The organism is Mycobacterium sp. 852002-10029_SCH5224772 (assembly GCF_001667315.1).
Lineage (GTDB): Bacteria > Actinomycetota > Actinomycetes > Mycobacteriales > Mycobacteriaceae > Mycobacterium.
In genome coordinates this window covers 1-57,010 of the sequence record NZ_LZHT01000053.1, presented here as the reverse complement: position 1 = coordinate 57,010, position 57,010 = coordinate 1, and the positions used below count along the sequence as shown (strand labels likewise).

The 57,010-nt window shown below is 69.5% G+C and carries 58 protein-coding genes (1 of these 58 cut by a window edge); 13 read left to right on the top strand and 45 right to left on the bottom strand.

Going from position 1 to position 57,010, the window contains the following annotated elements:
• Positions 1-319, top strand: partial view of an MFS transporter gene (locus A5775_RS11310; RefSeq protein WP_067251948.1) — the 3' end only. Its footprint begins 1,238 nt before the window's first position; the window shows 319 of its 1,557 coding nt (coding positions 1,239-1,557); its start codon lies beyond the left edge, outside the window; it ends in the stop codon at positions 317-319.
• 8 nt (positions 320-327) lie between these two features.
• On the opposite strand, the gene ribD is transcribed toward A5775_RS11310, so the two are convergent.
• From ribD to fmt, 4 genes are all read right to left on the bottom strand, one after another.
• Positions 328-1,353, bottom strand: coding sequence for a bifunctional diaminohydroxyphosphoribosylaminopyrimidine deaminase/5-amino-6-(5-phosphoribosylamino)uracil reductase RibD (ribD, locus tag A5775_RS11305; protein ID WP_067251946.1), 1,026 nt, complete (start codon positions 1,351-1,353; stop codon positions 328-330).
• Entirely contained in the window at positions 1,350-2,057 is a 708-nt protein-coding gene (gene rpe / locus A5775_RS11300; RefSeq protein WP_156660662.1) for a ribulose-phosphate 3-epimerase, read from the bottom strand. Before rpe ends, ribD begins: the two co-directional genes overlap by 4 nt.
• A 104-nt stretch (positions 2,058-2,161) precedes the next feature.
• Positions 2,162-3,613 carry an RsmB/NOP family class I SAM-dependent RNA methyltransferase gene (locus A5775_RS11295; protein WP_067251942.1) on the bottom strand — a complete coding sequence of 484 codons (1,452 nt, stop codon included), beginning with the start codon at positions 3,611-3,613 and terminating at the stop codon, positions 2,162-2,164.
• Complete coding sequence (fmt, locus tag A5775_RS11290) at positions 3,610-4,545, bottom strand: methionyl-tRNA formyltransferase (RefSeq protein WP_067251939.1); 936 nt, start codon at positions 4,543-4,545, stop codon at positions 3,610-3,612. Before fmt ends, A5775_RS11295 begins: the two co-directional genes overlap by 4 nt.
• A 184-nt stretch (positions 4,546-4,729) precedes the next feature.
• On the opposite strand from fmt, the gene A5775_RS11285 reads away from it, so the two are divergent.
• Positions 4,730-5,557 (top strand): class I SAM-dependent methyltransferase, encoded by an 828-nt coding sequence (locus A5775_RS11285; protein ID WP_067251937.1) that lies wholly within the window; start codon positions 4,730-4,732, stop codon positions 5,555-5,557.
• Between the two features lie 20 nt (positions 5,558-5,577).
• Here the strand turns inward: A5775_RS11285 and A5775_RS11280 are convergent, their stop codons facing one another.
• The 3 genes from A5775_RS11280 to A5775_RS11270 form a co-directional block, all read right to left on the bottom strand.
• Entirely contained in the window at positions 5,578-6,063 is a 486-nt protein-coding gene (locus A5775_RS11280; RefSeq protein ID WP_067251935.1) for a MarR family winged helix-turn-helix transcriptional regulator, read from the bottom strand.
• 127 nt (positions 6,064-6,190) lie between these two features.
• Entirely contained in the window at positions 6,191-8,203 is a 2,013-nt protein-coding gene (locus tag A5775_RS11275) for a primosomal protein N' (protein WP_197512514.1), read from the bottom strand.
• A gap of 80 nt (positions 8,204-8,283) precedes the next feature.
• Positions 8,284-9,054, bottom strand: a complete 771-nt coding sequence (locus A5775_RS11270) for a lysoplasmalogenase (RefSeq protein WP_067251932.1) — start codon at positions 9,052-9,054, stop codon at positions 8,284-8,286.
• On the opposite strand from A5775_RS11270, the gene A5775_RS11265 reads away from it, so the two are divergent.
• The 3 genes from A5775_RS11265 (at position 9,053) to A5775_RS11255 (ending at position 12,172) form a co-directional block, all read left to right on the top strand.
• The gene (locus A5775_RS11265; RefSeq protein WP_067251929.1) at positions 9,053-10,027 is read left to right on the top strand and encodes an alpha/beta hydrolase; all 975 of its coding nucleotides are present in this window, start codon (positions 9,053-9,055) and stop codon (positions 10,025-10,027) included. The genes A5775_RS11270 and A5775_RS11265 overlap by 2 nt on opposite strands.
• A gap of 71 nt (positions 10,028-10,098) precedes the next feature.
• Complete coding sequence (locus A5775_RS11260) at positions 10,099-11,589, top strand: NAD(P)/FAD-dependent oxidoreductase (RefSeq protein ID WP_067251927.1); 1,491 nt, start codon at positions 10,099-10,101, stop codon at positions 11,587-11,589.
• Positions 11,590-11,605: 16 nt separating this feature from the next.
• The gene (locus A5775_RS11255; RefSeq protein WP_067251924.1) at positions 11,606-12,172 is read left to right on the top strand and encodes a pyridoxamine 5'-phosphate oxidase family protein; all 567 of its coding nucleotides are present in this window, start codon (positions 11,606-11,608) and stop codon (positions 12,170-12,172) included.
• A gap of 58 nt (positions 12,173-12,230) precedes the next feature.
• Here A5775_RS11255 and metK read toward each other — a convergent pair whose 3' ends face one another.
• From metK to mihF, 5 genes are all read right to left on the bottom strand, one after another.
• Entirely contained in the window at positions 12,231-13,442 is a 1,212-nt protein-coding gene (gene metK, locus A5775_RS11250; RefSeq protein ID WP_067251922.1) for a methionine adenosyltransferase, read from the bottom strand.
• 94 nt (positions 13,443-13,536) lie between these two features.
• Complete coding sequence (gene coaBC / locus A5775_RS11245) at positions 13,537-14,799, bottom strand: bifunctional phosphopantothenoylcysteine decarboxylase/phosphopantothenate--cysteine ligase CoaBC (RefSeq protein ID WP_067251920.1); 1,263 nt, start codon at positions 14,797-14,799, stop codon at positions 13,537-13,539.
• Between the two features lie 21 nt (positions 14,800-14,820).
• Positions 14,821-15,147: a DNA-directed RNA polymerase subunit omega gene (rpoZ, locus tag A5775_RS11240; RefSeq protein WP_067251917.1), complete on the bottom strand. Its 327-nt coding sequence runs from the start codon at positions 15,145-15,147 to the stop codon at positions 14,821-14,823.
• Positions 15,148-15,211: 64 nt separating this feature from the next.
• A complete protein-coding gene (gene gmk, locus A5775_RS11235; protein ID WP_369827822.1) occupies positions 15,212-15,883 on the bottom strand; it encodes a guanylate kinase in 672 nt (223 codons plus the stop codon).
• An 88-nt stretch (positions 15,884-15,971) separates the two neighbouring features.
• Complete coding sequence (gene mihF / locus A5775_RS11230; protein ID WP_046185993.1) at positions 15,972-16,286, bottom strand: integration host factor, actinobacterial type; 315 nt, start codon at positions 16,284-16,286, stop codon at positions 15,972-15,974.
• 690 nt (positions 16,287-16,976) lie between these two features.
• Between mihF and A5775_RS11225 the strand changes: the two genes are divergently transcribed.
• Positions 16,977-17,399: a molybdopterin-binding protein gene (locus A5775_RS11225; protein ID WP_067251913.1), complete on the top strand. Its 423-nt coding sequence runs from the start codon at positions 16,977-16,979 to the stop codon at positions 17,397-17,399.
• Positions 17,400-17,495: 96 nt separating this feature from the next.
• On the opposite strand, the gene pyrF is transcribed toward A5775_RS11225, so the two are convergent.
• The 9 genes from pyrF to A5775_RS11180 form a co-directional block, all read right to left on the bottom strand.
• Positions 17,496-18,320 carry an orotidine-5'-phosphate decarboxylase gene (gene pyrF / locus A5775_RS11220; RefSeq protein ID WP_067251911.1) on the bottom strand — a complete coding sequence of 275 codons (825 nt, stop codon included), beginning with the start codon at positions 18,318-18,320 and terminating at the stop codon, positions 17,496-17,498.
• Positions 18,317-21,682, bottom strand: coding sequence for a carbamoyl-phosphate synthase large subunit (carB, locus tag A5775_RS11215; protein WP_067251909.1), 3,366 nt, complete (start codon positions 21,680-21,682; stop codon positions 18,317-18,319). Before carB ends, pyrF begins: the two co-directional genes overlap by 4 nt.
• Positions 21,682-22,806 carry a glutamine-hydrolyzing carbamoyl-phosphate synthase small subunit gene (carA, locus tag A5775_RS11210; protein ID WP_067251907.1) on the bottom strand — a complete coding sequence of 375 codons (1,125 nt, stop codon included), beginning with the start codon at positions 22,804-22,806 and terminating at the stop codon, positions 21,682-21,684. Before carA ends, carB begins: the two co-directional genes overlap by 1 nt.
• Positions 22,803-23,321, bottom strand: coding sequence for a transporter (locus A5775_RS11205; RefSeq protein ID WP_067251904.1), 519 nt, complete (start codon positions 23,319-23,321; stop codon positions 22,803-22,805). The genes carA and A5775_RS11205 overlap by 4 nt, the downstream gene beginning before the upstream one ends.
• Positions 23,318-24,610, bottom strand: a complete 1,293-nt coding sequence (locus tag A5775_RS11200) for a dihydroorotase (RefSeq protein ID WP_067251902.1) — start codon at positions 24,608-24,610, stop codon at positions 23,318-23,320. The genes A5775_RS11205 and A5775_RS11200 overlap by 4 nt, the downstream gene beginning before the upstream one ends.
• Positions 24,607-25,566 (bottom strand): aspartate carbamoyltransferase catalytic subunit, encoded by a 960-nt coding sequence (locus A5775_RS11195; RefSeq protein ID WP_067251899.1) that lies wholly within the window; start codon positions 25,564-25,566, stop codon positions 24,607-24,609. The genes A5775_RS11200 and A5775_RS11195 overlap by 4 nt, the downstream gene beginning before the upstream one ends.
• Positions 25,563-26,135 (bottom strand): bifunctional pyr operon transcriptional regulator/uracil phosphoribosyltransferase PyrR, encoded by a 573-nt coding sequence (pyrR, locus tag A5775_RS11190; protein WP_067251972.1) that lies wholly within the window; start codon positions 26,133-26,135, stop codon positions 25,563-25,565. The genes A5775_RS11195 and pyrR overlap by 4 nt, the downstream gene beginning before the upstream one ends.
• Positions 26,136-26,318: 183 nt before the next feature.
• The gene (locus tag A5775_RS25365) at positions 26,319-26,630 is read right to left on the bottom strand and encodes a hypothetical protein (RefSeq protein ID WP_156660658.1); all 312 of its coding nucleotides are present in this window, start codon (positions 26,628-26,630) and stop codon (positions 26,319-26,321) included.
• Positions 26,631-26,825: 195 nt separating this feature from the next.
• Positions 26,826-27,446, bottom strand: coding sequence for a MerR family transcriptional regulator (locus tag A5775_RS11180; RefSeq protein WP_231995150.1), 621 nt, complete (start codon positions 27,444-27,446; stop codon positions 26,826-26,828).
• A gap of 108 nt (positions 27,447-27,554) precedes the next feature.
• Here A5775_RS11180 and A5775_RS11175 point away from each other — a divergent pair, with 108 nt between their 5' ends.
• From A5775_RS11175 to A5775_RS11165, 3 genes are all read left to right on the top strand, one after another.
• Positions 27,555-27,986, top strand: a complete 432-nt coding sequence (locus tag A5775_RS11175) for a hypothetical protein (RefSeq protein WP_231995149.1) — start codon at positions 27,555-27,557, stop codon at positions 27,984-27,986.
• Between the two features lie 71 nt (positions 27,987-28,057).
• Positions 28,058-29,263, top strand: coding sequence for a serine hydrolase (locus tag A5775_RS11170; protein WP_067251967.1), 1,206 nt, complete (start codon positions 28,058-28,060; stop codon positions 29,261-29,263).
• Between the two features lie 12 nt (positions 29,264-29,275).
• A complete protein-coding gene (locus tag A5775_RS11165; protein WP_067251892.1) occupies positions 29,276-29,815 on the top strand; it encodes a GNAT family N-acetyltransferase in 540 nt (179 codons plus the stop codon).
• Here the strand turns inward: A5775_RS11165 and A5775_RS11160 are convergent, their stop codons facing one another.
• From A5775_RS11160 to A5775_RS11135, 6 genes are read right to left on the bottom strand one after another with little or no spacing between them, the layout of a single operon-like run.
• The gene (locus tag A5775_RS11160) at positions 29,816-32,542 is read right to left on the bottom strand and encodes a fumarate reductase/succinate dehydrogenase flavoprotein subunit (RefSeq protein ID WP_082952972.1); all 2,727 of its coding nucleotides are present in this window, start codon (positions 32,540-32,542) and stop codon (positions 29,816-29,818) included.
• Positions 32,539-33,288 (bottom strand): ABC transporter ATP-binding protein, encoded by a 750-nt coding sequence (locus A5775_RS11155; protein ID WP_067251889.1) that lies wholly within the window; start codon positions 33,286-33,288, stop codon positions 32,539-32,541. The genes A5775_RS11160 and A5775_RS11155 overlap by 4 nt, the downstream gene beginning before the upstream one ends.
• Positions 33,285-34,142: an ABC transporter permease gene (locus A5775_RS11150; protein ID WP_067251887.1), complete on the bottom strand. Its 858-nt coding sequence runs from the start codon at positions 34,140-34,142 to the stop codon at positions 33,285-33,287. Before A5775_RS11150 ends, A5775_RS11155 begins: the two co-directional genes overlap by 4 nt.
• Positions 34,139-35,536 carry an ABC transporter substrate-binding protein gene (locus tag A5775_RS11145; protein ID WP_067251886.1) on the bottom strand — a complete coding sequence of 466 codons (1,398 nt, stop codon included), beginning with the start codon at positions 35,534-35,536 and terminating at the stop codon, positions 34,139-34,141. The genes A5775_RS11150 and A5775_RS11145 overlap by 4 nt, the downstream gene beginning before the upstream one ends.
• A gap of 25 nt (positions 35,537-35,561) precedes the next feature.
• Positions 35,562-35,792 (bottom strand): ferredoxin family protein, encoded by a 231-nt coding sequence (locus tag A5775_RS11140; RefSeq protein WP_067251884.1) that lies wholly within the window; start codon positions 35,790-35,792, stop codon positions 35,562-35,564.
• Positions 35,789-36,547, bottom strand: a complete 759-nt coding sequence (locus A5775_RS11135) for a GntR family transcriptional regulator (protein ID WP_067251882.1) — start codon at positions 36,545-36,547, stop codon at positions 35,789-35,791. The genes A5775_RS11140 and A5775_RS11135 overlap by 4 nt, the downstream gene beginning before the upstream one ends.
• Before the next feature lie 228 nt (positions 36,548-36,775).
• Between A5775_RS11135 and A5775_RS11130 the strand changes: the two genes are divergently transcribed.
• On the top strand, positions 36,776-37,603 hold the full coding sequence (locus A5775_RS11130; RefSeq protein ID WP_067251880.1) for a hypothetical protein: 828 nt from the start codon (positions 36,776-36,778) through the stop codon (positions 37,601-37,603).
• Between the two features lie 43 nt (positions 37,604-37,646).
• Here A5775_RS11130 and A5775_RS11125 read toward each other — a convergent pair whose 3' ends face one another.
• The 6 genes from A5775_RS11125 to A5775_RS11100 form a co-directional block, all read right to left on the bottom strand.
• Positions 37,647-40,508, bottom strand: coding sequence for an aminotransferase class I/II-fold pyridoxal phosphate-dependent enzyme (locus tag A5775_RS11125; protein ID WP_067251878.1), 2,862 nt, complete (start codon positions 40,506-40,508; stop codon positions 37,647-37,649).
• Between the two features lie 95 nt (positions 40,509-40,603).
• The gene (locus A5775_RS11120; RefSeq protein ID WP_067251876.1) at positions 40,604-40,990 is read right to left on the bottom strand and encodes an antitermination protein NusB; all 387 of its coding nucleotides are present in this window, start codon (positions 40,988-40,990) and stop codon (positions 40,604-40,606) included.
• Positions 40,987-41,496 carry a transcription antitermination factor NusB gene (gene nusB / locus A5775_RS11115; RefSeq protein ID WP_067251873.1) on the bottom strand — a complete coding sequence of 170 codons (510 nt, stop codon included), beginning with the start codon at positions 41,494-41,496 and terminating at the stop codon, positions 40,987-40,989. Before nusB ends, A5775_RS11120 begins: the two co-directional genes overlap by 4 nt.
• Positions 41,493-42,056, bottom strand: coding sequence for an elongation factor P (gene efp / locus A5775_RS11110; RefSeq protein ID WP_067168271.1), 564 nt, complete (start codon positions 42,054-42,056; stop codon positions 41,493-41,495). Before efp ends, nusB begins: the two co-directional genes overlap by 4 nt.
• 120 nt (positions 42,057-42,176) lie before the next feature.
• Complete coding sequence (locus tag A5775_RS11105; RefSeq protein ID WP_067251870.1) at positions 42,177-42,401, bottom strand: hypothetical protein; 225 nt, start codon at positions 42,399-42,401, stop codon at positions 42,177-42,179.
• Positions 42,402-42,524: 123 nt separating this feature from the next.
• Entirely contained in the window at positions 42,525-43,637 is a 1,113-nt protein-coding gene (locus A5775_RS11100; RefSeq protein WP_067251868.1) for a Xaa-Pro peptidase family protein, read from the bottom strand.
• Between the two features lie 33 nt (positions 43,638-43,670).
• On the opposite strand from A5775_RS11100, the gene A5775_RS11095 reads away from it, so the two are divergent.
• On the top strand, positions 43,671-44,378 hold the full coding sequence (locus tag A5775_RS11095) for a B-4DMT family transporter (RefSeq protein WP_067251866.1): 708 nt from the start codon (positions 43,671-43,673) through the stop codon (positions 44,376-44,378).
• Here the strand turns inward: A5775_RS11095 and aroQ are convergent.
• The 10 genes from aroQ to A5775_RS11045 form a co-directional block, all read right to left on the bottom strand.
• The gene (gene aroQ, locus A5775_RS11090; RefSeq protein ID WP_067251864.1) at positions 44,375-44,833 is read right to left on the bottom strand and encodes a type II 3-dehydroquinate dehydratase; all 459 of its coding nucleotides are present in this window, start codon (positions 44,831-44,833) and stop codon (positions 44,375-44,377) included. The genes A5775_RS11095 and aroQ overlap by 4 nt on opposite strands.
• Positions 44,830-45,921, bottom strand: coding sequence for a 3-dehydroquinate synthase (gene aroB / locus A5775_RS11085; RefSeq protein WP_067251861.1), 1,092 nt, complete (start codon positions 45,919-45,921; stop codon positions 44,830-44,832). Before aroB ends, aroQ begins: the two co-directional genes overlap by 4 nt.
• Positions 45,918-46,442 carry a shikimate kinase gene (locus A5775_RS11080; RefSeq protein WP_067251859.1) on the bottom strand — a complete coding sequence of 175 codons (525 nt, stop codon included), beginning with the start codon at positions 46,440-46,442 and terminating at the stop codon, positions 45,918-45,920. The genes aroB and A5775_RS11080 overlap by 4 nt, the downstream gene beginning before the upstream one ends.
• Complete coding sequence (aroC, locus tag A5775_RS11075; RefSeq protein ID WP_067251961.1) at positions 46,442-47,647, bottom strand: chorismate synthase; 1,206 nt, start codon at positions 47,645-47,647, stop codon at positions 46,442-46,444. The genes A5775_RS11080 and aroC overlap by 1 nt, the downstream gene beginning before the upstream one ends.
• 33 nt (positions 47,648-47,680) lie before the next feature.
• Positions 47,681-48,133 carry an A24 family peptidase gene (locus A5775_RS11070; RefSeq protein ID WP_067251857.1) on the bottom strand — a complete coding sequence of 151 codons (453 nt, stop codon included), beginning with the start codon at positions 48,131-48,133 and terminating at the stop codon, positions 47,681-47,683.
• 10 nt (positions 48,134-48,143) lie between these two features.
• On the bottom strand, positions 48,144-48,980 hold the full coding sequence (locus A5775_RS11065) for a shikimate dehydrogenase (RefSeq protein WP_067251854.1): 837 nt from the start codon (positions 48,978-48,980) through the stop codon (positions 48,144-48,146).
• Positions 48,958-50,202, bottom strand: a complete 1,245-nt coding sequence (mltG, locus tag A5775_RS11060) for an endolytic transglycosylase MltG (protein WP_067251852.1) — start codon at positions 50,200-50,202, stop codon at positions 48,958-48,960. Before mltG ends, A5775_RS11065 begins: the two co-directional genes overlap by 23 nt.
• On the bottom strand, positions 50,195-50,713 hold the full coding sequence (ruvX, locus tag A5775_RS11055; protein WP_067251850.1) for a Holliday junction resolvase RuvX: 519 nt from the start codon (positions 50,711-50,713) through the stop codon (positions 50,195-50,197). The genes mltG and ruvX overlap by 8 nt, the downstream gene beginning before the upstream one ends.
• On the bottom strand, positions 50,714-53,428 hold the full coding sequence (gene alaS, locus A5775_RS11050; protein ID WP_067251848.1) for an alanine--tRNA ligase: 2,715 nt from the start codon (positions 53,426-53,428) through the stop codon (positions 50,714-50,716). It lies immediately after the preceding gene.
• A gap of 83 nt (positions 53,429-53,511) precedes the next feature.
• Positions 53,512-53,901, bottom strand: coding sequence for a secondary thiamine-phosphate synthase enzyme YjbQ (locus A5775_RS11045; RefSeq protein ID WP_197512516.1), 390 nt, complete (start codon positions 53,899-53,901; stop codon positions 53,512-53,514).
• A gap of 163 nt (positions 53,902-54,064) precedes the next feature.
• On the opposite strand from A5775_RS11045, the gene A5775_RS11040 reads away from it, so the two are divergent.
• Both A5775_RS11040 and A5775_RS11035 read left to right on the top strand, forming a co-directional pair.
• The gene (locus tag A5775_RS11040; RefSeq protein WP_067251844.1) at positions 54,065-54,685 is read left to right on the top strand and encodes a putative quinol monooxygenase; all 621 of its coding nucleotides are present in this window, start codon (positions 54,065-54,067) and stop codon (positions 54,683-54,685) included.
• Positions 54,686-54,837: 152 nt separating this feature from the next.
• Positions 54,838-55,461 carry a hypothetical protein gene (locus tag A5775_RS11035; RefSeq protein WP_067251841.1) on the top strand — a complete coding sequence of 208 codons (624 nt, stop codon included), beginning with the start codon at positions 54,838-54,840 and terminating at the stop codon, positions 55,459-55,461.
• 90 nt (positions 55,462-55,551) lie between these two features.
• On the opposite strand, the gene A5775_RS11030 is transcribed toward A5775_RS11035, so the two are convergent.
• Both A5775_RS11030 and A5775_RS11025 read right to left on the bottom strand, forming a co-directional pair.
• A complete protein-coding gene (locus A5775_RS11030) occupies positions 55,552-55,887 on the bottom strand; it encodes a hypothetical protein (RefSeq protein WP_067251839.1) in 336 nt (111 codons plus the stop codon).
• Between the two features lie 7 nt (positions 55,888-55,894).
• Positions 55,895-57,010, bottom strand: a 1,116-nt coding sequence (locus A5775_RS11025) for a replication-associated recombination protein A (protein WP_067251836.1), incomplete at its 5' end; no start/stop codon positions are given.

Sequence of the window (57,010 nt, the reverse complement as noted above, 5' to 3'; positions counted from 1 at the left end):
CGCCGTGGTGGTGGCCCGGATGACGGGCATGCTGATCGGCGTGGCCGCGCTCAGCGCGTGGGGCCTGTACCGGTTCAACCAGATCGTGGCGGGTTTGACGGCCGCGATCCCGCCGGATGCCACCCTGCTGGAGCGCATCGCCGCCCAGGGAACGATGTACCTCAAGGCGTTCGCCATGATGTACGGCGACATCTTCGCGGCCACCGTCGTGATCTGCCTCGCGGGGGCGCTGTTGGGCCTGCTCATCGGCGGCCGCAACGAACACGCCGAGGAACCGGAAATCCCTGAGCCGCAAGAGGCCTCGCTGAGTGAGCGCTAGGCGCGCTGCTAGCCGCTGCGCGGCACCAGGCTGAGCACCACGTCGGGTCCCACCCGATCGATTCCATCGAAGTGCCAGCGCAACGCGCGCGCGATCGTCGACACTCCGACGTCGTCGACCGCGGTGACCGGGCCGCCCAACAGGGTCGGCGCGACGTAGGCCAGGATCCGGTTCACCGCCCCGGTCCGCAAGAAGGCTCCCGCCAGGGTCGGGCCGCCCTCCAGCAGCACGTCGGTGCGATCAGAGACCGCCTTGAGCACCTCCATGGGGTCGTGCGTCCGGATCAGCATGGTCCGCGAATCGTCGTTGAGAACCTTTGCCTCCGAAGGTATTTCACGCATTCCTACGACCACTCGCAGCGGCTGCCGCTCGGCCAGCGAGCCGTCGGGCAAGCGGGCGGTCAACGCCGGATCGTCGGCCAGCACCGTGCCCGTCCCCACCACGATCGCGTCGCATGCCGCGCGGCGGCGATGCAGGTCCAGCCGTGAGGCGTCGCTCGAAATCCACTGGCTGGAGCCGTCGGCGGCCGCGCTGCGGCCATCGACGCTGCTGGCGTACTTCCACGTCAGATGGGGCAGCCCGGTCCGCTGCTTGTGCAGCCACTCCCGCAGCGGCCCGCCGGTCACCTCGTCGGCCAGTACACCCGAGCGCACCGCGACGCCGGCTTCCTCCAGCCGGGCCGCGCCACCGGCGGCCTCCGGGTTCGGGTCGGCGACGGCGTAGACCACCGTGCCCACCTTCGCGTCCAGCAGCGCGTTCACGCACGGCGGGGTCTTGCCGTAGTGGTCGCACGGCTCGAGGGTGACCACGACGGTCCCACCGGCGGCCAGGTCGCCGGCACGCCGCAGCGCCAGGATCTCGGCATGGTCGCCGCCGGCCGGTTCGGTACCCCCCACGCCGACCACCTCCCCGCCGGCGTCGAGGATGACTGCGCCCACCGGGGGATTCGGATATGTCGTTCCCTTGACGAGATTGGATTGCTCGATCGCCAACCGCATCGCGGCGTCAAGGCCCTCACCCGGCGAAACGGTCATCGACGCAGGTGCGGGGATGCGCCGGCGGCCTGCCGCCGCAGCGCGTCGATCGCGGCCTCCGGGTCGGCGGCGCCGTACACGGCCGACCCGGCGACGAAGCAGTCGACACCCGCTTCGGCGGCCTGCTCGATGGTGTCCCCGTTGATCCCGCCGTCGATCTCGACCAGGATCGTCAACTCCCCCGCATCGATCAGCTTGCGCGCGGTGCGCACCTTGCTCAGGACCTCGGGGATGAAGCTCTGGCCGCCAAAACCGGGCTCCACCGACATGATGAGCAGGGTGTCGAACTGCGGCAGGATTTCCAGGTACGGCTCGAGCGGCGTGCCCGGCTTCACGCTGATCCCCGCTTTGGCGCCGGCGGCGCGGATGTCGCGCGCGACCCCGATCGGATTCTGGGTGGCCTCGGCGTGGAAGGTGACGTTGTAGGCCCCCGCTTCGGCGTAGGGCGGCGCCCAGCGGTCGGGGTCCTCGATCATCAGGTGGCAGTCCATCGGGATGGTGGTGGCCGCCAGCAGGCTCTCCACCACCGGCAACCCGAAGGTCAGGTTCGGTACGAAGTGGTTGTCCATCACGTCGACGTGCAACCAGTCGGCGCCGGTCACGGCGGCGGCCTCGTCGGCGAGCCGGGAGAAGTCAGCGGAAAGGATCGACGGTGCGATCAGGGGCCCCTTCGATGATTCCGTGTTGCCAGCCATGAGCGCCAGACTACTGAGCCGCGCCGCTCGGTTCACATCTGGCGGTGCTACCCCGCTACCCCGCTTCGCGGCGCAGCGCCGCCGCGGCCGGGTCTATTCGTGTCACGGCCGCACTACCCCGCTTCGCGGCGCAGCGCCGCCGCGAACATCGCATCGGTGCCGTGCCGGTGTGGCCACAGCTGAACATAGGGCCCGTCCCCCAAGCCGGTGACGGGCTCGAACAACGGCCGGGCGTCCAGCGCGCTGACCGGGTAGCGGCGCAGGGCGTCGGCGACCACGCCGACGGTTTCGGCCAGGTGCGGCGAGCAGGTGGCATACAGCACCACGCCCCCGGGACGGGTCAGCGCGATCGCGGCGCCGAGCAGCTCGCGTTGCAGCTTGGTGAGCATCGCCACGTCGGCCGGTTGGCGCCGCCACCGGGCCTCGGGCCGACGGCGCAGCGCCCCCAGCCCGGTGCAGGGCACGTCGACGAGCACCCGGTCGAACGTCGGCTCGAGATCGGTGTGCCGCCCGTCGACCCGCAGCACGTCGACCGGCAGCCCGCGGGTGTTGTCGGCCACCAGGTCGGCGCGGCGCGGGGCCGGCTCGACCGCTGTGACGCGGGCCCCCGATCCAGCGCCCAGCGAAGCCAGCAGCGCAGTCTTCCCGCCCGGTCCGGCGCACATGTCCAACCAGCGTCCGGCATCGCCGTCGACCGGGGCCAGCGTCAGCGCCCGGGCCACCAGCTGGCTGCCTTCGTCCTGGACCAGCGCGACGCCGTCACGCACCGGCGCCAGCCGCCCGGGATCGCCGCCCGCCAGGTACACCGCATACGGCGAATAGCGGCCGACCGTGCCGCCCACCGCGTCAGCCAGCTCGGCGGCGGTCAGCGCGCCGGCGCGTGCGGCAAGATGCACCTTGGGCCGTTCGTCATCGCTGGCCAGCACCGCCTCGAGTTCGCCCGCCGCCCCGCCCAGCGCGTCGGCGAAGGCCTGGGCGATCCACCGGGGATGGGCGTGCACGAACGCGGCATGCCCGATCGGATCCCGTGCCGCGTCCGGGGCCAGCTCCTCGACCCAGGACTTCTCATCGCGCGCGGAGATGGTGCGCAGCACCCCGTTCACGAAACCCGCTCGCGCCGAGTCGAATTCGATGCCGGCCTGCTCGACGGTGGTGGACACGGCCGCGTGCGCGTCGACCCGGGTGCGCAGCAGTTGGTACGCGCCGAGGCGCAGCAGGTCGAGCAGGACCGGGTCGATGGCTTGCGGCGCGCGTCCGGCGGCCGCGCCGATCACCGCGTCGAGCAGGCCGCGGCTACGACAGGTTCCGTAGGTCAGCTCGGTGGCGAATGCGGCGTCACGGCCGGTGATTCCGCGCTCGCGCAGCAGCGCGGGCAGGGCGAGGTTGGCGTAGGCGTCGCGCTCGCTGACCGCCCGGAGCACGTCGAACGCCGCGGCCCGGGCCGGGTCCAGCGGCTGGCGGGAAGGCCGGCGATCCCGCTGGGGCGGACGGCGGTCGCGTTGCTGCTGCCGCGGCGGCTTGCGGTCTGGCCGATTGCGCTGCGGCCTGTCACGACTGGTGCTCATGTCGCCCGCACCGCGGGGTCGAGCCGGGCACCGCGCGCCCAGTCGACCGCGTTCATGAATTTCTTTCCGGGCGGCTGGATTTGACCCAGTCGAACCGGGTCCGAACCGGTGCCGACCCAGACGTTTTTGCGGTCGATGTGAATTGCTCCGGGCGGCAAGGGTTCTGGAGACCCGGGTATCCCGACATCGACCGGCCCGAGCTTGATGCGCAGGTCCCCGATCACCGTCCAGGCGCCGGGGTTGGGCGTGACGGACCGAATGCGTCGCTCCACCACCAGCGCAGGCAGGTCCCAGCGCACCCGGGCCTGCTCGACAGTGATCTTGGGTGCGATGCTGACGCCCTCGGCCGGCTGCGGTCGCGGCGTCAATGTCGCGTCGGCGATACCGTCCAACGTGGTCGACAACAGTGCCGCACCCGAAATGGCCAGTCGTTCAAGCAGTTCCCCGGCGGTGTCGGTGGGGAGGATCGTCTCCGTCACCACTCCGTAGACGGGGCCCGAGTCCAGGCTCGGCTCGATCTGGAACGTCGACGCCCCGGTGATGGCGTCCCCCGCGGCGATGGCCGCTTGGACCGGCGCAGCGCCGCGCCAGGCGGGCAGCAATGAGAAGTGCAGGTTGATCCAGCCTTGCGGGGGCACCGCCAGCAAGTCGTCGCGCAGCAGCGCGCCGTACGCCACCACCGCGCAGCACTCCGGCGCCAACTGCGACAGCTCGGCGACGAATTCCGCCGAGTTCGGCCGCGAGGGCCGCAGGACCGGAATGCCGCGGTCGAGCGCCTCGCGGGCCACCGGTGAGGGCTCCGGCTTGCCGCGCCGCCCGGCGGCGGCATCGGGCCGGGTCAGCACCGCGATCACGTCGTGGCGCGGCGAGTCGATGAGGCGGCGCAGTGCGGGCAACGCGGGTTCGGGGGTACCGGCGAAGACGAGGCGCACCCGCTCAGTCTAGGAAGCGCCGGACGCCGGTCGGACCCGCCCGAGGTGACCGCATGTGCGTGCGTACACTGTTGCTTATGGCTACTGTTTCTGGAAGCCATTATTTGGCGGCGTGAACCGCTCTGCCATTCGTGTCGACAGCGACGTCGAGAGACGACCCTTCCCCTTCCCCCAAGGAGGTCTGATGACCCTCGACTCCACCATCAGCGACGCCAGAGTCGCCGCCACACATCGCACGGTTTGGGCACTGGGCGATTACGCCCTGATGGCCGAGGAAGTGATGGCACCGCTCGGCCCCGCCCTCGTCGAGGCCACCGGCATCGGGCCCGGCGTCCGGGTCCTCGACGTCGCGGCCGGCTCGGGCAACATCTCGCTGCCGGCCGCCGCCACCGGCTCCGCCGTCGTCTCCACCGACCTCACCCCGGAGTTGCTCCTGCGCTCGCGGGACCGGGCCGCGGCACAGGGCCTGACGATCGACTACCGGGAAGCCAATGCGCACGCGCTGCCGTTCGGCGACGGCGAATTCGACGTCGTCATGTCGGCGATCGGGGTGCAGTTCGCACCCGACCAGCAGCGCGCCGCCGACGAGCTGGTCCGGGTGTGCCGGCCGGGCGGCACGATCGGCGTGATCAGCTGGACGCCGGAGGGCTTCTTCGGCCGGATGCTGGCCACCATTCGGCCCTACCGGCCGAGCCTGTCGCACCCCGTGCCGCCGGCCGCGCTGTGGGGACGCCCCGGCTATGTCACCGCGCTGCTGGGCGACCGCATCGGCGAAATCACCACGGCGCGCGGCATGTTGGCGGTGAACCGGTTCGGCAGCGCCGAGGCCGCGCACGCCTACTTCAAAAAGCACTACGGGCCCACGATCGAGGCCTACGCGAACATCGGCCACAACCGGGTGCTGGCCGCCGAGCTCGACGCCCAACTCGTCGAACTCGCGCGACAACACCTCGTCGACGGCACCATGGGCTGGGAGTACCTGCTGGTCACCGCCACCAAGCGCGGCGACTAGGCGGGCTACGACCCAGGCGGCTACAGGTCGATCTCGGCGTCCAGGTGCACGTCGGGCTCGCCGCCGGCCGCGCTGAACGCCGTCAGCGCCCGCACCAGCCCGTGGCGCTCCGGCGGCGGCATCTTCGCGACGATGGCAGCGATCTCGGTGCGCCGGTGCGCGGTGACCTGGTGGACGACGTCGCGGCCCCGCGTGGTCAGCGCGGCGAGCAGCTCACGCCGCGAGGTCGGGTGCGGCAGGCGGTCGATCAGTCCCGCGGCGACCAGTCGGTCCACCATCCGGCCGGTGGCCGACGGCTGCACCCCCAGCAGACCCGCGAGGGTGGCCAGGTTGACCGGGCCGCGATTGGACAGGATCACCAGCGTCCGGAACTGCGCGATGGTGATGGTCTCGTCGACCTGCCCGACGGAACGCGCCGAGATGGCCATCAGCAGACGGGAGGCCGTCAGCAAAGCATCGGTGATGACATCCAAAGACTCGTCAACGGTCGCGTTGTCCGCTGTCATATCGCCCCTCTCCGGATGGCTCCGGCCTTTCGGCGGCTGAGGAATAGAAAGTGTAGCAACCTTCTAATGTCATAAACAGAGAATATTGCATGCACATACTGTCGCCCAGGGTAACGGTCGGTGAAGGCTAGCCGATGTGCAGCGGATCGATCTGTACCCGGGCCGGCTCGTGGGTTTGCCGGGCGCTGAGCACGCCGACGCCGCGGCGCAGCGCGGCCGCCAGCGCCAGGCCCTGCCGGCGGGGCACGCGCACCAGCATTCTCGTCACCGCCACGCCGGCCGGGGTCCCGGCCGGACGGCGCACCCCAGCCGGCAGGTCCACCGGACCGAGCAGGTCGGCTTCCAGGTCGGCCAGCCGGACCTCGTCGAGCAGCGCCGTCACCGCGTCGGGCGTTCCATCGATGGCCGCCATGTGCACACTGGGCGGCAGGCCCACTTCGGCACGGGCGGTCAGTTCCGATTCCGCGTGCCCCACCGGATCCCAGCGGATCAGCGACTGCACTGTGGGAAGCGATGACTCGGCGACCACCAGCACGACGCCGCCGTCGCCGCGGGCACGCACCAGCGCGGTGGCGCTCATCCAGCGCCACAACGCGTCCTCGGCGGCCCGCAGATCTTGCCGGCCCAGCAGCGCCCACGTGTCCAACAGCAACGCCGCCCCATAGCCGCCCGACACGTGCGGCTCGGCTCCCGGGGTGGCCACCACCAGGGCCGGGCCGGGCGCAACCTCGGGCACGACCGCGTCGCCCGACGAGGTGATCACGGCCGTGCCCGGAAAGGCGCGGCCGAGCTCTTCGGCGGTGCGGCGGGCGCCGACGACGACGGCGCGCACCGCATCCGACCCGCAGCGCGCGCACCGTCGCATCGGGTCGATCCGCCCGCACCAGCGGCAGAGCAGCGCCGCGCCCCCCTCCTGCAACGACAGGGGCCCCGTGCAGTGCCGGCAGCGGGCGATGGTGCGGCAACGCGCGCACGCCAGCGACGGGACGTACCCGCGCCTGGGCACCTGCACCAGCACCGGCGCCTCCGCCTGCAGCGCCGAGCGGGCGGCGCGCAGCGCGACCGAGGGAATGCGTGCGGTGCGTGCCGCCGGGTCGCGCTCGTCGGCGTAACCGCTGTCGTCGAGGGCGCTCACCCGCGGCGTGCGGGCGCGCACCACGGGCCGCGCCGCGACGATGTCCTGCGCCCATCCGCTGCGCACCAGCGCGTGGGCCTCCGCGGTGCGCGCGTAGCCGCCGATCAGCGCCGCGCACCGGGCCTGATGCGCGCGCAGCATCGCCACCTCGCGGGCGTGCGGATACGGGGCTCGCGGCTCGGCCAGGCTGTCGTCGGCGTCGGCCCACACCATGACCAGACCCAGATCGCTCAAGGGCGCGAACACCGCGCTGCGCGTGCCGATGACCAACCGCGCGGTGCCGCGCAGCGCCGCCAGCCAGCGCCGGTACCGGGCCGCCGGCCCCAGGCCGGCCGACAGGGCGACCACGCTGCCTTCGTCGATCCGCGTCGTCGCCGCCCGCCACAGAGCGTCCAGGTCGCGCTGGTCGGGAACGATCGCCAGCGCCGAGCGGCCCGCCCGCACCGTTTGCGTGGCGGCCTCGGCGAAGCGATCGGTCCACGGCTCGCCCGGCAGCGCCTGCCAAACGGCGCGGGCGGCCCGCGATTCGGACAGGGCGGCCAGGAACTGGGCGCCCCGCCCGTAGACGGCCCAGCCCGCCGGGTCGACGGGCGCCGGGGTCAGCGCGCCCGGCGGGTCCGGGCTCACCACGGGCTCCCGCTCGACCCGGGCGTGGCGGGCGGGCACAGCCAGGCGCAGTACGTCGGGGCGGGTGCCCGCGTAGTGCGCGGCCACCGCGTCGACCAGCCGGCGGATTTCCGGGGTGAGGACCGGTTCGGCCGACACGACGCGATCGAGCCAGCCCAGCTTGCCGGGGTGGTCGGTGTCAGTGCGGCGCTCCAGCACGAACCCGTCGACGAGGCGGCCGTGGAAGCGCACCCGAACCCGCACCCCGGGCTGGGCGTCGTCGGACTGCTCGGCCGACACCAGGTAGTCGAACTCGCGGTCCAGGTGCGGCACCGACAGCATCGGCAGCACGCGCGCGATCGGTTCCACCTCGACCGGCGTGCGCGCGCTGGGGCTCACGGCGCCCTCGGGCCGCGAATCATGGTGCTATCCAATGTATTTACCGTCCGGCCCGCAGCCTACCGGGCGCATGCGACAAATCAGCCTTCGGCGGGAGCCGGCGCGGCCCCGGCGTCCTGGGCGAAAATCTCGCGGCCGAAGAAGAACCCCGCCGTGATCAGGATCTGGGCCGCCGCGTACGACCACCAGATCGGCACGGCCAGCGCCTCGTTGCCCAGGATGAAGCGGCTGATGGCGATCATCGAGTCCGAGGCCGCGAAACACAGCGCCCCCACCGCCGTCCAGATCGTCGGCAGCTTCGCCAGCAGCGCCGTGCACACCATGGCGGTCAGCACCACGATGTAGACCGTCACCGGCAGCGTCAGCTGGTCCTGGCCCAGGTGCGGCCAGAACCACGCCAGCAAGGCGATCGACGCCGCACACATCAGGGCCACCGCGGCGATGCGCGGCGTCGACGGCCGCTCGCCTTGCGATGACAACGACAACGGCGGAACCAGCGGCAGCAGGGCCGCGATAAAACACAAGTGCGCCAACAGGAATGCGGCCAGACCGACCACGAAAGACAGCGTCCACCACGGGATCGCGAGCACCCAGTCGCCGACGGCCGACAGCAGTAGCGCCGGCATCAGCCACCGCCGCTCGCGAACATCTGCGTGCCCCGCCGCGGCCAGCATCAGCAGAAATGCCATCGAGGCCTTGAACGCCGGCTGCAACACCCAGTGCCCGGTCAGCTCCATTCCCGGCGGGGAGCGCAGCGCCAGCACGGTCAGGTAGATGCCGTAGCCGAGGGCCACCCAGCCGGCCACCACCCAGGCGCCGGCGACCAGGCGAGGTGCGTACGGTACGTCCATGCCCAGCTTGGACAACACAGCCGACGAGAAACCTGCGATCGACCCCATCCTGCAGAAGGTACTGGATGCGGTTCCCTTCCGGCTATCCACCGAGGACGGCGTCGACGCGGCGCGGCAGCGGTTCCGCGACCTGCCGCGCAGGCCGTTGCATCCCGAGTTGCGGGTCGAGGACCGTACGATTGCGGGCCCCGCGGGTTCGGTCGCGGTCCGGATTTATTGGCCGCCAAGCCATTCCGACGGTAGGCCGGGAAGCGCCGCGGCGCCCGTCGTGCTGTATTTCCACGGCGGCGGCTTCGTCATCGGCGATCTCGACACCCACGACGGCACGGCCCGCCAGCATGCCGTCGGCGCCGACGCGATCGTGGTGTCGGTCGACTACCGGCTGGCCCCCGAACACCCCTACCCCGGGGCCGTCGAAGACGCTTGGGCCGCAACGCTTTGGGTCGCCGAGAACGCCGCCGACCTGCAGGGCGACCCGAGCCGGATCGCCGTCGCCGGGGATTCGGCCGGCGGCACCATCGCCGCCGTGATGGCGCAACGGGCCCGGGACAGCGGCGGACCGCCCGTCAGGTTCCAACTGTTGTGGTATCCGTCGACCATGTGGGACGCGTCGCTGCCGTCGTTCAGCGAAAACGCGGCCGCGCCGATCCTCGACGTCAAGGCCGTCGCCGAGTTCTCCCGCTGGTATGCGCGCGACGCGGACCTGTCCGATCCGCCGCCGGGCCTGGCGCCCGGGCGCGCGAAAGACCTGAGCAACGTGGCGCCGGCCTACATCGGCGTCGCCGGCTATGACCCACTGCGCGACGACGGCATCCGATACGGCGAACTGCTGGCCGCCGCCGGCGTGACCGCCGAGGTGCACAACGCCGAGACCATGGTGCACGGCTACCTGGGCTATGCCGGCGTGGTGCCCGCCGCCACCGCCGCGATGGAGCGCGGACTGGCGGCGTTGCGAACCGCCCTGCAGCGCTGAGGCCGGGCGTACGGTGATTTCATGACGGAGCGCACCTTCGCCCGGCTGCACGCATCCGTAGGCGGGCACCGATGAACCCAGCAGAAACCCCCGACTACCACACGCTGATCATCGGCGCGGGATTCTCCGGCATCGGCGCCGCCATCAACCTCGATAAGGCAGGGCTGCCCGATTACCTGGTGCTCGAAGCTGGCGACGGAGTCGGCGGCACCTGGCACTGGAACACCTATCCCGGTATCGCCGTCGACATTCCGTCGTTCTCCTACCAGTTCTCCTTCGAGCAGAGCCGGCACTGGTCGCGCACCTACGCACCGGGCCGCGAACTCAAGGCCTACGCCGAACACTGCGCCGACAAATACGGCATCCGCTCGCGGATCCGGTTCAACACCAAGGTCCAAACGGCCGAGTTCGACGACGAGCGCGGCCTGTGGCGGGTCCAGACCGACCCGGCAGGCGAGATCACGGCGAGATTTTTGGTCAGCGCCTGCGGCGTGTTGACGGTGCCGAACCTGCCCGACATCGACGGTGTGGACTCGTTCGCCGGCATCACCATGCACACCGCGCGGTGGGATCACGGCCAGGATCTGAGCGGTAAGCGCGTCGCGGTGATCGGCACCGGCGCCTCGGCCGTGCAGGTGATCCCCGAGATCGCGCCAGTTGTCGCTTCGCTCACCGTGTTTCAGCGCACGCCGATCTGGTGTTTCCCGAAGCTGGACGTCCCGCTGCCGGCGCCCGCGCGCTGGGCGATGCGCATTCCCGGCGGCAAGGTGCTGCAGCGGCTGCTCAGCCAGGCCTACGTGGAACTCACCTTCCCGATCTCCGCGCACTATTTCACGGTGATCCCACTGGCCAAGAGGATGGCCTCGCTGGGACGGTCTTATCTGCGGCGGCAGGTCCGCGACCCGGCGGTGCGCGAGCAGCTCACCCCGCGCTACGCCGTCGGCTGTAAGCGCCCCGGCTTCCACAACGGCTACCTGGCCACCTTCAACCGCGACAACGTGCGGCTGGTCACCGAACCGATCGACAAGATCACGCCCGACGCGGTGGCCACCACCGACGGCGAAACCCACGACATCGACGTGCTGATCCTGGCGACCGGCTTCAAGGTGATGGACCCCGACAACGTGCCCACGTTCGCGGTCACCGGAAGCGGCGGGAAGTCGTTGAGCCGGTTCTGGGACGAGCACCGCTTGCAGGCCTACGAGGGTGTCACCGTGCCGGGTTTCCCCAACCTGTTCACCGTGTTCGGCCCGTACGGTTACGTAGGCTCTTCGTATTTCGCGCTCATCGAGGCGCAGACCCATCACATCGTCCGGTGCCTCAAGCGGGCCGAGCGCCTCGGGGCGGCGCGCGTCGAGGTGCGCCAGGAAGCCAACGATCGCTACTTCGCCGAGATGATGCGCCGACGGCACCGGCAGATCTTCTGGCAGGACAGCTGCCAGCTGGCCAACAGCTACTACTTCGACAAGAACGGCGACGTGCCACTGCGGCCGGGCACCACCCCGGAGGTGTACTGGCGCAGTCGGCGCTTCGATTTGGACGACTACCGCTTCACCGGCTAGCGGCTACGCTGCACACGTGGCGAAGGAATTCCCGAGTATCGACGCGTCGCTGCGCGACTTCATCCGCGAACAGGCCGTGTTCTTCGTCGCCACCGCCCCCTCCGAGGGAGGGCGAATCAACCTGTCCCCCAAGGGATATTGCGATACGTTCGCGGTGCTCGACGAACACACCGTCGCCTACCTGGATCTGTTCGGCAGCGGTGTCGAGACGATCGCCCATTTGCGCGACAACGGCCGCATCACCGTCATGTTCTGCTCGTTCACCCGCACCTCGCGGATCCTGCGCCTGTTCGGAACCGGGCGGGCGATCCGGCCCGATGATGCCGAATTCGCCGATCTCATAGGGCATTTCGACGTCCGGCGCGCGGGCGTCCGCGCCATCATCGTGGTCGATGTGGAGCGGATCGCCGACGCCTGCGGATTCGCAGTGCCCTACTACGAGCTCGTCGACGAACGACCGGTGCTCGACGCGCATCACCACAAGGCGACCGACGAGGCCTACGCGCGGCTGATCAGCCGCAACCGGCGCAGCATCGACGGGTTGCCCGCGCTCGATTCCGACCACCCGGCCCCGGGCCGGTGACGCGCCGAACCTGACACTGCAGTCACGTTCGCTCGCGCGATGTAGACCGCGCGCAACGCTAGATGGCGCGCTTGAGGTCGTCGACCTTGTTCAGCTGCTCCCAGGGCAGTTCGACGTCGGTGCGGCCGAAGTGGCCGTAGGCGGCGGTCTGCGCGTAGATCGGCCGCAACAGGTCCAGGTCGCGGATGATCGCACCGGGACGCAGGTCGAACACCTCCGGAACGATCTTCTCGATCTTGACCGGGTCGACGGTCGCGGTGCCGAAGGTCTCGATGAACAGCCCGACCGGGGCCGCCTTGCCGATGGCATACGCCACCTGCACCTCGACCCGCTCCGCCAGCCCGGCGGCGACGATGTTCTTGGCCACCCAGCGCATCGCGTAAGCCGCTGACCGGTCCACCTTGGACGGATCCTTGCCGGAGAAGGCGCCGCCGCCGTGGCGGGCCCATCCACCGTAGGTGTCGACGATGATCTTGCGGCCGGTCAAGCCGGCGTCGCCCATCGGGCCGCCGAGCACGAACTTGCCGGTCGGGTTGACCAGCACCCGCGTCGCCGATGAGTCCAGGGTGTCGTGTGCCAGCTCCTCCAGCACCGTCTTGAGCACGTGTTGGCGGATGTCGGGGTCCAGCGTGTTCTCCAGGTCGATACCGTCGGCGTGCTGGGTGGACACCACCACGGTGTCCAGCCGGACCGGAACGTCGTCCTCGTACTCGATGGTGACCTGCGTCTTGCCGTCCGGCCGCAGGTAGGGCAGCGTGCCGTTCTTGCGAACCTCGGTCAGTCTGCGCGACAGCCGATGGGCCAGCGCGATCGGCAGCGGCATCCGCTCGGGGGTGTCGTTGATCGCGTAGCCGAACATCAGGCCCTGGTCACCGGCGCCCTGGGAGTCCAGCGGGTCCGCGGCGCCCTCCACGCGGGTCTCGTGGGCGGTGTCGACGCCCTGGGCGATGTCGGGCGACTGCGCGCCGATGCCGATGTTCACGCCGCAGGTCAGGCCGTCGAAGCCCTTGTCCGACGAGTCGTAACCGATGTCGAGGATGCGCTCGCGAACCGTGTTGGTGATGTCGGCGAACGCCTCTTTGGCCGTCGTCGTCACCTCACCCACCACGTGCACCTGGCCGGTGGTCACCAGCGTCTCGACCGCGACACGGGAGCGGGGGTCCTGCGCCAGCAGGGCGTCGAGGACCGAGTCGCTGATCGCGTCACAGATCTTGTCGGGATGTCCCTCAGTCACCGACTCACTGGTAAACAGGCGACCCTTTTCGCTCATGCCAATCCTTCCAAATAGTTAGTCAACCGAATTATATCGGCCCGCATCAGCCCGGCCGGCACCCCGTCCCGGTCCCGAGGAGAAGTCGACCGTCTTACCCGCTGTCCCCGTGCAGGAACGCGGCGATCGCGTCCACGATACGACTGGCCATCAATGTCTTGGAGCCGTGCTGTAGCGCCGACTCGGTGCCGTCGGAGGCCAGCAGCCAGCCGTCGTTGCTGTCCACTTCGAACGCGCGCCCCTCGCCCACGGCGTTGACCACCAGCAGATCGCAGCCCTTGCGCTGCAGCTTGGCGCGGGCGTGAAACAGCACGTCCCCGTTGGCGTCGCCGGTCTCGGCGGCGAAGCCCACGATCGCGCGCATGTTGGGCAGCTGCCCGTGCGCCCGGGCACGCACCGCCCCGGCCAGCACGTCGTCGTTGCGCACCAGCTCGATCGTCGGGGGCGCGGTGTCTTCTGAGGCGCCTTTTTTGATCTTGGCGGCGGCAACGTGCGCGGGCCGGAAGTCGGCGACCGCGGCGGCCATCACCAGCACGTCGGCCTCGGGGGCGCGTTTGGACACCGCGTCGCCCAGCTGGGCCGCTGAGCTGATGTGGACCACCTCGACGCCGGCGGGATCGATCAGCCCCGCGGTGTGCCCCGCGATCAGGGTGACCTCGGCCCCGCGCTGGGCCGCCACCCGCGCCACCGCGTAGCCCTGTTTGCCGGAGCTGCGGTTGCCGATGAAGCGCACCGGGTCGACCGGTTCGCGGGTGCCGCCGGCGGTGACCAGCATCTTGCAGCCGGCGAGGTCGTAAGGGAGCGCGTCGTGGCGCTCCAGCAGCAGGTGGGCCAGGGTGGTGATCTCCTCGGCTTCGGGCAGCCGGCCCGACCCGCTGTCCGTCCCGGTGAGCCGCCCGGCGGCGGGCTCGAGCACCACGGCACCCCGGCGGCGCAACGTGGCCACGTTGTCGACGGTGGCCGGGTGCAACCACATCTCGGTGTGCATCGCCGGCGCGAACAGCACCGGGCAGCGCGCCGTGAGCAGGGTGGCGGTCAGCAGATCGTCGGCCCGGCCGTGTACCGCGCGGGCCAGCAGATCCGCGGTGGCCGGGGCCACCACGACCAGGTCCGCCTGCTTGCCGAGCTGGACATGCGGAACCTCGGGCACGTCGTTGAAGACGCCGGTGTGCACCGGCTGGCCGGAGAGCGCCTCAAAAGTGGCCGCCCCGACGAAGCGCAACGCGGACTCGGTGGGAATGACCCGGACCGAATGACCGGCCTCGGACAGCTGACGGACGACGGTGCACGCCTTGTAGGCGGCGATGCCGCCGGAGACGCCGACTACGACTCGTTTGGGGGTCCGCTTGCGGTCCACAGCGCGCCCGGCCCGGCCCTGTTACTCGCCCTCGGTGTGCTCGAGGAGGTCGCTGTGAATCTCGCGGAGCGCGATAGAGAGCGGCTTTTCCTGCAGCCCCGGCTCGACCAGCGGCCCCACGTACTCGAGGATGCCCTCACCGAGCTGGTTGTAGTAATCGTTGATCTGACGGGCCCGCTTGGCCGCGTAGATAACCAGGGCGTACTTGCTCGAGACGCGGTCGAGCAGCTCGTCGATGGGCGGGTTGGTGATACCCAGCGGGGTGTCGTATGCGCCCTGTCCCCCGGCGGCAGGATCGAACCGGTCGGGGACGGCGGCCAGCGCCGAGTCGGACTGCGGAATAGTCACTGAGGTCAATCTCCTTGGCGGACTAGAGGACCAAACGGCCTGATAGCCGCTGAAAGTTCGGTGCTCAATCTTGATTGGATGTGGTCTGACTTCTGGTCTGGCCAGCCGGGTCATGCCGGTCCGGTGCAGTTCCCACCAGCAAGGATACCAATTCAGCGCACGCAGACTCCAATCGACGGTTGACGACCACCCGGTCGAAGTCGTCTCGGGCCGCCATTTCGGTGCGCGCGGTTTCCAGGCGCCGCTGCATGACCTCCGCGGTCTCGGTGCCGCGGCCGACCAGCCTGGCCTCCAAGTCCTCCCAGCTGGGCGGCGCCAAAAACACCGTCAGGGCCTCGGGCATCGCCTTCTTCACGGCCCTGGCGCCGGCCAGGTCGACCTCGATCAGGACCGGGAATCCGCGGGCGGTGGCGGCCCGAACCGGCTCGGCCAGGGTCCCCGAGCGGTGCAGTCCCGCGTGGATTTCGGCCCACTCCAGCAGGGCGCCCTCGTCGATGAGCTGCTGGAAGCGGGCGGGGCTGACGAAGTGGTAGTCGACGCCGTCGACCTCGCCGGGCCGCGGCGCCCGCGTGGTGGCGGAGACGCTGAAATGCAGGTCCGGGACCCGCTCGCGCAGGCACCGGACCACCGTCGACTTGCCGACCGCTGAGGGACCGGACAGCACGACCACACGTCCGTCACGCGATGGTTCGGGACGTGTCCCGTGCTGGATGTCCGGTCCCCCGCCGGCGCTCAAAGGCGCTCCCGGACAGGTGCGCCCACGGCTCGCGTCGGGTTGCCCGCCGTCTCCACAGGCCGTTCGGCCTGCATCGTCGGCGGGCGGGTTAGGAGCCGAACTTTTCCAGCAGGGCCTTGCGCTGACGATCGCCGAGACCGCGCAGGCGGCGGGTGGGGGCGATCTCCAGCTCGGTCATGATTTCCTGCGCCTTGACCTTGCCGACCTTAGGCAACGCCTCGAGAAGCGCAGAAACCTTCATTTTGCCCAGGACTTCGTTGGTCTCGGCGTCCTTGAGCACCTGGGTGAGGTTGGTGCCGCCACGCTTCAGCCGGTCCTTGAGCTCTGCTCGTGCTCGACGTGCGGCAGCCGCCTTCTCCAACGCGGCCGCGCGCTGCTCGTCGGTCAACTGGGGAAGGGCCACGATTCCTCCGTATCTGATCAATCAATTTCAATCGATCTCATTTTGTCTCGCCGGTTCTTCTGCCAGCGGAGACGACCGTACTCAGGCCTCCTGACGAAATCTAACCCGCCCCCCTGCTAAACGGGGCAAACTCCCAGCATGCAACGGCGCGTGTCCCGCCAAAGCTGCCCGCCAGACGGCGCCGACGACGCCCGCCTCGACGCCCTTCCGGCGGCTTTGGCGCGGCCGCTTTCGCCCGCTCCTGAGCCTTCTACCAGGGGTTTTATCGACCCGGCCGGCGGCGGGTGCGGTGACGGCGCCGTTTGCAAATGCGCCGGCGCGCACCGATCGGGGTCGGTGCGAGGGATCACGGATTCGTCGCGGCGTGTCGCGCGTGTCGCGTTCGCCGGCCAAAGGGCAGGCCAGCGCCGCCGCCCCGCTGGCCGCGGCGGGTGCACCGGGCCCGGCGGGGCTGTGGCGGGCCCGGGTCCGCGACGCCGGGCGCCACGAGCGCCCGCGAATCGGGGCCGCGAGCCGGGGTGCACCGGCGCGCCGCGAATCCACGCCTCGGGTCCGCGGATTCGCGCCCACGATCGTCGTTCGTTCGCAGGCACGGGATCGTCTGTCGAACAGCCCCGTACCTGCGGAAAAGCGGCCGCGCCGGGCTGCGGTTCAGCTAATCCGCGGTCCGCGATCAGATACGATCGGGGCGTGTCCAACCTGCGAATTCGCCAGGCGGCTGAGCTGCTCGGCGTCAGCGATGACACCGTGCGGCGCTGGATCAACCAGGGCACCTTGGAGGTCAGTCACGACGCCGCCGGTCGCAAGGTGATCGCCAGCGAGGATCTTGCCCACTTCTCCCGCACCAACGCGCCCGCGCCGCCGGCCGACCCGCTCAGCATCGGCAGCTCGGCCCGCAATCGCTTCGTCGGTCTGGTCACCTCGGTGGTCAGCGACAAGGTGATGACCCAGGTGGAGATGCAGTGCGGCCCGTTCACCGTCGTTTCGCTGATGAGCACCGAGGCCGCCGAGGAGTTGCAGCTGCGCCCCGGCAGCGTCGCGGTGGCCGTCGTCAAGGCCACCACCGTCATCGTCGAAACCGCCCAGCCCAATACGGCGCTGGCGTCGGACTAGGCGGCGATCGCCAGCGCGGCCGTGGCGATCGCAAGCGCGGCGGGTCGCCACTACGGCTCGTAGCCGGGCGCAGCGGGTCGCCGCATACCGTCTAGCTCACACCGCCAAGTAGGCGACGGCGTCCAGCATCCGTTCGGCCGCCCCGCGCAACTCCGTCACCCCCGGCCCGGCCCGCAACACCTCGCGTGCCACCGCGGGCAGCAGCTGCCCCGGCTCCGCCCCGCCCAGCCCGGCGAGCGCCTCGGGTCGCCCGCCCTGGACGCCGAGCCCGGGCACCAGCACCGGGCCGCCCAGGGCGCTGAGATCGGGCGCCTGCAGCACCGTCGCGCCCACGACGACGCCGACATATCCCGGCCCGGACGGGATCGCGGACCGATTGATCACCGCCGCCTGGTCGACGACCAACTGGGCCACCGTGCGGCCGTCGAAGGCGGCGCGCTGCACGGTCGCGCCCTCCGGGTTGGAGGTGGCCGCCAGCACGAACACCCCCCGGTCGTGCGCGGCCGCGGTTTCCAGCAGCGGCCGCAGCGACCCGAACCCCAGGTACGGCGTGGCCGTCACCGCGTCGGCGGCCAGCGGCGAATCACCCGCCCAGGCGGCGGCGTAGGCGGCCATCGTGGTGCCGATGTCACCGCGCTTGGCGTCGGCCAGCACCAGCACCCCGGCGGACTGCAGGACCGCGATGGCGCGTTCCAGCACCGCGTATCCGGCGGCGCCGTAGGCCTCGAAGAACGCGACCTGGGGTTTGACGACGGCGAAGCCGGAGAACGCCTCGATGCAGATGTCGCAGAACGCCGACAGCCCGTCGGCGTTCGTGGGCAGGCCCCACGCCCGCAGCAGCTCGGGATGGGGGTCGATGCCCACGCACAGCGGCCCCCGTTCGGCTTTCGCGCCGGCCAGCCGGACCCCGAAGCCGGTCACCGGGCCCCGTTTCCCGGCGGGCCGGCGTGGCCGATCTGGCTGTGCAGTTCTTGCAGGCTCCGCACCCCGATGTCACCGCGGATGCCCGCTTCGATGCCCTGCACCGCGGCCGACGCACCCTGCACCGTGGTGACGCAGGGGATGTTGACCGACACGGCGGCCGAACGGATTTCGTAGCCGTCGATGCGCGGACCGGAGTTGCCGTAGGGCGTGTTGATCACCATGTCGACCTCGCCGGCCTTGATCGCGTCCACCGCCGACTGCGCGGGGCGCCCCGGCTGCGGGTCCTCGAAGTGCTTGCGCACCTCGTCGCACGGAATCCCGTTGCGGCGCAACATCTCCGCGGTTCCCTCGGTGGCAAGGACGCGGAACCCGAGGTCGGCCAGGCGCTTGACGGGGAACACCAGTGAGCGCTTGTCCCGGTTGGCGACCGACACGAAGATGGTGCCCTGCGCCGGCAGCGACCCGTAGGCGGCGGTCTGGCTTTTGGCGAAGGCGCTGCCGAAGTCGCGGTCGATCCCCATCACTTCGCCGGTGGATTTCATCTCCGGGCCGAGTAGCGAGTCGATGCCCGAGCCGTCGGCGCGGCGGAACCGGTGGAACGGCAGCACCGCCTCCTTGACCGCGATCGGGGCGTCCAGCGCCGCGTGGGCCCCGTCCCCGGACGCGGCCAGCAGCCCCTCGTCGCGAAGCTGGGAGATGCTGGCGCCCAACATGACCCGGGCGCACGCCTTGGCGAGCGGGATCGCGGTGGCCTTGGACACGAACGGCACCGTGCGGCTGGCCCGCGGGTTGGCCTCCAGGACGTAGAGCACGTCGTCCTTGAGCGCGTATTGTACGTTGAGCAGCCCGATCACGCCGATGCCGTGCGCGATGGCCTCGGTCGCGCGGCGCACCTTCTCGATGTCGCTGCGGCCCAGCGTCACCGGCGGCAGTGCGCAGGCCGAGTCGCCGGAGTGGATGCCGGCCTCCTCGATGTGCTCCATGATGCCGCCGATGTACACCTCGGTGCCGTCACAGAGCGCGTCCACGTCGATCTCCACCGCGTCTTCGAGGAAGCGATCGACCAGCACGGGGTGCTCGGGCGAGAGCTCGGTCGCGCGGGTGATGTAGCCCTTGAGTGTCTCCTCGTCGTAGACGATCTCCATGCCGCGCCCGCCCAGCACGTAGGAGGGCCGCACCAGCACCGGGTATCCGATGTCTTCGGCGATCCGGCGGGCCTGGTCGAAAGTGGTTGCGGTGCCATACTTCGGCGCCGGCAGGCCGGCCGCGGTCAGCACGTCGCCGAACGCGCCGCGGTCCTCGGCCAGGTCGATGGCTTCCGGCGGGGTGCCGACGATCGGCACGCCCGCGTCGGCGAGGCGCTGCGCCAGCCCGAGCGGGGTCTGGCCGCCGAGCTGCACGATCACCCCGGCCACCCCCGGTCCGTCTCCGGCCGATTGCTGCTCGGCGCGGAAAACCTCCAGGACGTCCTCGAAGGTCAGCGGCTCGAAGTACAGGCGGTCGGCGGTGTCGTAGTCAGTGGACACCGTCTCCGGGTTGCAGTTGACCATCACAGTCTCAAAACCGGCCTGCGACAACGTCGTTGCCGCGTGCACGCAGCTGTAGTCGAATTCGATGCCCTGGCCGATACGGTTGGGTCCCGACCCCAGGATCAGCACCTTGGGTTTCTCGGTCTGCGGGGCCACCTCGGTCTCGGCGGCGGGATCCAGCTCGTAGCTGCTGTAGTGATACGGCGTCTTGGCCTCGAACTCGGCCGCACAGGTGTCGACGGTCTTGTAGACCGGGTGGACGCCGAGGCGCTCGCGCAGCGACCGCACCCCGTTCTCGCCGGCCAATTCGGGCCGCAGCGCGGCGATCTGGCGATCCGAGAGCCCGTTGTGCTTGCCGCGCCGCAGCAAATCAGCGTCGAGCACCGGGGCGGCGATCAGTTCGGTGCGCAGCGTGATCAGCTCGCCGATCTGTGCGACGAACCACGGGTCCACGCCGCTGGCCTCGGCGACCCGTTCCACCGACGCGCCCAGCCGCAGCGCGAGTTCGATGTCGTAGAGGCGGCCCTCGGTCGGTGTCCGCAGCCGGACCAGCACCTCCTCGACGTCACCTTCGGGGTCGGGCTTGGTCCAGAAGCCGGCGCGGCTGGTCTCCAGCGACCGCATCACTTTGCCCAAAGCCTCAATGAAGTTGCGACCCAATGACATTGCCTCGCCGACGGACTTCATCGTGGTGGTCAGGGTGGGATCGGCGCCCGGGAATTTTTCGAAGGCGAACCGCGGCGCCTTGACCACCACGTAGTCCAGGGTGGGCTCGAAGCAGGCCGGCGTTTCCTTGGTGATGTCGTTGACGATCTCGTCAAGGGTGTACCCGATGGCCAGCTTGGCGGCGATCTTGGCGATCGGGAAGCCGGTGGCCTTGGACGCCAAGGCACTCGACCGCGACACCCGCGGGTTCATCTCGATGACGATCAGCCGGCCGTCGGCCGGGTCGATCGCGAACTGGATGTTGCAGCCCCCGGTGTCCACGCCGACCTCGCGCAGGATCGCGATGCCGAGATCCCGCATCCGCTGGTATTCGCGGTCGGTCAGCGTCATGGCCGGCGCGACGGTGACCGAGTCACCGGTGTGCACGCCCATCGGGTCGAAGTTCTCGATCGAGCACACCACGACCACGTTGTCGTTGCCGTCGCGCATCAGCTCGAGCTCGAATTCCTTCCAGCCGTAGATGGATTCCTCGATGAGCACGTTGGCGCTCGGACTTTCGGCCAGCCCGGCGCCGGCCATCCGGTCGACCTCCTCGACGGATCGCGCCATCCCCGAACCCAGGCCGCCCATGGTGAAGCTGGGCCGGACCACGACCGGCAGCCCCAGCTCCTCGACCGTCTCGCGGACCTCTTCCATGGTGAAACACACTCGGCTGCGGGCGGATTCACCGCCGACCTTGGCGACGATGTCCTTGAACCGCTGGCGGTCCTCGCCGCGCTGGATGGCGTCGAAGTCGGCGCCGATGAGTTCGACGCCATGGCGCTCCAGTGCCCCGTTCTCGTACAGCGCGACCGCGGTGTTCAGCGCGGTCTGCCCGCCCAGGGTGGCCAGCAGCGCGTCGATCTTGTTGCCGCGCTCGGCCTGCTGGGCGATCACCTTCTCGACGAACGCGGCGGTGATCGGCTCGACGTAGGTGTGGTCGGCGTACTCCGGGTCGGTCATGATGGTGGCCGGGTTGGAGTTGACCAGGCTGACTTGCAACCCCTCGGCGCGCAGTACCCGGCAGGCCTGGGTGCCCGAGTAGTCGAACTCGCAGGCCTGGCCGATCACGATCGGCCCCGAGCCGATCACCAGCACGTGACGCAAGTCGGTGCGACGCGGCATCAGCGGCCCTCCCCTGCCATCAACTCGACGAATTGGTCGAACAGGTAATTCGCGTCGTGTGGGCCGGCGGCGGCCTCTGGATGGTATTGAACCGAAAACGCCCGCCCGTCGGCGAGTTTGACGCCCTCGACCACTCCGTCGTTGGCGCAGGTGTGGCTGACCATCGCTTGGCCGAATGGCGTGTCGAAGGACTGGCCGGCCTCCCCCTCGAGCGCGAAGCCGTGATTTTGCGCGGTCACCGCCACCCGCCCGGTCGCGTGGTCGATCACCGGGATGTTGATGCCGCGGTGACCGAACACCATCTTGTAGGTGGCCAGGCCCAGCGCCCGGCCCAGGATCTGATTGCCGAAACAGATGCCGAACAACGGGATTCCGGCGCCCAGCACCGCACGGGTGACCGCCACGATGTGGTCGGCGGTGGCGGGGTCACCCGGGCCGTTGGACAAGAACACGCCGTCCGGCTTGATGTCGGCGATCTGCTCGTAGGTCGCCGACGACGCCAGCACGTGGCTGCGGATGCCGCGGCGCGCGAAATTGCGCGGCGTGTTGGTCTTGATGCCCAGGTCCAGCGCGGCCACCGTGAACCGGGGTGGCCCTTCAGGTTCCACGACGTAGGTGTCCGGCGTGCTGACCTCGCCGGCCAGGTCGGCACCCAGCATGGAGTGCTGCCCCCGTACCCGCTGCAACAGTTCGTCTGAGTCGGCGAGCGCGTCCCCGGAGAACACCCCTGCCTTCATCGAACCGCGGGTGCGCAGATGCCGAACCACCGCCCGGGTGTCGATGCCGGCGATGCCCACGACGTGCTGGCGGACGAGCTCGTCCTCCAGGGTTCCGGTGGCGCGCCAGTTGGACGCGCGCGGCGAGGGATCGCGCACCGCGTAGCCCGCCACCCAGATCTTGTCGCCGCGGCTCTCGGCGTCCTCGCCGTTCCAGCCGGTGTTGCCGATCTGCGGCGCGGTCGCCACCACGATCTGCCGGTGGTAACTGGGGTCCGTCAGCGTTTCCTGATAGCCGGACATGCCGGTGGAAAACACCGCCTCTCCCAATGTTTGGCCGATCTTGCCGAACGGGGTGCCGGTGAAGACGCGGCCGTCTTCGAGCACCAACAGCGCCTTACTGCTCACGCGACCTCTTCCTCCTGGCCATGCCGTGGTTCCTGAAGCCACCCGTCGTAGTCGTGGCGGTGATTCGCCCGGAAAGCGGTGTCGATCTCGACGCCGGACGGCAGCCGCCAGCGGATCGCCAAGATGCCGACCCGGGCCGGCCTGCCCGCCATTCCGCGTTCCATGCGGATGGCCGTGATCGAGTCCTGTGGGATCCAAATCGGTTGGGCCCGGAGGCGTTCCACCATGATTCCACCGGTGTAGCGGGTCAGCACCGCTCTGCTGCGGTAACCGAGATCGCCGGCCGCGATCCGCTCACTCCAGCCCGGCGCCATCATGGAACCGCAATAGTGGCCGCGGGTGGTGAGGGTCGCTGCACCCACCTCGTCCGGGACCTCCGGCAGGTTGCCGATCAGCTCGGCCTGCCGCTGCGCGCGGCGCTGCCAGGTGCGGATCATCAGCTGGATCACCACCGTGATCACGACCACCAGCACGGCCGCGAAGATCAGCGACCCCACCAGGGTGCCTGAATTCATATCGGGCACTTCCCGTCTCGGGCGGTGACCTTGCCGCGCAGCAGCGTCGCGGTCACGGTGGCGGGCAGGGTCATCGCTTCGTAGGGTGTGTTGGCCGACCGGCTGGCCAGGTCGGGCCCGGCGACGGTCCACGAGGCCTCGGGGTCCACCACCGTCAGGTTGGCCGGCTCCCCCACTTCCAGCGGCCGTCCGTGGTCGGGCAGGCGCGCGATGCGCGCGGGGTTCTCGCTCATCACCCGAGCGAGGTCGCGCCAGGTCAGCAGACCCGGGATGACCATCGTCTGCACCACGATCGACAGCGCCGTCTGCAACCCCAGCATGCCGGGCCGCGCGGCGGAGAATTCCACGCACTTCTCGTGCTCGGCGTGCGGGGCGTGATCGGTGGCCACGCAGTCGATGACGCCGTCGGCCAGCGCCTGGCGCAGCGCCACCGCGTCGGCCGCTTCGCGCAGCGGGGGGTTGACGCGGTTACGCCCGTCGTAGCTGGTCAGCCGGCTGTCGTCGAGCATCAGGTGGTGCGGGGTGACCTCGGCGGTGATCGAAATCCCTTGATCCTTGGCCCATTTCACGATCTCGACGGTGCCCGCGGTGGAGGCGTGGCAGATGTGCACCCGGGCGCCGGCGTCGCGGGCCAGCAGCGCGTCCCGGGCGACGATCGATTCCTCGGCCGCCCGCGGCCATCCCGCCAGGCCCAGCAGGGCGGCGGTGGGCCCCTCGTGGGCGACGGCGCCGACGGTCAGCCGGGGCTCCTCGGCGTGCTGGGCGACGAGCACGCCCAGGCCGGTGGCGTACTCGAGGGCGCGGCGCATCACCAGCGGGTCGTGCACGCAGATGCCGTCGTCGGAGAACATCCGCACCTGCGCGGCGCCGGCCGCCATCATGCCCATCTCGGTGAGCTCTTTGCCGGCCAGCCCGACGGTGACGGCACCCACCGGGTGCACGTCGACCAGGCCGACCTGTTGGCCCCGATGCCAGACGTGGTCGGTGACCACGGGGCTGTCGGCGACCGGGTTGGTGTTGGCCATCGCGAACACCGCGGTGAAACCACCCAAAGCCGCAGCGGCCGAGCCGGTTTCGATGTCTTCGGCGTATTCGCGGCCCGGCTCCCGCAGGTGGGTGTGCAGGTCGACGAGCCCCGGGAGCAGTATCTGATCGGTGACGTCGATGACGTCGGCCGTGTCGGGAATGTCAAGGCCGGGGCCGACGTCGGCGATCTGACCGTCATCGACCAGCACGTCGACGCGGTCGCCTTCCCCGTACAAGCGCACCCCGCGCAGCAACACGCTCACGCCGCACCCTCTTCCCCGGCTAATTCGGTGCCGACCAGCACATGGAACAGCACCGCCATCCGCACATGCACACCGTTGGAAACCTGTTGCAGCACAGCTGATTGCGACGAATCGGCTACCGATGATGCGATCTCCATGCCGCGCAGCATCGGTCCCGGGTGCAGCACCACGGCGTGGCCGGGCAGCATCGCCTGACGGCGATCGGAAAGCCCGTACAGCGACGAGTATTCGCGCACCGACGGGAAGAAGCCGCCGTTCATCCGCTCGGCCTGCACACGCAGCATCAGCACCGCGTCGGCGGCGGGCAACTCGGCGTCGAAGTCGTTGGACACGGTGACCGGCCAGCCCTCGACGCCGACCGGCAGCAGCGTCGGCGGTGCCACCAGGACCACCTCGGCGCCCAAGGTTCCCAGCAGCATGACGTTGGAACGGGCCACCCGGCTGTGCAGGACGTCGCCGACGATCACGACGCGCCGGCCCTCGATGCCGCCGAGCCGCTGGCGAATGGTGAGCGCGTCCAGCAGCGCCTGCGTCGGGTGCTCGTGGGTGCCGTCCCCGGCGTTGATCACCGAGGGGCCGGAATCGTTGTCGGCGCATGTCCATTCGGCAAGCAGATGCGCGGCTCCCGATGCCGGATGCCGGATGATCAGCGCGTCCGCCCCGGCCGCCCGCAGCGTCAGCGCGGTGTCGCGCAACGACTCGCCCTTGCCCACCGATGATCCGGCGGCGCTGACGTTGATCACGTCGGCGCTCATCCACTTGCCGGCCACCTCGAAGGACACCCGGGTGCGGGTCGAGTTCTCGTAGAACATCGTCACGATGGTGCGGCCGCGCAGCGTCGGCAGCTTCTTGATCTCGCGGCCCACCAGCGCCTGGGCGAAGCGGTCGGCGTCGTCGAGGATGGCGGTGGCGTCGTCACGGCTCAGGTCGCCGGCGGCCAGCAGGTGGCGCGTCATCGCGAGATCACCACCCCGTCGTCACCGTCGTTCTCCCTCAACAAGACATGCACGCTCTCGCTGCGTGAGGTGGGAACGTTCTTGCCCACGTAATCGGCGCGCAGCGGCAGTTCGCGATGGCCGCGGTCGACCAGCACCGCCAGCTGCACCGCCCGCGGGCGGCCCACGTCGCGCAGCGCGTCCAGGGCGGAACGCACCGAGCGGCCGGAGTAGAGCACGTCGTCGACGAGGATCACCAACGCATCGTCGATGCCGCCGGCCGGGATCGAGGTGGCCTCCAGCGGCCGCGGTGGCTTTTGCATCAGGTCGTCGCGGTACAGGGTGATGTCCAACGCGCCGTGGCCGACTTCGACGCCGCTGTATTCGCCGATGTTGCCGGCCAGGCGTTCGGCCAGGATCACGCCGCGAGTGGGGATGCCCAGTAGCACGACCCGTGGGGCGTCGGGACCATCCAGCGCGGTCTTTTCAATGATCTGGTGCGCAATGCGGGAAATGGTGCGGCCCACGTCGGCCGCCGACATCAATTCCCGGGAATCACTGGCTGAGCCCGTGTCGCCCGCAGCACCCATACGAAACTTGACCTCCTTCTCCGCCTCACCGGACGGATCGTTAAAGGATGTCGACTGCACGGCAGCGTAGCACTAATTTCGGGGGCGGCGGCGGCTGGCGTGTGTGGCGCGCATCGCTCCCACTCGTACCCGTCACACCCGCCCCATGAGTCTCTCCGCGAGAGGACACGATTTGTGCCCGCCTCACAGCGACAAGTGGCGGCCGACGCTGTCGCGGATCCGGCGGTCCGGCTTGTTGTCATTGTGAGGCGGGCAATGAGCACGTACCGACTCGCGGCGACGCGTGGGATGAAAGTGCACCGTGCTCTTCGACGGCACGTCACCGTCAGAATGCTTATCCGCATTGCCTTCCAAGACGATGGCCACGGTCGATCGATTCGACGCCAGCGAGGCGACATGACGGGTGCATGCCCCGTCGAGCTGGAAGCGAGATGCGTAGCGCGCGTCCAGAATACGGTGAAAGGGTGCCACAACTGCCAGGCGCGATGAATACACCCGGCCGCACGATGGACAGAGTTGGCAGCGTCCGCCGGCGAGGAACTCCGCTTTAGGACAAACGGCAGGGTGCTGCTTGAGCAACCTCTGCCGGCTGCTTCTCCGAGGCGAATCCCACCGGGCCGCGGTGGCCGCGGCCCGTGGTGGCGCTCTGGTACGCCCGCGCGCAGCGGCGCTGAGAAATTAGTCGGCGGCCTACCCGCCCTCGACCAGCCGTTGGGCGGTCAGTCCAGCGTGCGCGATGCGGCGCAGGGCGGCGAGGATCGGTTCGTAGAAGATGGTGCCCAGTACGGCGTATTCGATTGCCGCTGCGGCAGGTTCGAGCGGCATCTGTTCGATGTCGTACGCTGCGATGGCGCTGATGTGCGGCGCGTAGGCGCGCAATCGATCCTCGGTCATCGGCACACCGGCGGCCTCGGCGTCGGCGAGGGCGCGGTCAAGCTGCGCCACCGCGGGCAGATCGTCGGGCACCGCGAAATCGAGCACTCGGAGCGCTTCCTCAGCCCGCGAACAGTCAGAGTTGCGTGCGGGTTCAGCGGGGTGCGAGAGCACCGCTGTTGCCGCGCCCAGCGTCGCGAAAAGCGACCGGCCGGGATGGTCAATGAGTCCGATAATTGACTTAATCTGGGCAATCGACAGACCAAGTGCCGACAGCGCTCTGATCAGAGCTATCCGCCGGACATGTGGCTCGTCGTAGTGGGCGCGGGTGGAACTGATGGCACGGCCCGGCATCAGTACGCCCTCACGTAGGTAGTACTTGATCGTCGGCACCGGCACGTTGGTCTGGGTTGCCAGTTCCGACATCAGCACGGGCACCCTCCTTCGAATATCGCGTCTAAAACATCTTGACATTGGATACTTCCACTATCCACTATTGGATAGTGGAAGTATCCAACCAAGGATTATGACGTTCAGGAAATTACTATGAACACCTCGCTGATCACCCCATTTATGAGTATCACGCTCGGGGCAACCATCATCTCGATCGTCACCATCGCATCCGGCGGCGTCTTTCTGCTGCGCGTTGTCACCGGCACCCACGAAACCAATGATCTCCAGAAGTCTTTTTTCCGGGCGGGCCATGCGCACGCCGGTGTGCTCGTGATGCTGGGCCTACTGCTGTCGGTACTGGGCAACGCCGCGGGTGCGAACCCGGCCGTCGCCAATAGCGGGGCGATCGCCGTGTTGCTGGCAGCCATTCTGATGCCCGCGGGATTTTTCCTGTCGGTGCTCGGTCGTAACCCGGCACACCCGAACCGCATGATCGCGAGTGTTTGGCTCGGCGCGACGCTACTGATCACTGGCGTACTGACATCTGGGGTGGCAACCCTGCTCGCCGGGATCGAGCGAATCTGAAACTAGCCGACGACGATCGCGCCGGCTGGTCTGTCGACGGAAGCCACACGGCGACCATTAACGTGAACCGGGTGAATCTCGATGGCAACGCGGCCTCGGTCCGCGACGTGTGCGACGCCGGCCTGCTCGCCGGCGCGGTGACGGTGGTGTGGCAGCACGGAGAACTGCTGCAGGTCAACGAGATCGGCTATCGCGACGTGGACGCGGGCCTGCCGATGCAGCGGGACACGCTGTTTCGCATCGCGTCGATGACCAAGCCGGTGACCGTCGCGACGGTGATGAGTCTGGTCGACGAGGGCAAGCTGAACCTCAAGGATCCGGTCGTGCGCTGGGCGCCGGAGTTGACCGACGTGCGGGTGCTCGACGATCCGCACGGCCCGCTGGACCGGACCCATCCGGTGAACCGCACCATCCTGATCGAGGATCTGCTCACCCACACCAGTGGCCTGGCGTACGGGTTCTCGGTGTCCGGGCCGATCTCCAAGGCCTACATGCGGCTGCCGTTCAATCAGGGCCCAGACATCTGGCTGGCCGAGTTGGCCAAGCTGCCGCTGGTGCATCAACCCGGTGACCGGGTCACCTACAGCCATTCCATCGACCTGCTGGGCGTCATCGCGTCCCGCATCGAGGGCAAGCCGTTCCATCAGGTTCTCGACGAACGGATCCTGGGTCCGGCGGGCATGCCCGACACCGGGTTCTTCGTCACCCCCGAGGCGCGGCGCCGCGCGGCGACCATGTACCGGCTCACCAACGAACACCAGCTGCAACACGGGGTGATGGGGCCGCCGCACCTCACGCCGCCCTCGTTCTGCAACGCCGGCGGCGGATTGTGGTCGAGCGCCGACGATTACCTGCGCTTCGTGCGGATGCTGCTCGCCGGCGGAACGATCGACGGTGTGCGGGTGCTGTCGGCGGAGTCCGTTCGGCTGATGCGCACCGACCGGCTGACCGACGAGCAGAAGCGGCACAACTTCCTGGGCGCGCCGTATTGGATCGGACGCGGCTTCGGGCTGAATCTGTCGGTGGTGACCGACCCCGCAAGGAGCACACCGCTCTTCGGGCCCGGGGGCGTCGGCACGTTCAGCTGGCCCGGCGCCTACGGGACCTGGTGGCAGGCGGACCCCGCCGCGGATCTGATCCTGATCTACCTCATCCAGAATCTCCCGGATCTCACCGTCGACGCGGCCACGGCCGTCGCCGGCAACACGTCGCTGGCCAAACTCCGCACGGCACAACCGAGATTCGTCCGCAACACCTATCGTGCGCTCGGCCTCTGAGCGCGGATCGCGATGGCCGATTACCCACCCGACCGCATCAACGGGCCGCGGCTGACGCTGCGCCTGCCCGCGCTCGACGACGCCGGCGCGCTCTTCCAGCGGGTCGCCCGCGATCCGCAGGTCACCAAATATCTGCTGTGGGCACCGCATCCCGACGTGGCGGCGACGCGGCGGGTGATCACCGAAAAGCTCAACACCGGCACCGACGAGAAGACCTGGGTGATCGAGCTGCGGCACCGCGGTGAGGTGGTCGGACTGGCCAGCTGCCGGCGCACGGCGCCGCACTCGGTCGAGATCGGCTACTGCCTGGGCCGACGCTGGTGGGGTAAGGGTTTGATGTCCGAGGTGCTCGGCATGCTGCTCACCGCGCTCGACGCCGATCGCGACGTGTATCGCGTGTGGGCCACGTGCAGCGTCGACAACGAGCGTTCGGCGCGCCTGCTGGAGCACGCCGGTTTCTTCCTGGAAGGCCGGCTGGCCCGGCACGCCGTCTACCCCACCATGGGGCCCGAGCCGCAGGACAGCCTGCTCTACGCCAAGATCCTGCGCTGACTAGCCGTTCTGCAGCGAGCCGTCGTGTTCCAGCGCCCGGCGCGCGTAGGCCCGCACGTCGGCGTCGCCGTCCTTGAGCGCGATCCCCAGGGCGTCACGGGCCGCGGGTTGCACCGCCCACCGGGTCAGGCTGAGCACGACCGCCTTGCGCACGTCCAGATGCGCGTCGCTGAGCGCCTCGGACAGCTGCGGAACCGCGAACTCCGCCGCCGCACCGGCCAGCGCACGCGCCGCGCCCTCGCGCACCTGCCACGCCGGCGCCCGCAGCGCCTGCCTGATCGCGGGGTAATCCTCGGGGCCACACCCCAATTCACCCAGCGCGGCAAGGCCCGCCGCGCGCACCAGCGGATCGGTGTCGGCGACCAGCCCGCGCACCGCCCGGCTGGCTGGGGCTGCCGCCACCCTTAGCGTCGCCAGCCCGGCGGCCGCCGCGATCCGCACCTCCCGGTTCTCGGCGCCGGCGGCCGCCACGACGCCTTGCACGTCGTCGACCGAGACCAGCGCGCGCACGGCCTCGATGCGCACCCGATGATCGGCATCGGCGAGGGCGCGACGGTACTGGGCGCCGTCACCGGCGCCGCGTGCGGCCAGCACGTAGAGCGCGGCCGCCCGCACCACGCGGTCGGCCGAATCCAGGTGCTCGCGGGCCTTTTCGGGCCCGGGCAGCACCTCGACCAGCTCGCGGATCCCCTCGGCGCCGGTGCGGCGCACCGCGGAGTCGTCGTCGCCCAGCGCGGCCAACAGGGCCGGCGCATACCCGTCGGGGATGTGCTCGGTCAGCGTCGCCACCGCGGTCCGGCGCACACCGGGATCCGCATCGGCGAGGTAGCGCCCCAGGTCGGCGACCGTCGGCTCCTCGAGCGCCAGCACCTCGGCGATCCGGGGCGAGGGCGGATCGAACGCCGTTGCGCCCGAGGTTATTCGGGACACCGCCGTGGCCGGGGCCTGACCGCCGATCAGCGGCGGCTCCTCCACCGGGTACACGGTCTGGTCGGTGGGCGGCAGGCCGTCCAGCTCCGGGACCGGCACGAAATAGGGCGCCACCGGCCGCTTGAGAAACACCATTCCTTTTTCGGCGTCGCCTTGGGTCGCTTTGCGCAGGTTCAGGTGGTAGCCCCATTGGTTGTCGTCGCGCCCGGGCAGATCGGCACGGTCGTGATAGAGGCCCCACCGCGATTCGGTTCGGGTGTGCGAGGATCGGGCGGCCATCTCGGCGCAGTCCCGGATGAACGACACCTCCACCGCGCGCATCAGCTCGTGCGGGTTGCGGGCGCCCATCTCGGCGATTTCCTTGCTCATCCGGTCGAACGTGCGGATCGCGAGCGACAGTTTGGCCGCCGTCTTGGGCGGTGCGACATAGTCGTTGACGAAGCGGCGCAGCTTGTATTCGACCTGCGGCTGCGGCGGGCCGTCCGGGTGGCGCAGCGGCCGGTAGATCAGCTCGTGCGCCTCGCGCACCTGGTCCTCCGGAAGCTGTTGGGGCGCAGCGACGTCGGCCAGGGTGGACGCGGCATGCGTGCCGGCCAGATCGCCGAACACGAACGCCCCGATCATGTAATTGTGCGGGACGCAGGCCATATCCCCCGCCGCGTACAGGCCGGGCACCGTGGTGCGGGCCTGCTCGTCGACCCACACGCCGGAGGCGGAATGCCCGCTGCACAACCCGATTTCGGAGATGTGCATCTCGATGTCGTGGGTGCGGTAGTCGTGGCCCCGATTGGCGTGGAACGTGCCCCGGGTGGGCCGTTCGGTGGTGTGCAGGATGTTTTCCAGCGCGGTCAGCGTCTCGTCGGACAGGTGCGTCACCTTGAGGTAGATGGGTCCGCGCGCGGAATCGATCTCGCTTTTGACTTCGGCCATCATCTGCCCCGACCAGTAGTCGGAGTCCACGAACCGCTCGCCGTGCGCGTTGACCTGATATCCGCCAAAGGGATTGGCCACGTACGCGCACGCCGGGCCGTTGTAGTCCTTGATCAGCGGGTTGACCTGGAAGCATTCGATCCCGGACAGCTCGGCGCCCGCGTGGTAGGCCATCGAGTAGCCGTCGCCGGCGTTGGTCGGGTTCTCATACGTGCCGTACAGGTAGCCCGAGGCGGGCAGCCCGAGCCGGCCGCACGCCCCGGTCGCCAGGATCACCGCCTTGGCGCCGACGGTGACGAATTCGCCGGTGCGCGTGTTCAGCGCCGCGGCGCCCACGGCCCGCCCGCCATCGACCAGCACGCGCACCGGCATCAGCCGGTTCTCGATCTGGATCTTCTCGCGCATCGACCGTTGCCGCAGCACCCGGTACAGCGCCTTTTTCACGTCCTTGCCCTCGGGCATCGGCAGCACGTAGGAACCCGAACGGTGCACCCGGCGCACGGCGTACTCACCGCGGGAGTTCTTCTCGAACTTCACCCCGTAGCGCTCCAGCCGCTGCACCATCGCGAAGCCTCGGGTGGCGGTCTGATACACCGTGCGCTGGTTGACGATTCCGTCGTTGGCGCGGGTGATCTCGGCGACGTAGTCCTCGGGCTCCGCCTTGCCGGGGATCACCGCGTTGTTGACACCGTCCATGCCCATCGCCAGGGCGCCGGAGTGCCGCACGTGGGCCTTCTCCAACAACAGCACCTGTGCGCCGTTCTCGGCGGCGGACAGCGCCGCCATAGTGCCGGCGGTGCCGCCGCCGATGACGAGGACGTCGCAGTCGAGCCGGAGCGGAGCCGTCGGGTCGGGAATTTGCATCATGGGACCTCCGCGTAATTCAGCGCCGCGATGATCTGCGCGCGCAATTCCTCGTGCGGCCGTTCGCTGCGCGGATCCGCCACCTCGATCGAGGCGCGCGGCGGCTCACCGGCCCGGCCCAGCACCACGATGCGGTCCCCCAGCGCCAGCGCCTCGTCGACGTCGTGGGTGACGAACACGATCGTGGTGGGGTGGGTGCGCCAGGCGTCGATGAGCAGCCGCTGCATCGCGGCCCGCGTCTGGGTGTCCAACGCCCCGAACGGCTCGTCCATCATCACCGCGCGCGGCGCCCCGGCCAGGCCGCGCGCGAGCTGGACGCGCTGGCGCATCCCGCCGGACAGGCTCTTGGGCAAATAGTTACCGAATCCGGTGAGGCCGAGTTCGTCGATCCACCGCTCGGCGGCCGCGCGCCGGCCGGCCCGGGGCTGGCCGCGCAGGCGCAGCGCCAGCTCGATGTTGGACCGCACGGTGCGCCAGGGCAGTAACGCATTGTCCTGGAACACCATTCCCCGATCGCCCGAGGTGGTGTCGACCGCGCCGCCGTCGGCCAGCACGCGGCCACCGTCGGGCGAAAGCAAACCCGCCAGGGCCCGCAGCACCGTCGACTTGCCGCAGCCCGACGGCCCGGTCAGCACCAGGATCTCCCCCGGCCGCACCACCAGGCTCAGCTCGTCGATCACCGGCGGCCCGTTGTAGGACAACCGAATTCGGTCCAGCTCGAGGGACATCCCGGTTTTCGTCGCGGTCATCGCGAACCGTCCTGTGCGCGCGGCAGCCAGCGGGTCACGCGGCGGCCCACCAATTCGACGGCCGCCGAGGTCACGAATCCCAGCACGCCGATGGTGATGATGCCGACGAACACCTGGGGGTAGGCCAGCACGGTGTAGTCCTGCCAGGTGCGGTACCCGACGCCGAGGCGCCCGGAGATCATCTCGGCGGAGATCACGCAGATCCATGCCACGCCCATGCCGACGGACAGGCCGCCGAACACACCGGGCAGGATGCCGGGCAGCACCACCTGCGTCAGCACCTGCCACCGGCCGCCGCCCAGCGTGCGTACCGAGTCCTCCCACAACGTGGGCAGCGCGCGCACCGCGTGCCGCGTCGAGACCATGATCGGGAAATACGCCGCCAGGAACGTGATGAACACGATGCCGGCCTCGTCGGTCGGGAACAGCAGGATGGCCACCGGCACCATCGCGATCGCCGGGATGGGCCGCGCCAGCTCCACCAGCGGCCCGGACACGTCGGCGAACCACCGCGAACGGCCCAGCAGCACACCGGTCGCGACGCCGACGACGGCGGCCAGCCCGAAGCCCGTCAAGATGCGGATCAACGACTGCGCCAGGTCGAGCCAGTACTCGCCGGTGCCGAGCCGGCGGTGCAGCGCATTGACGATCTCGGTGACGGTGGGCAGCGTGTCGAACCGCAGCAACAGCCGCACCTTGTCCGCGGTGAGCAACTGCCACAACCCGACCGCGGCGGCCACCGACGCCAGTCGCAGCAGCCGAGACTGCCACTGCGCCGTCATTCGCCGCGGCCGCGCCGCCGGAGGCGCCGCGGCGAGGCCGAGGACTTGGTCGGCCACCACTTGTGCAGTCATACCGAACCTCCCAGCGCCTCTTGGTAATCCATCGCCGCACCACCCGGGTGACCGGCGAGGTACCGGTTCGCCCCGGCCGCGGTGCCGAACGGCAGATAGTTCTGCCCGTCTTTGACCCAGAACGCCCTGTCGGCGAACCAGCGGGTGCCGAGTTCGGCGTCGGGAACGTAGGCCGCCCGGACCTTGGCGCCGTGGCCGACCGCGTCCCGCACGGCCTGCAGCAGGCCGGTCGGGGTCGCGGCCGTTTGCGTCGCGGTGGCTCCGTCCAGCCACAGCTCACTGGCCAACGCGGGGTCGCCGCGCAGCGCGGACGGGTTGGCGGTGCGCGCCCGCGATGCCGCATAGTCCAGCCCGCGGGCGGTGAACACCGCGCGCAACGGTTCCTCCACGACGAACTTCGCCACATCGAGATCGGCGAAGTCACCGATCGACTTCAGGTACGGCACATCGCTTTTCAGAGCCTCGACGAGAGAGGGTTTCAGCGTGGTGTCGAAGGACGTCCCGCCGGGACCGTTGTAGAGGTACACCACCTCCTGGGGCAGTCCGCTTTCCTCGGCGACGATGCGGGCGGCCTGAAGCGGTTTGTTGTTCAGGAAGTCGGTAGCGTCCAGTTGCGCCTGCAGGAAGGCGCCCAGCACCTCCGGGTGCGCCGACGCGTAGGAGCGGCGCACCACCACACCGTGCAGGGTAGGCAGGTTCAGCTCGGCCCCGTCGTAGAGCAGTTTGGCCTTGCCCTGGTAAACCAGCAGCCCGGGCCAGGCGACGAATTGCGAGAGCGCTTGCACCTGACCGGATTCCAGCGCCGATGCGCCGACCTGCGGTTGCTGGTTGAGCACCTCAACACCGCAGACACCGCCGCCGCAGGCCCTGCTCAGCGCGCGCACCAGGGTGCCGTGGCCGGCCGACCCGACGCTGGCGGAAACCTTGGCGCCGGCGAGGTCGGCCAGGCCCGCCGCGCGTGAATCCGGGGTCACCACCACCATGTTGAGGGCCCCTTTGGGGTTGTAGCCGGTGATGGAGACGATCTCGGTGCGGGCCAGCGGGTTGGCCTGTGTCTTGGAGCCGTTGATCAGCATCGGATAGTCGCCCATCGAACCGATGTCGATCTTTTCGGCGAGCATCTGTGCGGTGATCGGGGCGCCGGTGTCGTAATCCTGCCACCGCACGGCGTATTTGGTGCCCGTGCGGGCGGTGATGTTCGCCAGTCGGCGTTCCAGGTAGCCCTGTGCGCGCAGCAGCGTGCCCGCGGTGACGGTGTTGATGGTCTTGGACTGGTATCCCACCACCACGTTGACCACACCGGATGACTGCGACAGGGATTCCAGCGAGCAACCGGAGGTGAGCGTGGCGACCGCGATCATCGCCGACACCGGCCAGGCGGCGTGTCGTTTCATCGAAGTTCCTGGGGATAAACGCTTTTCAGCGAAGGAGATAGGGCATGTTGACGGTGACGGCGCCGGTGGGACAGCGGGCCGCGCAGGGTCCGCAATACCAGCACTCGTCGACATGCATGAAGGCCTTGCCGGTGTCGGGGTTGATGGCCAGCGCGTCGAGCGGGCAGACCTCCACGCACAGCGTGCAGCCGTCGATACACAGCGACTCGTCGATCGTCACCGGTACGTCCGCGCGCATGTTGTTGATCAGCGTCATGGGTTGCTCCTTGTGTCGGCTCTAATAAGGTTGCCGCGCATGGTGATTCGGTCTCCACGCATCCGGATGTACTCGAGGTCGACGGGTGTGCCGTCGGCGAGGCTGGTGAGGCGCTCCAGCATCAGCAGCGCCGCGCCGTCGGGCACCTGCAGCGTGGCCGCCGAATGCGCGTCGGCGGGGATGGCCTCGAGCGCCAGCGCCGCCGAGCCCAGCCGCTGCCCGCTCACCTGCTCGATGAGCGCGAACAGGTCTTCGGCGTCCAGCGGATGGTTCAGCACCTGCCTGCCGATGTCGGGGGCAAGGTAGGTGAGGTCCAGGCTGAGCGGGAGGTCACCGAGGTAGCGCAGCCGTTCGACGAACACCGCCTGCTCCCCCGGCCTCAGTCGCAACCGGCGGGCCACCGACGGCGGCGCGGTGACCGCCATCGCCGCCCGGACCTCGTTGCGCACGTCGCCGAGGTCCTTGAACGTCTCCTTCAGGCCCAGTAGCGCGTCGAGCCCGTGGGCGTACTTGCGCTGCGCGACATGGGTGCCGACCTTGGGCGCGCGGTCGATCAGCCCTTCATGCTTGAGGACGGCCAGCGCTTCGCGAACGGTGTTGCGGGATACCGAGAATTCGGCGGCCAGCTCCAGCTCGGCCGGCAGGCCGTCCGGGTAGGTGCCGGCGTGGATCTGCTGGCGCAACACGTCGGCGACCCGGCGCGCGCGGTTGGCCCGCGAGCCCTGGACATCCCCGACGGGTACTGGTTGCGCCACGCCGTCACGCTAACGCAGCTCAGGGCCCCTTTCCGGGCCGGCGACGAGGACCGCCGGCAGCGGGCGGGCCTATTGCGCCGGGCGACGTTCGGGCCCGACCAGCGAAAACCGCGGACCGTCGCGGCATTGCGCCACCTGCGGCGATCCGCTCGCCTTGTGATCTTGGTGAGCGGAACCCGACGCGCGCTACCGTGGGCGTGCACACCATCGACAACGGAAGATGCCGTCATGACTGACGTTTCGAGATACGCGTTGACCAAGGTGCCGGCGGTCACCTTGGGCTTCTGGGTCATCAAGGTCTTGGCCACGACGCTGGGCGAGACGGGCGGCGACACCGTCACGATGACGCTGAATTGGGGCTATGCGGCCGGGGTCGGGATCTTCGGCGTCGCGCTGGTGGTGCTGGTTGCCGCGCAGATCTTCGTCAACCGATTCCATGCGCCCCTGTACTGGGCGACGATCGTGGCGTCGACGACGTTCGGCACCGTGCTGGCCGATTTCGCTGACCGATCGCTGGGAATCGGCTACACGGGCGGATCGCTGCTGCTTTTGGCTTGTCTGCTGGCTACCTTGGGACTCTGGCGCGCGACGCACGGCAGCGTGTCGGTCACCACCGTCTCGACTCCGAAGGTGGAGGCCTTCTACTGGGCGACGATCACTTTCTCGCAGACGCTGGGCACCGCGCTCGGCGATTGGCTGGCCGATACCCGCGATTTCGGTTACGAACGCGGCGCGCTGGTGTTCGCGGCCGCCTTGATAGTGGTCGCTGCCCTGTACTACTGGACCACCATCTCCCGCGTCACCCTGTTCTGGATTGCGTTCATCCTCACCAGGCCGCTGGGCGCCACCGTCGGCGACTTCATCGACAAGCCGGTCGCCGACGGCGGTTTGGCGTGGAGCCGCCCGCTCGCTTCGGCGGTGCTCGCGGTGCTTATCGCGGTATTGCTCGTCGTCATTCCACAGCGTCCCGGTCGCCATCCCGGCCAACCCAAAGCCGATGCGGCAGAAGCTCAATCGGGCACCGGTGTCGAGCAACCAGATCAGGGCGCTACATGACCGGTTCGGAAGTCGGGGGTCCTCTCCGATTCAGGAGCCCCGCTCAGGTGTTGTCGGCAACCGACGGCACCGCGTGGGCGTCGTTGGCGCCGTTGCGCGCCCCGTTCATGCCGGAGGGGTCCGCGGGCAGCTCGAACGCCGTGGTCACCGATCCCACCGCGGCCGTCGCGGCGTTGCGTTGCGCTTCCATCCGCGCCAGCGCCGTCTCGGTGAAGACCGACAACCCCAAATCCGGGTTGTACCCGTGGATTTCTTTGACGTCGAGCTGGGCGAGGAAGTAGACGATCTCCTTGGAGACCACCTGGCCGGGCACCAGCACCGGGAAGCCCGGCGGATAGGGCACCACGAACGTCGTCGACACCAGCGTCTTGCCCTCGGCCAGCCGTCGCCCGGCCATGCCGATCAGCACGTGCTCGCGATCGGACTCTTCGTATCCGGCGTAGAAAGCCGACCGCATGTCGCCGAAGTTGCATTCGTCGACGGGCCGGAAGGCGACGTCGAACTCGCTGAAGTCGGGCAGGTGCGGCAGATCCTCGGTGATCTCTTCGACATGGCGTTCTTGCAGCGCCCGGTCCGCGACGCTCGCCGCCTTTTCGGTCCGGTCGAAATCGATTGCCACCCTGCGTAATACGTCGAGCAGATAGTGAACGCTCGACCAGGTGACGCCGATCGTGAAGATCAACAACACGCTGTTGATCGACGTCTTGTTGATCTGGATGCCGAACCGCTCCATCAGGATCTTTTCGCGGAAGTCGTAACCGTTCATCCCCGTCGCACCGACGAACAACGTCACCCGCGTCGCGTCCAGCACGAACTGGTCGGAGCGCCACGCCTCGTTCCACTCGGCCAGCGCGCCCTGCCTGACCTCGCGGTACGAACTGACCGACGACTCCCGGAATTCCTCAGGCACCAGGTCGGATTCGTCGAGAATGCGGAACCACTTGCTGATCAGCCGGTCTTTGCGGACCCGGTGGCGGAACACCAGCGCCATGTCGTAGACCTGCCGGACCATTTGGAAGCCTTCGATGTCGACCTGCCGGCGCGCCAGGTCCAGCGACGCCAGCAGTTGCTGGTTCGGCGACGTCGAGGTGTGGGTCAGGAACGCCTCGGCGAATGAATCGCGGGTGAGCGCGTTGAAATCCTGGTCCCGGACGTGGATCATCGACGCCTGCCGCAGCGCCGACAGCGATTTGTGCGTGGAGTGCGTCGCGTAGACGCGGACCCGCGCGCTGGCCGGATCGGGCATCAGCTCACGCTCGATCCACTCCGAGCGGTCGACCCCCTCCATCGACGCGGCCCACTTCCGGTACTGATCAACGTATTCCGGCGACACCAGCATGTGCTCGAGGCGCTCGGCGGACACCATCGCGGTCCGCTGCCGGGCCCACGGCACCGCCGTGGCGAAGGCGTACCACGCCTCGTCCCACAGGAAACAGATGTCCGGCTTGATCGCCAGCACCTCCTGCATGACCTGCAGCGGGTTGTAGACGACGCCGTCGAAGGTGCAGTTGGTCAGCAACAGCATGCGCACGCGGTGCAGCTGTCCGGCCGCTTCCAAATCCAGCAGCGTCTGCTTGATGGTGCGCAGCGACACCGCCCCATAGATCGCGAACTGCGGCAGCGGATAGGCGTCCAGGTACAGCGGGTAGGCCCCGGCCAGCACCAGCCCGTAGTGGTGCGACTTGTGGCAGTTGCGGTCGATTAGCACGATGTCGCCGGGGCGGGTCAGCGACTGCACGACGATCTTGTTGGCGGTCGAGGTTCCGTTGGTGACGAAGTAGGTGTGGTCGGCGTTCCACGTTTTGGCCGCCTTGTCCATCGCCTTCTTGATGTTGCCGTGTGGGTCCAGCAGCGAGTCCAGGCCGCCGGAGGTGGTGGACGTTTCGGCCATGAAGATGTTGCGGCCGTAGAACTCCCCCATGTCCTGCAGCGACCTGGAGTTGAAGATGCTGGCGCCGCGCGCGACGGGCAGCGCGTGGAACTGGCCGACCGGCGCCGCCGCGTATGCGCGCAGGGCGTCGAAAAATGGTGTGGCATAACGGTTTCGCAGCCCGGCGAGTACGGTGCTGTGCAGGTCGGTGACGTCGTTGAGCCGGTAGAACGTCCGGTCGTAGACGTCGGGTTCGCTGTCGTCGCCCGCAGCGATCGACTCGTCGGTGAGCAGATACAGGTCGATATGGGGCCGCAGCTCCCTGATCCACTCGCCGCACTCCACCCAGTCGTTGGCGCGATCGGGAATGACGTCGGCCGCGTCCTCGTTCGGCCCCAGCAACGTGTTCATCAGCGGCAACCGGTCGCGGGAGCGCAGCGACAAGTCGTCGCGGATTATCGCCGCCTGAATCTCTCCATTGAGCGCGACCGCGGTGATGGCGTCTTCGACGCTGGGGACCACCAGGATCTCGAACTGCACGTCGTCGGACGGACAACGCAGCGCCCGTAGGCATTCGACCAGGCTGTCCGGCGCGGTGCTCGGGGCGTCGTCGGCGAGCAGCACGGTGTAGAAATGCTGTTGTTTGGCCTGCGCGACCAGTTCCTGGTCATCCAGCGGCGCTGAGGTGTCGAAAAGCCCTGCGCGGTCACCATATTCGCTGAGCAGCCGCACGGCCAGGGAGACCTCTTCGGTGAGCCGCACCGTGGACAGGCTCTCCAGGTGCGCGCGGAAGACCGCCAGGGTCGCCGCGCCCGGATACAGCCAGTAGCGCTCGTAGGCGGCGATGCGGTCCATCAGGCGCTTCACCCGGGCCACATCGTGGGTCTTGTCCAGTCCGGCGAGATCCACCTCGGCGAGGTGGCGGCACGCGTCGTCGAGCAGGTTCCAGGTGTCGACACGGGCGTAGGACGGGTTGGCCACCGCGGCCAGCGCGGAGACTCGAAGTCGTCGCGGCTGGGTGCTGTATCGAATCATGACCTCACCTGTTCTTCTCGGATCGCCGCCGCTGCAGTCCAGTTCGTATTGTCAACCCGCCGCGCCCCGCCCGTGGTCGTTTCACCCCAGCTTGATCAACGATCCGCCTCGTCGTCACTTTCCACCACATGCCGTCCACCCCGGCTGTCGGCCCACCGCAGCACCGGCAGCTCCCGGCGGCGGGCGGGCAGGTCGGTGACATCGCCCAGCGCCCGCACCACGCCCTGCGTCAGGCCCATGATCGCCGCGATCACCGGCAGCAGCGGCTGCAGTGGCCGGGCCGCCGAACGCACCGTGCCGATGCGGCGGGCGACGACCACCCGTTCGACGCAGTGAGAGAGCCAGGCGCCCACCCCCAGTGCGTAAATCGCGAGCACCGAGGCGACGATGGTCCACCCGTAGGCGGCGCACACCACCGCACCCACCACCACCGTCGCGGCCAGCACTACCGCAACGACCAGGCGCAGCTCCAGCCGGGTCATGGTTGGGGTCCGTGGTCCTCCGCTGTGCCGGCGGCGTCAGAACCCACCGCGCCCCGGACGGCCGCCGCGGCCGCCCTGATCTGCGGGGTCACCAGCATGACGTGGCCGAGCACCCCGTTGACGAAGCCCGGCGAGTCGTCGGTGGACAGCTCCTTGGCCAGCTGGACAGCCTCGTCGACGGCGACCGGTTCCGGCACGTCGTCGGCGTACAGCAGCTCCCACACCGCGACCCGCAGGATGGCGCGGTCCACGGCGGGCAGCCGGTCCAGCGTCCAGCCCTGCAGATGGGAGCTGATCAGGTCGTCGATGTGCGCGGCGTGTTCGCCCACGCCCCGGGCCACCGCGGCCGTATACGGCTGCAGGGGCGCGATTTCCGGGTTTGTTTCGGCCAACCCGGTGCGGACGTCGACAACCTCCGCGGGGCTCAATCCGCGCGCCTCGGCTTCGAACAACAGGTCGACGGCACGCTTGCGAGCCTGATGTCGCCCTTTAACGGGCCGGCTCACGCGTTGACACGTCCCAGGTAGCTGCCGTCGCGAGTGTCCACCTTCAGCTTGTCCCCGGTGTTGATGAACAGCGGCACCTGAATCTCCGCCCCGGTTTCCACGGTGGCGGGTTTGGTGCCGGCGCTCGACCGGTCGCCCTGCAGGCCGGGCTCGGTGTGGGTGACCTCCATCTCGACCGACACCGGCAGCTCGAGGTACAGCGGCGCCCCGTCGTGGAAGGCCACCTGCACCGGCAGCCCCTCGAGCAGGAACCGGGCGGCGTCGCCGACCAGCGACTCCGGCAGCGGGTGCTGTTCGTAGTCCTGGCTGTCCATGAACACGAAGTCCGAGCCGTCGCGGTACAGGTATGTGCTGTCGCGCCGGTCCACGGTCGCGGTCTCCACCTTGACCCCGGCGTTGTACGTCTTGTCGACGACCTTGCCCGAGAGCACGTTCTTCAGCTTGGTCCGCACGAACGCCGGGCCCTTGCCGGGTTTGACGTGCTGGAACTCGACGATCTGCCACAGCTGGCCGTCGATCACCAGCACCAGTCCATTCTTGAAATCGGCAGTGCTTGCCACGGTTCGGTATGTCTCCTCGAGGATGGACAGTCGTCTGCGGAACTGTCTGTGACTTGTCGGCCAGTTTAGAGTGCATGGCGGCCGGGGCCCGCGGGCCGGTGGCCGACGGAGGCAACGCCGCTAGCGGTGGGCCCGCTGGCCGTCGGCGTGGGCCGGTTCCTCGGACGAGGGCAACGGCTTGATCATCGTCAACAGCGGGACCCGCAGCGAAACCCCGCCGGCGAACGGCATGTGCACGGCGAAATAGACGATGCGCATTTCCAGCCGCGTCTCCCGCAGGGGTTGCGCGTACAGGTCCCACCGGAAATCCCGGAGCCGCGCCAACCCCCGTGCCACCCCGTTCACGCACCCGACTGTACTCGCGGGCACAACCCCCGAACCGGCTCGCGGGCGGCCGGCACCATCAGGGCCAGGCCGATCGCAAGCGTGGCGCCTGCGCCAGGCGCAGCGGGTCGGCACCCTCACGGGCTACGAAAGAACGGCCAGCTCCTTGGGGAATTTGGTCAGCAGTTCCGGGGCCTGCGCGCGGGCCTCCTCCGGCACCACCAAGGTGTCCTCGATGCGGACACCGCCGCGGCCGGGCAGGTAGACGCCGGGCTCCACGGTCACCACGGATTCCGCCAGCAAGGTGCCGGTGGACGTGGCGCCGATGCCCGGCGCCTCATGGATTTCCAGACCCACGCCATGGCCCAAACTGTGGCCGAACTGCTCGCCGTAGCCGGCGTCCGCGATCATTTGGCGGGCCGCGGTGTCCACCCCGCGCAGGTCGGCGCCGGCGCGTAACGCCTCCCGGCCGGCCCGCTGCGCGTCGGCGACCAGTTGGTAGATCTCCAGCTGCCAGTCGGCGGCCTTGCCCAGCACGAACGTGCGCGTCATGTCGGAGTGGTAACCGCCGACCAGCGCACCGAAGTCGATCTTGACGAAGTCGCCGGCGGCCAGCGCCGCGTCGGTGGGGCGATGATGCGGGATCGCCGAGTTCGGCCCCGCGGCCACGATGGTCTCGAACGAGATCGCGTCGGCGCCGTGGTCGAGCATCAGGGCCTCCAGCTCCCGGCTGACCTCGCGTTCGGTGCGCCCGGGCCGCAGGCCGCCACGCGCCACCAGGTCGGTGAGCGCGGCGTCGGCCGCCTCGCAGGCCAGCCGCAGCAGGGCGACCTCGCCGGCGTCCTTGACCTCGCGCAACGCCTCGACGGTTCCGGCGGCCTTCACCAACTCGGTGGGCGCCTTGCGGCCGTCCAGCTCACTGGTCAGGGCGTCGAATCCGTCGACGGTGACCACGTTGCTTTCGAAACCCAGCTTGCCCGCGCCCGCCTCGGCGGCCTGGCCGGCCAGATAGCGCCCCAGCGCGCGTTCGATGGCGACTTCGAGGTCCGGCGCCTGCTCGGCGGCCTGGGTCCGATACCGGCCGTCGGTCGCCAGCACCGGGCTCCGATCGTTGTCGGCGAACACCAGCAACGCGCCGTTGGACCCGGTGAATCCGGAGAGGTAACGGACGTTGACCAGGTCCGTGACCAGCAGCGCATCCAATCCGCTAGTCGCGAGCTGCGCTCTGAGCCTGTCTCGACGCTGTGAATGTGTCACGGGTCTTGACGGTACTCGCTACGCTTTTGGGCCATGAGTAACTGGATGCTGCGCGGATTGGTGTACGCCGCGGCCATGGTCGTCGTTCGATTGTTCCAAGGCGCGCTGATCAACGCGTGGCAGACGCAGGCTGCTGTGTTCAGCGTGGTGCTGCTGATTCTGTTCATCATCGGGGTGGCCGTGTGGGGGGTTCTCGACGGCCGGGCCGACGCGACCGCCAACCGCGATCCGGATCGCCGCGGCGATCTGGCGATGACCTGGCTGCTGGCCGGCCTGGTCGCGGGCGTGCTCAGCGGCGCCGTCTCCTGGCTGATCGCGCTGGTGTACACCGGCCTGTACACCGGGGGGCTGATCAACGAGTTGACGACATTCGCGGCCTTCACCGCGCTGTGCGTCTTCCTGCCCGGCATCATCGGCGTCACCATCGGCCGCTGGCGGGTGGACCGGCAGTTCGAGAAGACGCCGGAGAAACACCACGGCCTGGGCGCAAAGCAGGAGCGCGACAGTGACACCGACGTGTTCACCGCCGTCCGCGGCGATGACACTCCGACCGGTGAAATCCCGGCGGCCCAGGCCGAGGAGCGGACCGCGGCGGTCGCCACGGCCGAGCGCGAGGCGCCCACCGAGACGATGCCCACCGAGGAATCCCCCACCGAGACGATCGCCAAGACCGAGGACGACCCGAAGACGGAGGGCATTCCGACAGCTCGCGAGCCGGGCGCGGCGCCGAAAAAGGACTAGCCGGCAGCGTTTGGCGCCGCGGCCAGGTACCGCAGGGCGAGCAGGTAGCCCTGCACCCCCAAGCCCACGATCACCCCGGTCGCGACGGGGCTGAGGTAAGAGTGCCGCCGAAACTCTTCGCGGGCATGCACATTCGAGATGTGCACCTCGATCAGCGGCGCGCTCAATTCCGCGCACGCGTCGCGCAGCGCCACCGAGGTGTGGGTGAGCCCGCCGGCGTTGAGGATCACCGGTTCCTTCGCGTCGGCGGCCGCGTGGATCCAGTCCAGTAGCTGGGACTCGTTGTCGCTTTGCCGCACAACGGCTTTGAGGCCGAGCGAGGCGGCTTCCCGCTCGATCAGTTCCGCCAGCTGCTCATGCGTCGTGTCGCCGTACAGGTCGGGCTCGCGCCGGCCCAGCCGGCCCAAGTTGGGGCCATTGATCACCTGCACGTTGACGTTCACCGTCGTGCTCATGACACCTCCGCGAGTACGGCGTACGCCGCCGCCAACAGCGACGGGTCGGGCCCGGCCAGCCGGCCCGGCTTGGCCAGCCCGTCGAGGACCACGAACCGCAGCACACCGGCGCGCGATTTCTTGTCTCCCGCCATGTATTCCAGCAACTGCGGCAGCGCGTCGGCGTCGTAGCTGACCGGCAGGCCGAGCGCGGACAAGATGGTGCGGTGGCGTTGCGCCGTGGCGTCGTCGAGCCGCCCGGCAAGACGGGCCAGCTCGGCGGCGAAGACCAGACCCACCGACACCGCGGCGCCGTGGCGCCACTCGTAGCGCTCACGGCGTTCGATGGCATGCCCCAATGTGTGCCCGTAGTTGAGGATTTCGCGCAGCTCCGACTCCTTCTCGTCGGCGGCGACGACCTCGGCCTTGACGGCGATCGCGCGGCGGATCAGCTCCGCGAGCACCTCACCCGACGGGTCCACCGCGGCCTGCGGGTCGGCCTCGATGAGGTCGAGGATCACCGGATCGGCGATGAAGCCGGCCTTGACGATTTCGGCCATCCCGGCGACGAGTTCGTTGGGCGGCAACGTGTGCAGCGTCGCGAGGTCGACCAGGACGGCGCGCGGCTGATGGAACGACCCGACCAGGTTTTTTCCGGCGTCGGTGTTGATGCCCGTCTTGCCGCCGACGGCTGCGTCGACCATGCCCAGCAGCGTCGTGGGCACGTGCACGATGTCGACGCCGCGCAGCCAGGTGGCCGCCGCGAAACCGGCGACGTCGGTAGCCGCGCCGCCGCCGAGGCTGACCAATGCGTCTTTGCGTCCAATTCCGATGCGGCCCAACACTTCCCATAAAAAGCCCACGACCGGAAGGTCCTTGCCGTCTTCGGCGTCCGGGATCTCGATGCGGTGCGCGTCAATACCCTTGTCCGCCAACCGGCTTCGGATCACCACGGCGGTCTGCGCCAACACTGGTTGATGCACGATTGCCACCCTGTGCCGGCCGGAAAGGAGCCCGTCGAGCTCGCCGAGCAGGCCGGTGCCGATGATCACCGGGTACGGCGGGTCGACGGCCACCTCGATCGTGACCGGGTCGTTGGGAGGGGTCACGTGGCGGCCCCCGCCGGGGCCTGCAGCCGCGAGACGATGTAGCGGACCACCGCGCCGGGATTGCGCCGGTTGGTGTCGACGCGGATGGTCGCCGCCCGCCGGTACAGCGGACTGCGTTCGGCCATCAGCGCGCGGTATTTGTCGGCGCGGTCGGGCCCGGCCAGCAGCGGGCGAACCGTGTTGCCGCCGGTGCGGCGGACGCCTTCGGTGGCGCTGATCTCCAAGTAGACGACGGTGTGTCCGGCGAGCGCCTCGCGCACCCCGGGGCTGGTGACGGCGCCGCCGCCCAGCGACAACACGCCGTCGTGGTCGGCCAGCGCCGAGCGCACCACGTCTTCCTCGATGCGGCGGAATTCCCGCTCGCCGTCGACGGCGAAGATTTCGTCGATACGGCGCCCGGTCCGCTGCTCGATCGCCGCATCGGTGTCGACGAAGGCGACGTCGAGCGCCTTGGCCAGCCGCCGCCCGATGGTGGATTTGCCCGACCCCGGCAACCCGATCAGTACCGCTTTGGGCGCCATCACGCGGTGCCCCGGGCGGCCGGCGACTCCCGCTCGGCGACCGCCCGCTGGTAAGCCTCGGCGTTGCGGCGGGTTTCGGTCAGGGAATCGCCGCCGAATTTCTGCAGCGCCGCGCGGGCCAGCACCAGCGCGACCATGGCCTCTACCACCACGCCGGCGGCGGGCACCGCGCACACGTCCGAGCGCTGGTGGATCGCGACGGCTTCGTCGCCGGTCGCCATGTCGACGGTGGCCAGCGCCCGCGGCACGGTGGAAATCGGCTTCATCGCGGCGCGCACCCGCAGCGGCTGGCCGTTGGTCATGCCGCCCTCCAGCCCGCCCGCGCGGTTGGTCGAGCGGACCACGCCATCGGGGCCGGGGTACATCTCGTCGTGGGCGCGGCTGCCCCGGCGGCGCGCCGTCTCGAAACCATCGCCGATCTCGACGCCCTTGATCGCCTGGATGCCCATGACGGCCGCGGCGAGCTGGCTGTCGAGCCGGTTGTCGCCGCTGGTGAACGAGCCCAGCCCGACGGGCAGGCCGGAGACCACCACCTCGACCACACCGCCGAGGGTGTCGCCGTCCTTCTTGGCCGCCTCGATCTCGGCGATCATCGCCTTCTCCGCCGCCTCGTCGTACGCGCGGACCGGGCTGGCGTCGATCGCGGCCAGGTCTGCGGGACCAGGAGGCGGCCCGTCGTAGGGCGCCGACGGGCCGATCGCGATCACGTGCGAAAGCACCTCGACGCCCAGCGCCTGACGCAGGAACGACCGGGCGATGGTCGCCGCGGCGACGCGGGCCGCGGTCTCGCGGGCGCTGGCCCGTTCCAGCACCGGCCGGGCGTCGTCGAAACCGTACTTGAGCATGCCCGCGTAGTCGGCGTGGCCGGGCCGCGGCCGGGTCAGCGGGGCATTGCGTGCGCTGTCCGCCAGTTCCTCCGGGTCGACCGGGTCGGCGGCCATCACGGTTTCCCACTTCGGCCATTCGGTATTGCCGATCTCGACGGCGATGGGCCCGCCCAGGGTGACACCGTGACGCACGCCGGATAGCACGCTCACCGCGTCCCGCTCGAACGCCATGCGGGCCCCGCGGCCGTATCCGAGCCGGCGGCGGGCCAGCTGTTCCGAAATGTCGAGGGAGGTGACCTCCACGCCGGCGACCATGCCTTCGAGCAGGGCCACCAGCGCACGGCCATGCGACTCCCCGGCGGTGATCCAACGCAACACGCGTCCCATCTTCCCACGTGCGCCCGGGTGGGCTTAAATCCGCGCGTCGCCGTCGAGAACCAGGCCGATTGCGACGGCGCTGGCCACACACATCGACGGCCCGTGCGGCACCGCGGACGTGCCGTAGGCACCGTCGCGAAGCCGGGCGGCCACCCCGACCAGCGCGGTCAACAGCGGCGCACCCAACGCCGCGACGAACCACGCGCCGACACCGCCGCAGCCGGTCAGCGCGCCCAGGCCGACGGCCAGCTTGACGTCACCGGCGCCCATCCCGCCCGGCGCCACCGAGTGGACCGCGAGATAGATCGCGGTCAACGCCGCCGCTCCGGCCAGCGCCGACGGCCCGCGCCCGGCCAGCGCGGCCACCGCCAGGATCGTCGCGGCCCCGGTCAGGGTCAGCGCGTTGGGCAGGCGTCGTTCGCGGATGTCGTAACAACTCAACGCCGCCAACCAGACCAGCACCAGACACGCCGCCGCAATCCGCATGCGCGGCAGGCTAATCCGATGCCTGCAGCGCGCAAGTCATCGCGTCGCGCGGCGCGGCCAGCCCGGTGAACTGTTCCACCTGGGCGAAGGCCTGATGCAGCAGCATCTGCACCCCGCTGATCACCCGGCCGCCCGCGGCGGTCACCGCGGCGGCCAGCGGCGTCGGCCACGGGTCGTAGACGGCGTCAAGCAGCACACCGATGCCGGACAAGGTGCCGGCGTAGCGGGCGGCCACCTCGGCCGGAATGGTGCTGACCAGCACGTCGGCGCCCGCCACCTCGTCGGCCAGCCCGTCGCCGTCGAGGTCGCAGAACCGCGTCGTCACTCCCATCCCGCTGCCCAGATCCACCAACCGGGCCGCCTTGTCGGGATTGCGGGCCACCACGGTGATGCCGCGGACGCCCAGCTCCGCCAGGCCGGCCACGGCCGCCGGCGCGGTGCCGCCCGATCCACAGACCAGCGCCCATCCCGAGGCGCTCACGGTCGCCCCGAGCGCGCCCGCGACCCCGTCGATGTCGGTGTTGTCGGCCCGCCACCCCGTCGGGGTGCGCACCAGGGTGTTGGCCGACCCCACCCGCTGCGCGCGGTCGGTCCGCTCGTCGGCGAACCGCAGAGCGGCGAACTTGCCCGGCATGGTCACCGACACCCCGACCCATTCGGGGCCGAGCCCGGCGACCACGCCGGGCAGCTGTTCGGCATCGCATTCGATGCGCTCGTAGGTCCAGCCGGTCAGGCCCAACGCGCGGTAGGCGGCCAGGTGCAATTGGGGGGATTTCGAATGGGCGATGGGCTTGCCGAGCACCGCCGCTTTTCTGGGCGCGCTCTCAGCGGGCGGAGTCGAGGACACCGTTGTGCTTAGCCAGCTCGATGTTGGCCAGATGCTGCTGATAGTCCTTGGTGAACAGCGTCGTCCCCTGGCCGTCGATGGTGACGAAATACAGCCAGTCACCGGGTTCGGGACGCTCGGCGGCGTTCAGGGCGTCGACGCCGGGCGAACAGATCGCGGTGGCCGGCAAGCCCTGCGACACGTAGGTGTTCCACGGCGTCTTCTGGGCGCGGTCGCCGTCGGTGGTGGCCACCTCCCGGCGGTCCAGCGGGTAGTTGACGGTCGAGTCGAACTCCAGCGTGTGGTGCGCGTGCAGGCGGTTGTAGATGACCCGCGCCACCTTCGCGAAGTCCTGCGTCTTGGACTCCTGCTGCACCAGCGAGGCCACCACCAGGATGTCGTAGGGCGACAGGCCCATCGCCTGGGCGGTGTCGACCAGCCCGGACTTCATGTACTCCACCGCGCCGGCGCTGATCAGGTTCGACAGGATGGTCTCGGGCGGCGCGGACGGATCGACGTTGAAGGTCCCCGGCGCGATCAGCCCCTCGATGCGGCGGTGGTCCTTGCCGAGCTCGGTGACCGGCTCGACGGCCCACGGCGGCACCGCCAGGGCCGTGGTGCTGCTGTTGGTGGCGGCCGCGCGCAGGTCCTGCGCGGAGACGCAACGCTGGTCGCCGTCGAAATCCACACAGGTGGCCCGCGAGATCAGGGTGAAGATGCCGGGATTCACCACGTTGGTCTTCATGTCGGTGGTGTCGTCGAGCTGGCGGCCCTCCGGGATGACCAGTCGACCCACCCGGCTGTTCGGGTCGGCCAACCGCGCGACGGCGTTGGCCGCCGGGATTTCGGTGCGCATGCGGTAGAAGCCGGGCTGGATCGAGGAGATCTTGCTGTTGCCGTGCGCGGCGTTGACGAATGCTCGGACGGTCTTGATCACCTGCTCGTTCTGCAGCGTCTCCCCGACCATGGTGGTCGAGTCACCGTCCTTGATCTGAATCACGATGTCGCGCTTGCCGTTTCCGGTGTAGTCGTCACCGGGCCCGAACACGACGTGCCACAGCTTGCCGCCCGCGAAAACACCCACCACCACGATCACGGCCACCAGCGCCAGCGCGCTGCGGAAGGCGACGCGCCGCCGGCGCCGGCCCCGGTCGGCCCGATTCCGGGACATGCGGCTCGACCGGCGCCGGGGCGGGCCCACGGCCTCGGGTTCGGCTCGTTCCCGCCGTGCGCTCTCAACCATCGCTGCGCTCCCCCGCCCCTGGCCCGGTCAGGGTCGCGCGGCGTTGGTCCAGCCAGCTCTGCAGGATCGCCACCGCAGCCGCCTGATCGATCACCGCGCGCTGCTGCCTGGCCCGCACACCGGCCGCGCGCAGCGATCGCTGCGCGGCCACCGTCGTCAGCCGCTCGTCGGCCAGCCGCACGGGGGTGGGAGCGATCCGCCGGGCCAGCTGCTCCGCCAGCTCGATCGCGTCGATCGCCGAGGGGCCGGTGCGGTCGGCCAGCGTGCGCGGCAGCCCGACAACCACCTCTACGGCCTCGAATTCGGCGGCCAGCGCGGCCAGCCGCCGCAGGTGTTTGCCGGAGCGGTCGCGGCGCACGGTCTCGACCGGGGTGGCCAGGATGGCGTCGGGGTCGCTGCAGGCCACACCGATGCGGACGGTGCCCACGTCGACACCGAGCCGACGGCCCCGCCCGGGATCCTGGTCAGGATCGCCGGGCCGGTCGGGGGCGCGGTGCTGTGCGGAGACCACTCAACCGACCCGCGCTATCGCGGCGATCTCGGAGCGGACCGCGTCGAGGGCGGCATCGATGCCGGCCGCGTCCTTGCCGGAGCCCTGCGCCAGGTCCGCCTTGCCGCCGCCACGGCCGTCGACCGCCGCGGCGAGCTGCTTGAGCAGGTCGTTGGCGCGGATCCCCAGATCCTGGGCGGCCTGGTTGGCCGCCACCGCGTAGGGCACCGATCCGCCCTCGCCGTCGGCGATCAGCGCGACCACCGCGGGGTCGTTGCCCAGCTTGCCGCGGATGTCGCCGACCAGGGAGCGCAGATCGCCCGCCGTCATCCCGCCGGACATGCGTTGCGCCACCACCCGGACGTTACCGATGCGCTCCGCATCGGCCGCGGCGTTGGTGGCGGCGGCCTTCGCGCCGGCGAGCCGGGCGCGCTCGAGTTCCTTCTCCGCCGCCTTGAGCCGCTCCACCAGGTTGGCCACCCGGGCGGGCACCTCGTCGGAGGGCACCTTCAGCGACGACGCCAGCCCGGCCATCAGCGCGCGTTCCTTGGCCAGGTGGCGGAACGACTCCAGCCCGACGTAGGCCTCCACCCGGCGCACCCCCGAGCCGACCGAGGATTCGCCCAGGATTGTCACCGGACCGATCTGCGCGGAGTTGTGCACGTGAGTCCCGCCGCACAGCTCCAGCGAAAAGGGGCCGCCGATCTCCACCACCCGCACCTCGTCGGGATAGCGTTCGCCGAACATCGCGATGGCCCCCATCGCCTTGGCCTTTTCGAGTTGCTCGGTGAACGTGTGCACCTCGAAGTCGGCCTGCACGGCCTGGTTGGTCACCTCTTCGACCTGAGTGCGCTGCTCGTCGGAGAGCGCGCCCTGCCAGTTGAAGTCGAACCGCAGGTAGCCCGGGCGGTTCAGCGACCCGGCCTGAACGGCGTTGGGCCCCAGCACTTGTCGCAGCGCCGCGTGCACCATGTGGGTGCCCGAATGTCCCTGGGTGGCGCCCCGGCGCCAGCCAGGGTCGACCGCCGCGACGACGGTGTCGCCCTCCACGAATTCCCCGGACTCGACGTTGACCCGGTGCACCCACAGGGTTTTGGCGATCTTCTGCACGTCGGTGACCGCCGCGCGGGCGCTCCCGCCGGCTCCCGTCCCGCTGATGGTGCCCTCGTCGGCGATCTGCCCACCGGCCTCGGCGTAGAGCGGGGTGCGGTCCAGCACGAGTTCGACGCGCTGCCCTTCGCCGCCCCCGCCGGCCGGCCCGTGCGTGACCACCGGCACCCGCTTGCCGTCGACGAAGATACCCAAAATCTTTGCCTCGGAAGTCAGTTCGTCGAAGCCGGTGAATTCGGTGGGCCCGGCGTCGACCAACTCGCGGTACGCGGTCAGGTCGGCGTGCGCGTGTTTGCGGGCGGCGGCGTCGGCCTTGGCGCGGCGACGCTGCTCGGCCATCAACTCCCGGAAGCCGACCTCGTCCACGCGCAGGCCGGCCTCCGACGCCATCTCCAGCGTGAGCTCGATCGGGAACCCGTAGGTGTCGTGCAAGGTAAAGGCATCCGAACCCGAAATCGGTTTCGCGCCCGCGGCTTTGGTGGTGCCGGCGACCTCGTCGAACAATTTCGACCCCGCCGCCAGCGTGCGGTTGAACGCGGTCTCCTCGGCGACGGCGATGCGCCTGATCCGGTCGAAGTCGGCGACCAGTTCGGGGTACGACGGGCCCATCGCGTCGCGCACGGTGGCCATCAGGTCGCCGACGAGGGGGCCGTCGATGTCGAGCAGCTTGGCCGAGCGGATCACCCGGCGCAGCAGCCGGCGCAACACGTATCCGCGGCCGTCGTTGCCGGGCGTGACGCCGTCGCCGATCAGGATGGCCGCGGTGCGGCTGTGATCGGCGATGACCCGGTAGCGCACGTCGTCGTCGTGGTTGCCCACGTCATAGCCGCGCGGCGCGCGGGCGGCCACGGTGTCGATGGCCGGGCGCAGCAGGTCGGTCTCGTAGACGTTGTGCACGCCCTGCAGGATGAACGCGACCCGCTCCACACCCATGCCGGTGTCAATGTTCTTGCGGGGCAACGGCCCGAGGATCTCGAAGTCTTCCTTGCCGGTTCCCTCGCCGCGCTCGTTCTGCATGAACACGAGGTTCCAGATCTCGATGTAGCGGTCCTCGTTGACCACCGGGCCGCCCTCGACCCCGAACTCCGGTCCCCGGTCGTAGTAGATCTCCGAGGACGGGCCGCACGGCCCGGGAATGCCCATCGACCAATAGTTGTCGGCCATGCCGCGGCGCTGGATGCGCTCTTGCGGCAACCCGGCGATTTCCTGCCACAGCTGCACGGCCTCGTCGTCGTCGAAATAGACCGTCGCCCAGATCCGTTCGGGATCCAGGCCGTAGCCGCCCTGCTCGACACCGTTGGTCAGCAGGGTCCACGCCAGTTCGATGGCGCGGCGCTTGAAGTAGTCGCCGAACGAGAAGTTGCCGGCCATCTGGAAGAACGTGTTGTGCCGGGTGGTGATCCCGACCTCGTCGATATCGGGGGTGCGGATGCACTTCTGGATGCTGGTGGCGGTCGAGTACTCCGGTGTGCGTGCGCCCAGGAAGTAGGGCACGAACTGGACCATGCCGGCGTTGACGAACAGCAGGTTGGGGTCGTCGAGGACCACCGATGCGCTCGGCACCTCGGTGTGGCCCGCTTTCACGAAATGATCAAGAAACCTTTTCCTGATCTCGTGTGTCTGCACTGTCGGAGTCCGCTTCTTCCTATTGCTTGTATGCGTGAACGTCTATTCCAGCGTATTCGCTGGCGCAGTGGGCCACCGGGCCACTAACCCTCGAGAAAGCTCAGTCGGACCGAGCGTTGCGGGTTGTCGCGGTTCAGGTCGACCAGGACGATGCTTTGCCAGGTGCCCAGCATCGGCTCCCCGCCCGAGACCGGAACCGTCACCGACGGCGCGACGAGCGCCGGCATCACATGGTCGGCGCCGTGCCCCTCGGAGCCGTGCGCATGCCGGTAACGGTCGTCGCGCGGCAGTAGCCGCTCCAGCGTGTCGACCAGGTCGTCATCGGAGCCGGCGCCCGTCTCGATGACGGCCACCCCCGCCGTGGCGTGCGGGACGAACACGTTGCACAGGCCGTCCCCGCGCGACCAGCAAAACCCGCGCACCGCCTCGGTGAGATCGACGATGCGGCGGCGTGAGGTGTCCACGTCCAGCACATCGGTATGCATCCGAACCAGCCTACGGCGCGGGCCTCACGACCAGCCAATCGTTTGTGAGCGCGGCCACAGTTGAGCATTGCGGCGCGCAACAGGCAGGAGGAAGGTAGTTCATGACCGGTGGCGCCACCGGGGCGCTGCCCCGACAAAGAGGGGGTGGATCGTGTACGCACGCTCTACCACAATTCAGGCGCAACCCTCGTCCATCGACGCCGGAATTGCCCATGTTCGCGACGAGGTCATGCCCGCGCTACAAGGTATGCCGGGGTGCATCGGAGTTTCCCTTTTGGTCGACCGTCGCTCTGGCCGGTGCATCGCCACCAGCGCCTGGGAGAGCGACGAGTCCATGCGCGCCAGCGGTGAAGCCGTGACGGGAATCCGTGATCGGGCGGCGGAGATGTTCGGGGGCACGGCGAACGTCGAGCAGTGGGAAATCGCGGTGCTGCATCGCGACCACCGCGCGCCCGACGGTGCGGGCGTACGTGCGACGTGGGTCAACGTGCCGCCGGAAACGATGGATCAAGGCATCGAGTACTACAAGTCGTCCGTCCTGCCCCAGTTCGAGGGCCTCGACGGGTTCTGCAGTGCCAGCCTTCTGATTGACCGCGCCTCCGGGCGTGGTGTGTCCTCCGCGACGTTCGACAGCATCGACGCGATGGAGCGGAACCGGGAGCAGGCAACCGCACTGAAGAACTCCTCGATGCAAGAGGCGCGCGCCGAGGAACTCGATGAATGCGAGTTCGAGTTGGCGCTAGCGCACCTCCGAGTGCCCGAGCTGGTCTGATCGAGATGGGCGGTAGACCGGCCGAACCAGGCATTCGGCCGGTCACCGATCGGCGCCCCGAAAGCATTGCGGCGAGTTACCGGCAGGAGGAAGGTAACTGGTGGGACCGGTGGCGCCACCGGGGTGCCGCCCCGACATAGAAGGGGTCGACCGTGTACGCACGCTCCACCACCATCCAGGCGCAACCCCTGTCGGTCGACATCGGAATTGCGCACGTTCGCGATGTCGTCATGCCCGCCCTCAAGGAGATCGACGGGTGGTTGGGGTTGTCGCTGTTGGTTGACCGGCAGTCCGGCACCTGCATCGCCACCAGTTCGTGGGAGACCATCGAGGCGATGCGCGGCAGCGTCGAGCGGGTCGCGCCCATCCGTGACCGGGCCGCGCTGATGTTCGACGGCAGCGCGCGGATGGAGGAATGGGACATCGCGATGCTGCATCGCGACCACCCCTCCCGCCAGGGCGCGTGCGTGCGCGCCACCTGGCTCAAAGTGGTGCCGGATCAGCTGAGCAGGTCGCTGGACTTCTACCGGTCCTCGGTGCTGCCGGAACTGGAGAACCTCGACGGGTTCTGCAGCGCCAGCCTGCTGGTCGACCACCCCACCTGCCGCCGGGCGGTGACCTGCTCGACGTTCGACTCGATGGACGCGATGGCCCGCAACCGCGACCGCGCCACCGAGCTGCGCAGCAGGCGCGTTCGCGAGCTGGGCGCCGAGGTGATCGACGTCGCCGAGTTCGAGCTGGCGATCGCCCACCTGCGGGTGCCCGAGCTGGTCTGAGCGCCTGCCCAGACGCGCCCAGTGCGCGGCCAGCCGCAGCGTTGGCACCGAGTGCGCGGCCCGCCGCGCACTCGGACGGCCAGGCCCGGGTCAGGGCAGCGCGTCGCCGGGGAATCCGCGGCAGGCGTGTACCTGGTAGGTGAAGACCCCGGCCGCCACCCCGGGGTCGTCGGCCATGATGGCGGCGGCTTCGTCGACGGACGCGGCGAACACGCCGACGCCGCAGACGTCGGACTCGTCGGTGACGGGCAGCACCACCGCGAGCACGCCGTCGTCACGCAGCCCGAAGTTGCGCCGGCCGTGCTCCCAGATGATCTCCGCTGACGACTCATCACCAAACCTCGGGCCGCGCTTGAGGATGACGACGCTATAGGGCTTGGCGGCGGGCAACAATTGGCCCATCTCTTCGTCGGTGAAGGTTTTCATCCCTTTTTCACCTCCGTTTCCTACGGATGATCGCGCGCAGCCGCTCCAGCCGGCCGGCCATCTCCCGTTCGCCGCCGCGGCCGGTCGGCCGGTAATAGTCGACGCCCACCAGCTCGTCGGGCGGATATTGTTGTGCGACAACGCCGTCCGGGTTGTCGTGGGAGTACTTGTAGCCCTGCGCATGGCCCAGGGCCTGCGCGCCCGAATAGTGGCCGTCGCGCAGATGGGGCGGCACCAGCCCGGCCTTACCGGCCCTGATGTCGGCCATCGCCGCGCCCAGCGCGGTGGTGACCGCGTTCGACTTCGGCGCGGTGGCCAGGTGAATCGTGCAGTGCGCCAAGGTGAGCTGCGCCTCGGGCATGCCGATCAGCGCGACCGTCTGCGCCGCCGCCACCGCCGCCTGCAGCGCGGTCGGGTCGGCCATGCCGATGTCCTCGCTGGCCAGGATCATCAGCCGGCGCGCGACGAACCGCGGATCCTCCCCCGCGACGAGCATGCGGGCCAGGTAGTGCAGCGCGGCGTCGACGTCCGAGCCGCGCACCGACTTGATGAAGGCGCTGATGACGTCGTAGTGCTGGTCACCGTCGCGGTCGTAGCGCACGGCGGCTTCGTCCAGGGACTGCTCGACGGCGGTGACCGTCAACTCACCGTCGGCGGGCACCGCCTCGGCAGCGACCTCCAGCGCCGTCAGTGCACGCCGGGCGTCACCAGCGGCCAAGCGCACCAGCAGGTCGATGGCCTCGGGCGCGACCGCGACCTGTCCGCCCAGGCCGCGCGGGTCGTCGATCGCGCGCTGCACCACGGCGCGGATGTCGTCGGCGCTCAACGGCCGCAACTGCAGGATCAGCGAGCGGGACAGCAGCGGCGCCACCACCGAAAAGGACGGGTTCTCCGTGGTTGCCGCCACCAGCAGCACCACCCGGTTCTCCACCGCCGACAGCAGCGCGTCCTGCTGGGTCTTGGAGAAACGGTGCACCTCGTCGATGAACAGCACCGTCTGCTCACCATGAAGGAGCGCGGTTCGCGCCTTTTCTATCACCGCCCGAACCTCTTTGACCCCGGCCGACAACGCCGAGAGCGCCTCGAACCGGCGGCCGGTCGCCTGCGAGATCAGCGCGGCCAG

Coding starts and splice junctions, on each gene's coding strand:
- A5775_RS11080 (WP_067251859.1), bottom strand. CDS start 46,442: ATGGCGCCCAAAGCGGTACTGATCGGGTTGCCGGGGTCGGGCAAATCC.
- A5775_RS11265 (WP_067251929.1), top strand. CDS start 9,053: ATGCCCAGCTTGGACAACACAGCCGACGAGAAACCTGCGATCGACCCC.
- A5775_RS11150 (WP_067251887.1), bottom strand. CDS start 34,142: ATGACTGCACAAGTGGTGGCCGACCAAGTCCTCGGCCTCGCCGCGGCG.
- A5775_RS11125 (WP_067251878.1), bottom strand. CDS start 40,508: ATGATTCGATACAGCACCCAGCCGCGACGACTTCGAGTCTCCGCGCTG.
- pyrR (WP_067251972.1), bottom strand. CDS start 26,135: ATGGGTGCTGCGGGCGACACGGGCTCAGCCAGTGATTCCCGGGAATTG.
- A5775_RS11165 (WP_067251892.1), top strand. CDS start 29,276: ATGGCCGATTACCCACCCGACCGCATCAACGGGCCGCGGCTGACGCTG.
- A5775_RS11285 (WP_067251937.1), top strand. CDS start 4,730: ATGACCCTCGACTCCACCATCAGCGACGCCAGAGTCGCCGCCACACAT.
- mltG (WP_067251852.1), bottom strand. CDS start 50,202: ATGGTTGAGAGCGCACGGCGGGAACGAGCCGAACCCGAGGCCGTGGGC.
- A5775_RS11155 (WP_067251889.1), bottom strand. CDS start 33,288: ATGACCGCGACGAAAACCGGGATGTCCCTCGAGCTGGACCGAATTCGG.
- A5775_RS11195 (WP_067251899.1), bottom strand. CDS start 25,566: ATGACGCGCCACCTGCTGGCCGCCGGCGACCTGAGCCGTGACGACGCC.
- A5775_RS11270 (WP_067251932.1), bottom strand. CDS start 9,054: ATGGACGTACCGTACGCACCTCGCCTGGTCGCCGGCGCCTGGGTGGTG.
- A5775_RS11175 (WP_231995149.1), top strand. CDS start 27,555: ATGAACACCTCGCTGATCACCCCATTTATGAGTATCACGCTCGGGGCA.
- A5775_RS11295 (WP_067251942.1), bottom strand. CDS start 3,613: ATGAGCACCAGTCGTGACAGGCCGCAGCGCAATCGGCCAGACCGCAAG.
- A5775_RS11260 (WP_067251927.1), top strand. CDS start 10,099: ATGAACCCAGCAGAAACCCCCGACTACCACACGCTGATCATCGGCGCG.
- ribD (WP_067251946.1), bottom strand. CDS start 1,353: ATGACCGTTTCGCCGGGTGAGGGCCTTGACGCCGCGATGCGGTTGGCG.
- metK (WP_067251922.1), bottom strand. CDS start 13,442: ATGAGCGAAAAGGGTCGCCTGTTTACCAGTGAGTCGGTGACTGAGGGA.
- A5775_RS11130 (WP_067251880.1), top strand. CDS start 36,776: ATGACTGACGTTTCGAGATACGCGTTGACCAAGGTGCCGGCGGTCACC.
- A5775_RS11140 (WP_067251884.1), bottom strand. CDS start 35,792: ATGACGCTGATCAACAACATGCGCGCGGACGTACCGGTGACGATCGAC.
- aroQ (WP_067251864.1), bottom strand. CDS start 44,833: ATGAGCACGACGGTGAACGTCAACGTGCAGGTGATCAATGGCCCCAAC.
- A5775_RS11145 (WP_067251886.1), bottom strand. CDS start 35,536: ATGAAACGACACGCCGCCTGGCCGGTGTCGGCGATGATCGCGGTCGCC.
- A5775_RS11030 (WP_067251839.1), bottom strand. CDS start 55,887: ATGAAAACCTTCACCGACGAAGAGATGGGCCAATTGTTGCCCGCCGCC.
- A5775_RS11280 (WP_067251935.1), bottom strand. CDS start 6,063: ATGACAGCGGACAACGCGACCGTTGACGAGTCTTTGGATGTCATCACC.
- A5775_RS11160 (WP_082952972.1), bottom strand. CDS start 32,542: ATGATGCAAATTCCCGACCCGACGGCTCCGCTCCGGCTCGACTGCGAC.
- A5775_RS11205 (WP_067251904.1), bottom strand. CDS start 23,321: ATGAATTCAGGCACCCTGGTGGGGTCGCTGATCTTCGCGGCCGTGCTG.
- A5775_RS11070 (WP_067251857.1), bottom strand. CDS start 48,133: ATGCGGATTGCGGCGGCGTGTCTGGTGCTGGTCTGGTTGGCGGCGTTG.
- A5775_RS11120 (WP_067251876.1), bottom strand. CDS start 40,990: ATGACCCGGCTGGAGCTGCGCCTGGTCGTTGCGGTAGTGCTGGCCGCG.
- carB (WP_067251909.1), bottom strand. CDS start 21,682: ATGCCGCGTCGCACCGACTTGCGTCACGTGCTGGTGATCGGCTCGGGG.
- A5775_RS11095 (WP_067251866.1), top strand. CDS start 43,671: ATGAGTAACTGGATGCTGCGCGGATTGGTGTACGCCGCGGCCATGGTC.